Origin of the sequence: Stenotrophomonas sp. NPDC077420 (assembly GCF_044543385.1) — a bacterium.
In the GTDB taxonomy this organism is placed as follows: Bacteria; Pseudomonadota; Gammaproteobacteria; order Xanthomonadales; family Xanthomonadaceae; genus Stenotrophomonas.
Genome location: NZ_JBITVZ010000003.1, coordinates 15,220 through 72,890 on the forward strand (window position 1 = coordinate 15,220; position 57,671 = coordinate 72,890).

A 57,671-nucleotide genomic window follows, 5' to 3' on the forward strand; every position below is an offset into this window, starting at 1 on the left:
GGACTTGGGCCGCGCTTGGTCCACATTTTCGGGCGACTAGTTGGGTTGCGCCGGCCGTTGGCCGGCCCCGCCACCGCCTGGGCCGGCCAACGGCCGGCGCTACCGGGGGCCAGGCCCCGGGTCGTCCGTCATCACGGCCCGCGCAGCTTGCGCAGTTCCAGCTCGCAGTGCAGCAGGAACTCGAATGCCTCGAGGTGGCGACGCGCTTCGGCCATGTCCCGGCCCCAGGCGTACAGGCCATGCCCGTCGATCAGGTAGCCCCACATGCAGCCTTCATCCAGCTTCTGCTCGACCTTGGCGGCCAGCTCGTCCATATCCTGGGTGTTGGCGAATACCGGCACGTCCACGGCGGTTTCATGGGTGCTGTTGCCATGGAAGGCCTTCAGCAGCTCATAGCCCTCCAGCCGGATGTGGCCATTGGCGGCATACAGACGCGAGGCGGTAGTCTGCACCAGCGAATGCGTATGCAGCACGCAGCCGATCTCCGGGAAGCGGCGATACAGCTGGGCATGCAGCAGGGTCTCGGCGGACGGGCGCAGCGGTCGGCCCACGGCCTTGCCGTCGAAGTCGACCACCATGATGTCGTCTTCGATCAGGCGGCCCTTGTCCTTGCCGGACACGGTGATCGCCGCATGCTGGTCGTCCAGCCGGTGCGAGAAATTGCTGCTGGTCGCGGGCGTCCAGCCGGCCAGGGCCAGCTCACGGATGTTGTCGATCAGCACCTGGGCCAGGTCGCTCAGGCGAGCCGTGTCGTAGGGGATGTTGTTCATGGGGGCATTTTAACGGCGTCGCGCGTTAAAAGCAGGTTCCCGGGGCGGGGCCCCGGGTGACGACCAACGGTCGTCACCTACCGGATTCCGGGCTGGCCCGGCTCGCGTCAGCCGCGCAGGCGGCTGTGCTTGAAGCTGTAGCCGAAGTAGATGGCGAAGCCGATCACCGTCCAGAGGCCCATCAGCATCCAGTTGTGCAGGGTCATCGCCGACAACAGCGCCAGGCAGCTCAGCACGCCCAGGCTGCAGATCAGCCACGCGGCCGGGATGCGGAACGGGCGCGGCAGGTCCGGCTGGGTGCGGCGCAGGATCAGTACGCCGGCGCAGACCGCAGCGAAGGCGATGAGCGTGCCCATCGAGGTCAGCTCGCCCAGCACGTCCAGCGGGAACAGCGCCGCCAGCAGGGCAATGCCGATGCCGGTAATGACCGTATTGATGTGCGGCGTGCGGTACTTCGGGTGGATGGTGGTGAACACCTTCGGCAACAGACCGTCGTTGGCCATGATCATGAAGATGCGCGGCTGCGCGATCACCATCACCAGCACCACCGAGGACAGCCCGATCAGCGCGCCGATTTCCACCACCACCCGCAGCCAGCCCAGGGTCGGATGGGCGGCCACCGCGGTCACCACCGGCTCATCGGTGCCCAGCAGGGTGTACGGCACCAGGCCGGTCATCACGGCGGCCATGGCGATGTACAGGATCGTGCAGATCACCAGCGACAGCAGCATGCCGATCGGCATGTCGCGCTGCGGCCGGTGCGATTCCTGTGCCGCCACCGACACCGCTTCGAAGCCGATGTAGGCGAAGAACACCATCGCCGCGCCGCGCAGCACGCCTTCGAAGCCGAACTTTCCCGGACCTTCATTGGCCGGGATGAACGGCGTCCAGTTGGCCGGGTCCACGTAGTTCCAGCCGACCACGATCACCAGCACGATCAGGCCGGTTTTGAGGACCACCATCGCCATGTTCATCGCCGAGGACTTGCTGATGCCCACGTAGCACAGCCAGGTCAGCAGCAGGACCAGGATGGCGGCAGGCAGGTTGGCGATGGCGCCGGTGGGACGCAGCTGTGCGTCGAGCGGGGCGCTGACCAGGGCCGATGGCAGGTAGATGTCGAAATGACTGAGCAGGCTCAGGAAGTAGCCGGTCCAGCTGACCGCCACCGCCGACGCCGACACCCCGTATTCCAGCACCAGCATCCAGCCGATGAACCAGGCGGCCAGCTCGCCGAAGGTGGCGTAGGTATAGGTATAGGCGCTGCCGGACACTGGCACCATCGAAGCGAATTCCGCGTAGGCCATGGCGCAGAACGCGCAGCAGATCGCGGCCAGCACGAACGACAGCATGATCGCCGGGCCGGCGTGGTTGGCCGCGGCCTGCCCGGTGATGACGAAGATGCCGCCGCCGATCACCGCGCCGATGCCCAGCGCGGTCAGGCCCCAGGGACCCAGGGTGCGTTTCAGGCTCAGCCCGTTGGCATCTTCATGGGCGGCGTGCGGGTGCTTGGTGGCCCACAGTTGTTTCAGCATGGGATCACGAAACCTTGTTGAGCTTGCTGTGGCGCATGCCATAGCCGAAGTAGATCAGCAGGCCCAGCACGGTCCAGCCGACGAACAGGTGCCAATGCACCACGAACGCCTGCCAGAACAGGAACAGACAGGCCAGCGCGCCGAGCGGGCAGATCAGCCACACGGCCGGCACGCGGAACGGGCGAGTCAGCTCGGGACGGGTATAGCGCAGGACCAAAACGCCCACGCAGACCGTGGCGAACGCCAGCAGGGTTCCCATCGAGACCAGTTCACCCAGCACGTTCAGCGGCATCAGCCCGGCCAAGGCGGCGGCGAGTACGCCGACCACGATGGTGGCCCAGTACGGCGTGCGGAAGCGGGCATGGACCTTGCCGAAGATTTTCGGAATCAGGCCATCGCGTGAGATCGTGTAGGCGATCCGGGTCTGGCCCATCATCATCACCAGCACCACCGAGGACAGGCCGGCGATGGCGCCGATCTCCACGGCGGTTTTCAGCCAGGACAGGCTGGCATACGGTTCCAGCGCGGTGGCTACCGGCTTGTCGGTTCCCAACAGGGTGTACGGCATCATGCCGGTCAGCACCGCGCAGACGATGATGTAGACGATGGTGCACACCGCCAGAGAGCCCAGCAGGCCGATCGGCATGTTGCGCTGCGGGTCCTTGGTTTCGCCGGCGGCGGTGGAAACCGCATCGAAACCGATATAGGCGAAGAACACGATGGTGGCCGCACGGAACACGCCGCTCCAGCCGAACTCGCCGGACACCCCGGTGTTTTCCGGAATGAACGGGGTCCAGTTGGCCATGTCGATGTGCTGCGCACCGAAGCCGATGAACAGGCAGATCACGGTGACCTTGATCGCCACGATGATCGCGTTGACGAAGGCCGACTGGGTCACGCCTACGTACAGCAGCCCGGAGACAGCCGCCACGATCAGCACCGCGGGCAGGTTGAACAGCTTGCCCGACGAAATGAACTCATGGCCGGTCCAGGCGATCGGCGCCGCGCTGAGCGCGTCCGGGAACGGCATGTGCAGGGTGGTGGTAATGAAACTGATCAGGTACGCCGACCAGCCCACCGCGACCGAGGCGGAGGCGAACAGGTACTCCAGCACCAGGCACCAGCCGATGAACCAGGCCATGCCTTCGCCCAAGGTGGCGTAGGAGTAGGAATAGGCGCTGCCGGAGACCGGCATCATGGCGGCGAACTCGGCGTAGCACAGGCCGGCCAGTGCGCAGGCGAAGCCAGCGATGACGAACGAGAGCATGACGGCCGGACCGGCGTGGTTGGCTGCCGCCTGGCCGGTCAGCACGAAGATGCCCGCGCCGATGACCGCGCCGATACCCAGCATGATGAGGTGCTTCGCCGTGAGGGTCCGTTTCAGCGAGGCTTCGCCGTCCAGGCTGCCTTCAATCGGTTCGCCGGCATCGACGTGCCCGGCCGGCTCGACCGGTTTGACCCTCAACAGAGACTTCAGCATGCAGTGCTTCCAGATAATGGTGGGTAGAGCGGGGCGCTGCCCCGCTGCTGGGGGTGTGCGATCCATCGTCGCGCACCCTTGTGTTTGTGGTCGGCCGCCCCAATCGGACGACCCGCTGTACCTTAGCCAAAGCCCGAGCCTGCTTACAAGCGCAAATGCAGCATGCCGGGCGATAATCTGCCAAATCCGCCAGATTGCACGGTTGCCATGTCGTCAAACCCCGAATCCGTTGTAGCACTTGACGCCGCCCTGCGCGGCCAACTGGCCGGGTATGCCCGCCGGCACCCGGAACACGCCGCCTTGGCTGACGAATTCAGCACATTGCTGGACGACCCGGAGAACCCGTTCCTGCGTGAGCGCTTGGCCGGCCATTTCACCGGCAGCGCGTGGCTGGTCAGCGCCGATGGGGAGCGGGTATTGCTGACCCATCACCGCAAGTTGAACCGCTGGCTGCAGCTGGGCGGCCATGCGGATGGCGTTCGCGACCTGGCCAGGGTGGCGCTGACCGAGGCCGAAGAGGAGTCCGGGCTGACCGGGCTGGTGCTGGAGGATGGCGAGCTGTTCGACATCGACAAGCACTGGATTCCCGAGCGCCCTGACGTTCCCGGCCATTGGCACTACGACGCCCGGTATGTGGTGCGGGCGCTCGGAAGTGAGGTCTTCGCGATCAGCGAGGAATCGCTGGCGCTGGCGTGGCGTGAGGTGACGGACGTGGCCAATGCCGCGATCGCGACGCCGGACGGGGATGATTCGCTGCCGCGCATGGCCAAACGATGGTTGGCGCGTTGAGTCCGTACCGACCAACGGTCGGTACCTACCGGCGTGCAACCCCGCCTTGGGTGGCCGTCCCGGGTGCAGTGCATGACGACCATTGTCCATCCAGCCCGACCGGTTGATGACGACCGTTGGTCGTCATGCGCGATACGGTAGATGACGACCGTTGGTCGTCATGCGCGATACGGTAGATGACGACCGTTGGTCGTCATGCCCGGCGCGGTAGATGACGACCGTTGGTCGTCATGCGCGATACGGTAGATGACGACCGTTGGTCGTCATGCCCTGGATCAATACAGAACGCGCGTGCGCAGCGTGCCCGGAATCGCGGCCAGCTCCTCGCGCACGGCGGTGGCCTGGGCCTCGCTGGCGGTGATGTCGATCACCACATAACCGACCTTCGGATCGGTGCGCAGGAACTGGCCGTCGATGTTGACGTTGTGGCGCGAGAAGATCTCGTTGACCTTGGACAGCACGCCGGGCACGTTCTGATGAATGTGCAGCAGGCGCAGGCTGTCTTCGTGTTCGGGCAGGGTCACTTCCGGGAAGTTGACCGCCGACAGGGTGCTGCCGTTGTCGCTGTAACGCACCAGCTTGGCGGCCACTTCCACGCCGATGTTGTCCTGCGCCTCCAGCGTGCTGCCACCCACGTGCGGGGTCAGGATGACATTGTCGTGCGCGGTCAGCGGCGACACGAACGCATCGCCATTGCCCTTGGGTTCCACCGGGAACACGTCCAGCGCCGCGCCCCCGATATGACCCGAGCGCAGCGCCGCGTCCAGCGCATCGATGTCCACCACGGTGCCGCGGGCCGCATTGATCAGGTGCGCGCCCGGGCGCATCTTCGCCAGCTGCGCGGCGCCGATCATCCACTGCGTGGCCGCCGTTTCCGGCACGTGCACGGTGACGATGTCGGCGCGGGCCAGCAGGTCGTCCAGGTCGATCGCGGCACGGGCATTGCCCAGCGAGAGCTTGGTTTCGATGTCGTGGAAGATCACCTGCATGCCCATCGCCTCGGCCATCACCCCGACCTGGGTGCCGATATGGCCGTAACCGATGATGCCCAGGGTCTTGCCGCGCACTTCATGGCTTCCTGCCGCCGATTTCGACCAGCCGCCGCGGTGGCATTCGGCGTTCTTCTGCGGAATGCCGCGGGTCAGCATGATCGCTTCGGCAATGACCAGCTCGGCCACGCTGCGGGTGTTGGAGTAGGGAGCGTTGAAGACCGGAATGCCGGCCAGCTCGGCCGCTTCCAGGTCGACCTGGTTGGTGCCGATGCAGAAGCAGCCCACCGCCATCAACCGCTTGGCATGGGCCAGCACCTCGGCGCTGAGCTGGGTGCGTGAGCGGATGCCCACGATGTGGGCTTCGGCAATGCGCGCCTTGAGTTCGTCTTCGGGCAGCGCCTTGCTGTGCAGTTCGATCTGCGAATAGCCAGCGGCACTGAACACGTCGATGGCCGTCTGGCTGACCCCCTCCAGCAACAGCACGCGGATATCCTGCTTCGGGAACGAGGTCTTCTTCGGCGACATGGGCAAGCGGCAGCATGGGGGCGGGGCTGCCCACTATGCCAGATCGTGACGGGGATGGTGCGGTGCGACATGGGGAGGGTTGACGGTTTCAGATGCGACCAATGGTTGGCGAGGTCGCACGACTGACAGTCGTGCGCTACCCTCTGGGATTGCCTTGGCTCCTCTGTTCATATGACCGATCCGCGCCTTGATTTGCTGTTGCAGGACTGCCCCGGGCTGCGGCTCACGACCGAGCCGGCCGAGCTGGAGCACTACGGGCGCGACTGGACCCGGCGCTGGACCCCGGCGCCGCTGGCCATCGCGCTGCCAGGCAGCGTGGAGGAGGTGCAGGCCATCCTGCGCTGGGCCAGTGCCCAGGGCGTGGCGGTGGTGCCGTCCGGTGGCCGCACCGGCCTGAGCGGCGGCGCGGTCGCGGCTAACGGCGAGCTGGTGCTCAGCCTGGAGCGCATGAACAAGGCGCTGGCCTTCGATGCGGTGGACCGCACGCTCACCGTCCAGGCGGGCACGGCGCTGGAGGCCGTGCACAATGCGGCGCTGGAACATGGCCTGATCTACCCGGTCGACTTCGCCGCACGCGGTTCGTGTTCGATCGGCGGCAACATCGCCACTAACGCCGGCGGCATCCGGGTGATCCGCTACGGCAACACCCGTGAGTGGATCGCCGGGCTGAAGGTGGTCACCGCCAGTGGCGACCTGCTCGAACTGAACAAGGGGCTGATCAAGAATTCCAGCGGCTACGACTTCCGCCAGCTGCTGATCGCGTCGGAAGGCACGCTCGGGGTGATCGTCGAAGCCACCCTCAAGCTCACCGACCCGCCGCCGGCCAGCAATGTGATGCTGCTGGCACTGCCCTCGTTCGAGGTGCTGATGCAGGTGTTCGCGGCGTTCCGTGAGCGGCTGCAGCTGCAGGCGTTCGAGTTCTTCACCGATCGTGCGCTGGAGCACGTGCTGGCGCATGGCGCGCAGGCCCCGTTCGCCGAGGTCCACCCGTTCTACGTGGTGACCGAGTTCGCGGCCGACGACGAAGCGCAGGAGGCGGCGGCGATGGCCGCCTTCGAAACCTGCATGGAGCAGGGTTGGGTCAGCGACGGGGTGATCAGCACCAGCGATGCGCAGGCCGCGCAGCTGTGGCGCCTGCGCGAGGGCATCACCGAAGCGGTGGCGCGGTACAAGCCCTACAAAAACGATGTGTCGGTGCGGATCTCGGCGATGCCCGCGTTCATGGCGCGGACCCAGGCACTGATCGGCGATGCCTATCCCCATTTCGACGTGGTCTGGTTCGGGCATATCGGCGACGGCAACCTGCACATCAACGTGCTCAAGCCCGATGCCACCGATGATGCCCAGTTCCTGCAGCAGTGCGAGCACGTAACCAAGCTGCTGGCGCAGGTGCTGAAGGAGTTCGAGGGCAGCATTTCGGCTGAACATGGCATCGGTCTGGTCAAGAAAGGCTACCTGGACAGCACCCGCGGCGAGGCGGAAATCGCACTGATGAAGGCGGTCAAACGCGCGTTTGATCCCCAAGGGCTGCTGAATCCGGGCAAGGTATTCGACCTGTAGCAGGCGACAGAATTTCACGCAGCCGATACGCTTTGCGCTTTCCTGCCCTGAACGACTCGACCATGACGCGATCGATCCTGCTCCTTGCCGTGCTCGCCCTGCCGCTGTCGGCCTTTGCCTCCAGCTTTGCCGGTTCCTCGGCCGGTTCCGCTTCCGGCGCGTCCTCGGCCGGTTCGTCCAGCTCGGACGATGACAAGGTGGTGGTTGACGCCCGCGAAGACGCCGCTGCATTCGTGGCCACCGACGGTGCCATCCGCGGCGCCCGCCTGGAAGCGGCCCTGCTGCACCTGCGCGAAACCGGCGCCGCCCAGCGCGATGCCAGCGACATGCAGCTGGCCCAGGCCCTGCTGGCCCGCTGATGCACCTGCGTCGCCGGGCCCTGCGCCGGTGCGCGGCGGTCCTGGCGGCGTTGCTGGCCGCCCCGGCTGCCCACGCTGCACTGCAGCTGCAGCTGCAGGCCGATGGGCTGCACCCGGACCAGGTCGCCAAAGCGAGCCTTGTAGTGCAGCAGGCGCACGCGTTGCTGCCCGACACATGGCGGCAGCGCTTCGTGGCTCCGGTCACCGTGGCCTGGTCGGACCGACTGCCCGAGGACGTGCACGGGCGCGCCCGCCAGGGGGCGATCACCCTTCGAAGAAGCCTGCTGGATGAGGTTCAGCCCGGCCACGCCCTGCCTCGCGCGGTGCAGGCCGCGCTGATCCACGAGTTGACCCATGTGCTGGACCGTGCCGCCGACGGCGGCTGGTCCTACAGCGCCCGCTGGCGTGACCTGGCCGGCTGGCAGCAGCGCCCGTGGCGCTGGGGACGCGGGGCCAACGCGTTCACCGAACGCAGCCCCGATCCCTATGAGCGCTACAGCCCGGCCGAATACCTGGCGGTCAACGCCGAGCATTACCTGCTGGATGCCGAGTACGCCTGCCGACGCCCGGCGTTGGCGGCGTGGTTTGCGGACCATATCGGCCCAGGTCCGCAGGCTGCCTGCGATCCACGCGTGGCGCTGGTGCAGGCCGGCGATGTCACCGGCGAAGCGTCGTTGCTGGAGCTGGATCCGCAGCGCGTGTATGCGGTGGATTACCTGCTGGCCGAGGGCAACGACCAGCTGATGAGCCGCTGGGGCCATAGCATGCTGCGGCTGGTGATCTGTGCGCCGGGAAGGCCGCGTGGTCCGGACTGCCGGCTGGACCTGGCCCATCACCGGGTGTTGTCGTTCCGCGCCTTCGTCGGTGACGTGCAGATTTCCAGCTGGCGCGGCCTGACCGGCGCCTATCCGTCGCGCCTGTTCGTGCTGCCGTTCAACCAGGTCATCAACGAGTACACCCAGCTGGAGCTGCGCGGACTGCAGTCGGTACCGCTGGCGCTTGCGCCGGAGGACATCGCCAGCCTGCTCGAACGCGTGGGACAGGTGCACTGGAGCTACGACGGGCGCTACCGCTTCATCAGCAACAACTGCGCGGTGGAAACCGGCAAGCTGCTGCAGGAAGGCGTGCCGCGCTGGGCCGATCCCGGACTGAACCGGCTCAGCCCGGGCGGCCTGCTGCGCCGACTGACGCGTGAAGGGCGCGCCGATGCCACGGTGCTGGTTGATCGCCGTGAGGCGATGCGCCAGGGCTATTACTTCCCGTCGGCGCAGGTGCACTACCAGCAGTTGTTTGATGTGGCGCGTGCGGAGCTTGACCTGCCTACCCGCAACGTCAGCACCTGGTTGCAGCTGCCGGCCGCGCAGCGCGCTGCATGGGCCGAGCGCGGTGGACTGCGCGCGACGTCAGCGTTGCTGCTGCTGGAGCAGGCCGCGCGCTACCGCGAAGAGCTGCGCGCGCGCGACGGGCTCAAGCGCGCGCTGGGCATGGCGGGCGAGGGCGGCGACAGCGCACTGGCCGCGCTGCTGGCACTGCTGGACGATGCCGGGCAGCTGGTCAATCCGGCGGGGCTGGTGGACAGCGGAGGGTATGGCCTGCCCATCGGCGAGGAACGCGCAGCCGCAGCCGCCGCGACCCGGCGAATCAGCGCACGCGGCGTGCCAGCCTGGGCGCAGCTGCAGGCGCAGATGCGGGCGAGGTTGCCGGCGGCGCAACAGCGCGAATTGCTGACGATTGATGACACCCTGGCAACGCTGGGCGACCGGATGCGCCAACTGGCGCGCGAGGGCTGACGGCGACGGCGACGGCGACGTCCAGGGCCGACGCCAATGCAACACCAATGCCAACGCCAACGCCGATAGAGCCAGGCCCTGCCTGGCTGAATGTCGGATCGCGACGTCGTCCTACTTTGCGCGAAGGGCAGCCAGGCAGCGCCTGGCTCTACCTCGCAAGCGAATGCAGAACGACCACCAATCGCTCCGGAGACCGGGATGAGACCAGCACGTCGTGGCTGGTTCGCGTTGGAATGAAAACTCGGCTCCGTTTGCCCGCCGTTGCTGCGAAGACCGGTCGCGCGGTGGAGGTCGAGAACCAACCCAGGTGAACGCCGGGAAGGCCGATCCCATTCTTTCGCCATCGGAGTTTCGGAGGGTCATTGAAGCCCAAGGCTTGAGCGTCCGCCGCTCGGACATCTGCGATAGGAATTATCCGCCTGTATGGGAAGACGCCTACGGAGAGCTCCGTCTCGGTAATCTTGATCGTGCAGCAGAGCATGCTTCCAATCAAATACAGGACAAGTAGTACAGCCACAATCAGCCCGAATCCCGACCCGGTACCGTAGTCATGGACGAAGAAGAAGCCGGTGGCCGCGACCAGCAGTACAGCTACCGACCCAAGCGACCATGGGTTTATCAACGGTATGCGTTCGTTCCAGAGAATAGACGGGCTCACTTGCTGACTCCCGCTGCCCGCGCAGCGTACTGTGTAGCGACATCGACAAGCTCTTTGTCGTTGGATGGTGAGCCGGACAGATAGCCGCACGTTCGAAGTGCAGAAATGATTGCCGTGCTCTCAGCCCTGAGCAGCCTCAGAATTCCCTCTCGGGCAATGCCTTCGTCTCCGGTGAGCGACGCAATCTTCAACGTTCTCTCATAGTCTTGCATGAGGTCGGGATCTAGTCGGGAAATTCGCCTTCCCGGAGAGTCTCGTTGATGATCGTGGGTTCGACTGAAAACAGCAGTCCCTGCAGGACGCATTACATTTGTTTGTAGGGAGAATCGTAAGGCTTGTTGGCTGGACACCTGTCTGCATGTTTCTCTCCGCAGCTGTGTTGGCTGAGATCTGAATCTGCATCAAACCTAAGTCGAAAACTGCCGACGCGTTCTCACCGTTGCTGATGCGCGTCATCTACGACATGTTGTGGCGCTATTCGCAGCTGATCCTCCACGGTGTGCTGGAGGCCAGAATGGACGACGAGCGTCCTGGGCGTTGTTGGGTCTGCGCGTAACTGAGGGAGCTCGTTGTCGAGTGTTGAAACGCTTGCTTGGTTGGGGAACCGAATGCGCCAACTGGCCCGGGACCAAGGGTAGGGACACGCCATGCGCGTCCGCGCGGTGCCGCACGTAAGCAGACACGCATGGCGCATCCCTACGCATTTCACCCGCGGTCACACCCGCAGGGCTAGGATCAGGGGCGGATCCAGAACATCGGCAAAGGAGTCGAACATGCGAATTTCTCCCCTTGTCTTGAGCGCGGCCGCGGCCCTCGGGCTGGCGGCCTGCCAGCCTGCGCAGCAGGCGGACTCAGCAGCGGCCGACCCGGCGGTCGGGACGCCTGCGCCGGCCGAGGCCCCTGCGGCGGATGCGGGTGGGTCGTTGGCGCCTGCGGCGCCCGCTGGCGGAACCGAGGCGCCGCCGGCCTTCCGCGCCACCGGCAACGAGCCGGGTTGGCTGGCGCAGGTCAGCGACGGGCCCAATCCGGTGCTGCGCGTGGAGACCGGCTACGGTGAGCAGAAGTACGAAATCGCCTCGCCCACGCAGGGCAAGGACGGGTGGTCGGGCAAGGCCGCCGACGGTACCGAGATCAAGCTGAGTTACCAGCCCACGGTGTGCCAGGACAACATGAGCGGTCAGGAATTGGGCGCCACGGTGATGCTCACCGTGGGCGCCCGCCAATACCATGGGTGTGGCGAATTCGCCGGTGCGCCGGCGCAGAGCACGCGTCCCTGAGCGTAGCGACACGCCATGCGTGTCCCACGCAATGCCGAACGATAAAGAAAGCCGGGCAGGGCCCGGCCCTACCTCGGTCAATCCGCGCGACCTGCGAACTCGCCCGTTGCGGTATTCACCAGCACGCGTTCGCCGTTGGTGATGTACTCCGGCACCATGATCTCGATCCCGGTGCTCAGCTTGGCCGGCTTCGGGCGCTTGGTCGCGGTGCCGCCCTTCATTTCCGGCGGGGTTTCCACCACTTCCAGCACCACGCTGCTCGGCAGCTGCACGGCCACCGGCTGGTCGTCGATCACCTGCACGTAGATGCCGGTCAGGCCGTCGGTGATGTAGCCAGCGTCGTCGCCGATCACGTCCGCGTCCAGCGTGTACGGGGTGTAATCCTCATCGTCCATGAACACGAACGCATCGCCGTCCTTGTACGAATAGGTCGACTGGCGGCGCAGCAGTTCCACTTCCGGCAGGTTGTCGTCGGCGTCGAAGCTGGCATCGAGCTTGTTGCCGCCCGGCACGCTGTACATGATGAAGCGGAAGCGCACGTTGCCGCCGCGGCCCTGCGGCGAGCTGCGCTCGATGTCGCGGATCTGGTAGACGCCGTTGTTGTATTCGACGACGTTGCCTTTCTTGATGTCGTTGGCTTTCATTGGATGACGATCGGTCAGTGAGGGTGGGGATTACTTGGGTGCCAGCCGCACCGCACCGTCCAGGCGGATGGTCTCGCCGTTGAGGTAGGTGTTGCTGAGGATGTGGCCGACCAGGCCGGCGAAATCGTCCGGCTTGCCCAGGCGCGGCGGGAACGGGATGGAGGCGGCCAGGGATTCCTGCACCGCCGGCGGCATGCCATCAACCATCGGGGTCCAGAAGATACCCGGGGCGATGGTCATCACGCGGATGCCGAAGCGCGACAGTTCGCGTGCCATCGGCAGGGTCATGCCGACCACCCCGCCCTTGGAGGCGGCATACGCGGCCTGGCCGATCTGGCCTTCGTACGCGGCCACGCTGGCGGTGTTGATGATCACCCCACGCTCGCCGTCGTCGCCGGCGGCGTTGTGCTGCATGCGGTTGGCGGCCGCTTTGGCGACGTTGAAGCTGCCGACCAGGTTGACCATGACCGTGTTCTGGAAGGTGGCCAGGGGCATCGGCGCCTCCTTGCCCAGCACGCGGCCCGCGCCCAGGATGCCGGCGCAGCTGACCACGGCATTGAGGCCGCCGAGAAAGTCGTGCGCCGCATCGATCTGCGCGGCAACGGCGGCTTCATCGCTGACATTGGTGCTGAAATAGCGGGCGTGGTCCGCGCCAAGTTCCTCGACGGCGGCCGCGCCTTTCTCATCATTGAGGTCGAACAGGGCCACGCGGCCGCCCTGGGCCACCAGGTGCCGGGCCACCGACAGGCCCAGGCCGGAGACACCGCCGGTGACGACGGCGCGTACGGAAGACAGCTGCATTGCACGATCCCGCAGGTTCAAGAGCCGCCGATTCTAGCGGATATGACCGGATTCGCCGTTGTGCAGCGCAGGCCCATGCTCAGCGGCGCGGGGCCAGGCGGCGGGCGAACTCGTCCGCCGCCAGCCCGGGCGCGAACAGGAAGCCCTGGCCGACGGTGACCCCCATGTCATGCAGGAACCGGCGCTGCTCCTCCGATTCGATGCCTTCGGCGACCAGCCCCAGGCCAAGGCTGCGCGCGATCCCGCAGACCGCTTCGCACACCGCCACGTCCGACCGGTTGCCGGGCACGCCTTCGACGAACATCTGGCTGAGCTTGAGCCCGTGGATCGGCAGCCGGCGCAGGTAGTTGAGGGCGCTGTAGCCCTCGCCGAAGTCGTCGATGGTCAGCAATACCCCCATGTCGCGCAGGCGCGCGAAGGTCTGCAGGGTGTCGGGCGCATCCTCGATCAGCACGCGCTCGGTGAACTCCAGCTCCAGCGCGCTGCCGGGCAGTCCGTACTGGTCAAGCGCCTGGCGTACGTTGCGGGCCAGGTCTTCGCCGACGAACTGGCGGTAGGACACGTTGACCGCGACCCGCACGATGCCCAGCCCGGCGTCCTGCCACTGCCGCACCTGCCGGCAAGCTTCGTTGAGCACCCACAGCCCGATGCGGACGATGTCGCCGGTGCTTTCGGCGTGCCCGATGAAGATGTCCGGGCGCAGTTCGCCCAGCTGCGAGTTGCGCCAGCGGATCAAGGCCTCGGCCGCCACCAGCTGGCCGCTGTGCAGGTTGACCTGCGGCTGGTAGACGAGATGGAACTCGTCATCGTCCAGGGCGCGGTGCAACCGGCTTTCGATCTGCAGGCGGTCGTGCTGGCGCTGCGCCAGCTCCGGTGAGAACACCTGCCAGCCGTTGCGGGTGCGCCGCTTGCAGTCGTACATGGCGATGTCGGCGTTCTGGATCAGCTGCTGCGGGCGCAGCCCGTCCTGCGGCGCGCGGGCGATACCGATGCTGGTGGTCACCGCGAACTCGTCGCTGCCGAAGCGGAACGGGGTGGAGAAGGCGCGGGTGATCGCTTCGGCCAGGCGTTCGGGTTGGTCCGGCTGGTCGCGGGTGTCGCAGACCACCAGGAATTCATCGCCGCCAAAGCGGGCCAGCAATCCTTCCGTGCCGATCGCGGTGGAGATGCGGCGGGTGGCATCGATCAGCAGTTCGTCACCGGCGTTGTGGCCCAGCAGGTCGTTGACGGTCTTGAAGCGGTCCAGGTCGATGTACAGCACCCCGACCCGGCAATGGGTGGGGCTGCCCATGCGCGTGGCCAGGTCGGTGAGCACCGCGTCGCGGTTCATGATGCCGGTGAGCGGGTCGGTGCGGGCCTGGATGCGCAGGGTTTCCTCGGCATGCTTGCGCGAGGTGATGTCCTGCACGGTGCCGGCGATGCGTGCGGCGTTGACGTCGCCGGCCTCGGCTTCGCCGATCATGCGCACCCAGAACGAATGGCCGTCGCTGCGCTGGCCCTGCAGTTCCAGCTCGAACGGCAGCTGGCGGTCGATCACGTCCAGCAATGCCTGCTGCAGCTGCGAACGATCATCCACGCGCAGGCAGTCCAGCAGCTCGGCCATGTCCTGCAGCGGCAGCGCCTGGCCGAGGATGCGTGCCGCTTCGTCGGTCAGGTAGAGACGCTGCAGGCCACGGTCCCACTCCCAGCCGCCAATGTGCGCCAGCGACTGCGCGCGGTCGAACAGGGTGTTGTTGCGCTTGAGCTCGGTGATGTCGCTGAACAACGCGAACACGTGATCGGGGATGTCGCGGCCGTTGCCGTAGACCGGCACGTTGGTGGTGGAGATCCAGATCATGCGCCCGCGCGGCCGGTGGTACAGGCCCACGATGGTGCTGCGGATGATGCGCCCGCGGTGCAGCGATTCGCTGGCCGGCCACTGCTCGCGCGTCAGCGGGTGGCCGTGCTCGTCGACGCTGATCCAGTCATCCGGGGCCAGCATCGCCTGGAGGCTGCCGCCGTTGCCCTGGGTTCCCAGGATGCGGTGCGCGGCCGGATTGGCCGACACCACGCGCAGGTTGCGGTCGAACAGGATGACGCCCTTGTCGATCGATTCCATCAACAGCCGGTAGCGCGATTCGGCCTGCCAGCGGCTGCTCAGGTCGCGCGCCACCGCCACGATGCAGTGCTCACCCTGGTGTTCGAACCCGGCCGAATGCACCTCGACCGGGAAGCGGCTGCCGTCGCCGCGCATGTTGGTGACTTCGATGACGTAGGTTTCGCCGCGGCGCAGCGCTTCCCAGACCGGGTCGAGGTGGTCGCTGGGCAGGTCCGGGTTGAGCAGCTCGATCGGCTGCCCGACGATGTCCTCGCGGCTGCGCCCATAGGCGCGCACGCCCGCCGTGTTGAGGTCCAGCACCACCCCGGATTGGCTGAGGATGCTGACCGGGTCGGGCACGGCGTCGAACAGCGCCGCGTAACGCCGCAGCGCCAGCTGGCGTTCGTCCATGGCTTCCTGCAGCGCCTGCTGCACGTCGCGCAGCAATGCGTGCACGTCTTCGCCGGGCGGTTGCGCCAGCGCCTGTTCCAGCGCCGCCAGGGCATGCACGTGCGCGGCGAGGTGGTCACCGACCGCAGCATCCATGCGCGGGCGGCGGCGGCTCATGCGGTGGCCAGCGCCCTTCCGGCCTTGCTGCCGGTTTCGCGGCCGAGCCGCGCGGCCAGCCAGCGGCCGGTGGCGGCCAGCGCCGGCAGGTCGATGCCGGTGCGCATGCCAATCCCGTGCAGCAGGTACACCACGTCCTCGCTGGCCACGTTGCCGCTGGCGCCCTCGGCATAGGGGCAGCCGCCCGCGCCGGACACGGCCGAATCCACCACCCGCACGCCTTCTTCCAGGCACGCGTCGATATTGGCCAGGGCCTGGCCGTAGGTGTCGTGGAAATGCACGGCCAGCGCCGGCATCGGGACTTCCGTGGCCACCGCGCGCAGCATCGCGCGCGCGTTGCGCGGGGTGCCCACGCCGATGGTGTCGCCCAACGAGATTTCGTAACAGCCCATCTGGTGCAGCGCGCGGGCGACCCGCACCACCTCGCTGACCGCCACCTCGCCCTGGTAGGGGCAGCCAAGCACGGTGGAGACATAGCCGCGCACCTTGACCCCGTCGGCGCGGGCGCGCTCGAGGATCGGCGCGAAGCGGGCCAGCGATTCGTCGATGCCGGCATTGGTGTTGGTGCGGTTGAAGGTTTCCGAGGCGGCGGTGAACACCGCCACTTCCTCCACGCCCACGGCACGGGCGCGGTCGTAGCCCTGTTCGTTGGGTACCAGCACGGGGTAGGCGATGCCTGGCCGGCGTTCGATGCCGGCATAGACCTCGGCGGCGTCGGCCAGCTGCGGCACCCAGCGCGGGCTGACGAAACTGGTCGCTTCGATGGTGCGCAGGCCGGTCTGCGAAAGCTGCCGGATCAGTTCGATCTTGTCGGCGGTGGCGACCGGCTGCGCTTCGTTCTGCAGCCCGTCGCGCGGCCCGACTTCGACGATGCGGACGAAGTCATCCATGACGGCGGGCCGGGCGGGCGGGCAACGAGCGGAACTCAAGTGCGATCACGGAACATCCTGGAGGTAAGTATCGGCGCAGTTCCCTGGCGGGCCACGACAGGGAGATACGCGGGATGGGAGGCAAAGCGGCCAGCGGCCGCATCAATCCTGGCTGACCCAGTGCGGCGCGCGCTTGTCCAGGAACGCGCCGAGGCCTTCCTGGCCCTCGGCAGACACCCGCAGGCGCGCGATCAGCGCAGCGTTGTCGCGATCCAGCGCATCGCGATCGTGGCCGCCGGCGACCCGCCAGACCAGCTGCTTGGCCGACGCCGAGGCGACCGGCCCGGCCTTGTCGAGCAGGCCGAGCTGGCGCTGCACGGCTTCATCGATGCGTTCAGGTTCCACCAGCTGGTGCACCAGCCCGATCCGCAGCGCGGTGTCGGCGTCGAAGTGCTCGCCGGTGGCGAACCAGCGCCGGGCCTGGCGAGGGCCGATCGCGTCGATCACGTAGGGGGAGATCACCGCAGGAAGCAGCCCCAGTCGGCTTTCGGTCAGGCCGAAGCGGGCGCTGGTGCTGGCGATGGCAATGTCGCAGCAGGCCACCAGGCCCACCCCGCCGCCGAAGGCGGCGCCGTGCACGCGGGCGATGGTCGGCTTGGGCAGCTCGTCCAGGGTACGCATCAGCCGCGCCAGGGCCAGCGAGTCCTGGCGGTTGTCTTCTTCACTGGCAGCGGCCATGCCGCGCATCCACTGCATGTCCGCGCCGGCCGAGAACGAGGCGCCGGTAGCGGCCAGCACCACCGCCCGCACCTGCGGGTCGCGCCCGGCCGCGTCCAGCGCGGCGGTGAGCGCGGCGATCAGGCCGGCGTCGAAGGCGTTGTGCAGGGTGGGGCGGTCCAGCCACAGGGTCAGCACCGCGGCGCTGCGTTCGATCCGTAAGGCATCACTCATCTTGGGGGCCTGCGCCTGCTTCATACATGTATGGATCATAGCGGGCCACGCGGGCCGGGCCATGACGCGGCGCGGCGATGCTAGAATTGATAACCATTCTTATCGACCAGAAGGCGACCTGTGACGTTGTCCGATCTGCCGCTGCACGCGTCCGCCCTGGTGGAGTCGGTGTGCGAACTTCATGCAAACGACGCCATTGCCCGCCGGCTCCAGGAGCTGGGATTCGTGAAGGGGGAAGACGTGCGCCTGGTCGCCCGGGGTCCCATCGGCGGGGAACCGCTGCTGGTGCAGGTCGGGTTCACCCGTTTCGCGCTACGCCTGGCCGAGGCGGCGCGTATCGAAGTCACCGCGCACGCTGCGGGAGCGGTGGCATGAACGCCGCGGCCACCCTGCGCGTTGCCCTGGTCGGCAACCCCAACAGCGGCAAGACCGCGCTGTTCAACCAGCTCACCGGCAGCCGCCAGAAGGTCGCCAATTACACCGGCGTCACCGTGGAACGCAAGGAAGGCCGCCTGCGCGCGCCGTCCGGGCGCGAATTCGCCGTGCTCGACCTGCCGGGTGCCTACAGCCTGCAGCCTGCCAGCCTGGACGAGGCAATCACCCGCGACCTGTGCCGGGGCTTCTACCCGGGCGAGGCGGCACCGGACGTGCTGTTGTGCGTGATCGACGCGACCAACCTGCGCCTGCACCTGCGTTTTGCGCTGGAACTGCGTGAGCTGGGCAAGCCGATGATCGTGGCGCTGAACATGGTGGATGCGGCCCAGCGCCGCGGCATCAGGATCGACGTGCCGGCGCTGGAGCAGGCGCTGGGCGTGCCGGTGGTGGAAACCGTGGCGGTGCGCCGCAACGGCGCGCAGGCGCTGGTGGAACGGCTGGACGCGATGGTGCCGCACCTGGGCGCACCGGTGGCGGCCGCCGCCGCCGCGCAGGACTACCACGTGCAGGTGCGCGGCATCCTGGCCTCGGCGGTGAGCATGCCCACCCGCACCGCGAAGATCGACGACGCACTGGACCGCTGGCTGCTGCACCCGGTGTTCGGGCTGGTGACCCTGGCGGTGGTGATGTTCCTGATCTTCCAGGCGGTGTACGCCTGGGCCACGCCGGTGATGGACCTCATCGATGCCGGCACGGCCGCCCTCGGCGAATGGGTGGGGGGCACACTGCCGGCCGGCCCGCTCAACAGCCTGCTCACCGACGGCATCATTGCCGGCGTGGGCGGGGTGGTGATCTTCCTGCCACAGATCCTGATCCTGTTCGCCTTCATCCTGGCGCTGGAAGAGTCCGGCTACCTGCCGCGCGCAGCGTTCCTGCTCGACCGCATGATGGCCGCGGCCGGCCTGTCCGGGCGGTCGTTCATCCCGCTGTTGTCCAGCTTCGCCTGCGCGGTGCCGGGCATCATGTCGACCCGCAGCATCCAGGACCCGCGCGACCGCCTGGCCACCATCCTGGTGGCGCCGTTGATGACCTGTTCGGCGCGGTTGCCCGTGTATGCGCTGCTGATCGGCGCGTTCATTCCCCAGAAGACCGTATGGGGCGTGTTCAACCAGCAGGGCCTGGTGCTGTTTGGGCTGTACGCGGCCGGCATCGTCAGCGCGCTGGCCATGTCCTGGACCATGAAGAAGTGGCGCCGCGACAAGAGCGAGCACCCGCTGATGCTGGAGCTGCCGTCCTACCGCCTGCCGCACCCGCGCGACCTGGCGGTGGGCCTGTACGAACGCGGCATGATCTTCCTCAAGCGCGTGGGCGGCATCATCCTGGCGCTGACCATCCTGCTGTGGTTCCTGCTGTCCTTCCCCGGCGCGCCCGCCGACGCCACGATGCCGGCGATCGACTACAGCTTTGCCGGCCGGATCGGCCATGCCATGGCGGTGTTCTTCGCCCCGCTGGGCTTCAACTGGCAGATCTGCATCGCGCTGATTCCAGGCCTGGCCGCACGCGAAGTGGCGGTGGCCTCCCTGGCCACCGTGTACGCGCTGTCGGCTGCCGATGACGACGCCGCCAGCCAGGCGCTGACCCCGCTGATCAGCGACGGCTGGTCGCTGGCCACGGCCTTGTCGCTGCTGGTCTGGTACATCTACGCGCCAATGTGCATTTCCACCCTGGCCACGATCAAGCGCGAAACCAACTCGTGGAAACAGATGGGGTTTGCCACCTTCTACCTGTTCGCTGCGGCCTATATCGCGTCGCTGGTCACCTACCAGGTCAGCGTGGCGCTGGGAGGCGGCTGATGGAGACGGGCCTGCTGCTGCAGTACGCGGTGATCGCCCTGGCCGTGCTGGTCAGCGCGTGGGTCGTGCTGAAGAAGCAGTTCCCGGGCACCGTGCGCAGGGCGCGCGGCGCGATCGCGCTGGGGCTGGTGAAGCCGCGGCGCGCCCGCTGGCTGCAGGCGCTGGGGCGGAGGATTGCCCCGCCCGCCAGCGGTGGCGGTGGCGCCTGCGGTGGGTGCGACAGCTGCGGGCCGACCAAGCCGCGCTAGCGCACCGGACGCGTACCCGCCAATGGTGGGTACCTACCGTTTGCAGGGGCTTTCCTTTAGCCTTCGGGCATGACTACTCCCCCCGTTCGTTTGCTCATCCATGGTGCGTCCGGCCGCATGGGCCAGGCCCTGCTGCGCCTGGCCGCCGAGCGCGACGACCTGCAGGTCGTTGCCGCCATCACCCGTCGTTCCCCGACCCAGCGCGTGGTCGACGGCGTACCGCACTTCGCCGCCAGCGAACTGCACGGCGTGCCGCAGTTCGACGTGGCCATCGACTTCAGCCTGCCGGAAGGATTCGACCCGGTGCTGGCCCTGTGCGTGGAGCGCGGGGCAGGGCTGGTCTCGGGAACCACCGGCATCAGCGAGTCCCAGCGCCAGGCGCTGATCCAGGCCGCGAGCCGGGTCCCGCTGGTGTGGGCATCGAACTTCTCGCTCGGCGTGGCGGTGCTCGATGAGCTGGTCGAGCGCGCTGCCGCGGCCCTGGCGGGCTGGGATTGCGACATTGTCGAATCGCACCACGTGCACAAGCAGGATGCGCCTTCCGGCACGGCGCTCACCCTCGGCGCCGCGGCGCAGAAGGGCGGGGCAACCCCGCATTACGCCAGCCTGCGCGCCGGCGACATCGTCGGCGAGCACCTGGTGCAGTTCACCGGCCTGGGCGAGCGGGTCGAGCTGACCCACCGCGCGACCAATCGCGACATCTTCGCGCGGGGCGCGCTGTTTGCCGCCGTTCAGCTGAATGGGCGCGCCGCGGGGAGTTATCGGGTCCGGGATCTGCTGGCGGGGCAAGGTAGCTGAACGAGGCCGACGCCGCGTGGGACACGCACGGCGTGTCTCTACCAGCGTAGTGACACGCCACGCGTGTCAACGCCATGCCCCTGCGCCCGCGCAGGCCCGCCACGCGTGCCCGCGCGGACCTTGATCGCCCGCGGCGCGCTGAATACGCACAACCACTGGCGTCGGGGTGCCCTTCCCATTACAATTCCCGCTCGCCGAATCACGACAGCCGGACCGGTCCCGCACCGCAGTCCGCGCTTTTTTGCAACCGCTTTTCCGTGAAGCGAGGCGTGACTTCGGCGACCCCCTCGGTAGCCAAAGTGAGATTCCCGTGACCCAAGCCGCAATCCTCGTCCTCGAAGACGGCACCGTATTCGAGGGCGAATCCGTAGGCGCGCCCGGCCTGTCCGTCGGTGAAGTGGTGTTCAACACCGCCATGACCGGCTACCAGGAAGTGCTGACTGATCCCTCCTACGCACGGCAGATGGTCACGCTGACCTACCCGCATATCGGCAATACCGGCATGACCGACCAGGACGACGAGGCCCGCAAGGTGTGGTCGGCCGGCCTGATCGTGCGCGACGTGCCGCGCCGTCCCAGCAACTGGCGCAGCCAGGTGTCGCTGCAGGACTGGCTGCTGCAGCGTGGCGTGGTCGCCATTTCGGGCATCGACACCCGCAAGCTGACCCGCATCCTCCGCGAGCGCGGCGCCCAGAACGGCGCGCTGATGGCCGGCGACGACATCAACGTGGACGTGGCGCTGGAAGCGGCGCGCAAGTTCCCGGGGCTGAAGGGCATGGACCTGGCCAAGGTGACCAGTACCGACAAGGCATACAGCTGGAACGAGGGCCAGCTCGACCTGGATTCGAACACGTTCGTCAGCGCCGCCCCGCAGTACAAGGTGGTGGCCTATGACTTCGGCGCCAAGCTGAACATCCTGCGCATGCTTGCCGAGCGCGGCTGCGACATCACCGTGGTACCGGCGCAGACCCCGGCCGCCGAGGTGCTGGCGATGAACCCGGACGGCGTGTTCCTGTCCAACGGCCCGGGCGACCCGGAACCGTGCGACTACGCCATCGAGGCGATCAAGGTCTTCCTGGACAAGCAGCTGCCGGTGTTCGGCATCTGCCTGGGCCACCAGCTGCTCGCGCTGGCCTCCGGCGCCAGGACGGTCAAGATGGGGCACGGCCACCACGGCGCCAACCACCCGGTGCAGGACCTGGACGACGGCCGGGTGATGATCACCTCTCAGAACCACGGTTTCGCGGTGGACGAAGCCACGCTCCCGGCCACCCTGCGGGCGACCCACCGCTCGCTGTTCGACGGTACCAACCAGGGCATCGCCCGCACCGACGTGCCGGCGTTCTCGTTCCAGGGCCATCCGGAGGCCTCGCCGGGCCCGCACGATGTCAGCCCGCTGTTCGACCGCTTCATTGCCCTGATGGCGCAGGCCAAGGCCTGACCGGCGGCAGCGCGACGGACCGCGTGTACCTGCACCGCCGCTGCCTTCGGCGCGGCGCTGCAGCCCTGAAGTTTCCTGATCGACAGCGTGCGATCACCCCCGACACGCTGTACAGACCTAGAGAAGACAATGCCAAAGCGCACTGACCTTAAGACCATCCTCATCATCGGCGCGGGCCCGATCGTCATCGGCCAGGCCTGCGAGTTCGACTACTCCGGCGCCCAGGCCTGCAAGGCCCTGCGCGACGAGGGCTACCGCGTCGTGCTGGTCAACAGCAATCCGGCCACGATCATGACCGACCCGGAAATGGCCGACGCGGTCTACATCGAGCCGATCAACTGGCAGACGGTCGAAAAGATCATCGCCAAGGAAAAGCCGGACGCACTGCTGCCGACCATGGGCGGCCAGACCGCGCTGAACTGCGCCCTGGACCTGGCCGACAACGGCGTGCTGGAGAAGTACAACGTCGAGCTGATCGGCGCCAAGCGCGATGCGATCCGCATGGCCGAAGACCGCGAGCTGTTCCGCGTGGCGATGGGCGAGATCGGCCTGGAATGCCCGACCGCCGCGGTCGCGCACACCCTGGAAGAAGCCATCGAGATCCAGACCCGCGTCGGCTACCCGACCATCATCCGCCCCAGCTTCACCCTGGGCGGCAGCGGTGGCGGCATCGCCTACAATCGCGAAGAGCTGGTCGATATCGTGACCCGCGGCCTGGAACTGTCGCCGACCACCGAAGTGCTGGTGGAAGAATCGGTGCTGGGCTGGAAGGAATTCGAGATGGAGGTGGTGCGCGACACCGCCGACAACTGCATCATCGTCTGCTCGATCGAGAACCTGGACCCGATGGGCGTGCACACCGGTGACTCGATCACCGTGGCCCCGGCCCAGACCCTGACCGACAAGGAATACCAGCGCCTGCGCGATGCCTCCATCGCCGTGCTGCGCAAGATCGGCGTGGATACCGGCGGCTCGAACGTGCAGTTCGGCATCAGCCCGACCACCGGCCGCGTGGTCGTGATCGAAATGAACCCGCGCGTGTCGCGTTCGTCGGCGCTGGCCTCCAAGGCCACCGGCTTCCCGATCGCCAAGGTCGCCGCCAAGCTGGCGGTGGGGTACACCCTGGATGAGTTGAAGAACGAAATCACCGGCGGCCTGACCCCGGCCTCGTTCGAACCGTCGATCGACTACGTGGTCACCAAGATCCCGCGCTTTGCCTTCGAGAAGTTCCCGGCCGCCGATGCCCGCCTGACCACCCAGATGAAGTCGGTGGGCGAGGTGATGGCGATGGGCCGCACCTTCCAGGAATCGCTGCAGAAAGCCCTGCGTGGCCTGGAAACCGGCAAGATCGGCCTCGACCCGACCGGCCTGGACCTGGCCAACGAAGACGACATCACCACGCTCAAGCGCGAACTCAAGGCCCCGGGCCCGGAGCGCCTGTTCTTCGTGGGTGATGCGTTCCGCGCCGGCTTCAGCGTGGAAGAGGTGTTCACGCTGTCGCATATCGACCCGTGGTTCCTGGACCAGATCGAAGAGATCATCCAGGCCGAAACCCAGGTGGCCGCCGAAGGCATCGACGCGCTGGACGCCGCGCGCCTGCGCAAGTTCAAGCGCGCCGGTTTCTCCGATGCGCGCCTGGCCGAGCTGACCGGCACCAATGAAGCGGCCGTGCGCGCGCTGCGCCGTGCGCACAAGGTGCGGCCGGTGTACAAGCGCGTGGACTCGTGCGCGGCCGAATTCGGTACCAGCACCGCCTACCTGTATTCGACCTACGAGGACGAATGCGAAGCGGCGCCGAGCAACCGCGATAAGATCATGATCCTGGGCGGCGGTCCGAACCGCATCGGCCAGGGCATCGAGTTCGACTACTGCTGCGTGCACGCGGCACTGGCGCTGCGTGATGACGGTTACGAAACCATCATGGTCAACTGCAACCCGGAAACCGTCTCGACCGACTATGACACCTCCGACCGCCTCTACTTCGAGCCGCTGACGCTGGAAGACGTGCTGGAAATCGTCGAGCTGGAACAGCCCAAGGGCGTGATCGTGCAGTACGGCGGGCAGACCCCGCTGAAGCTGGCGCGCGCGCTGGAAGCCAATGGCGTGCCGGTGATCGGCACCTCGCCCGATTCCATCGACCTGGCCGAGGACCGCGAGCGCTTCCAGCAGCTGGTGGACACACTGGGCCTGAAGCAGCCGCCGAACCGCATCGCCCGCAACGACCAGGAAGCCCTGCTGCTGGCCCGCGAGATCGGCTACCCGCTGGTGGTGCGCCCGAGCTACGTGCTGGGCGGCCGTGCGATGGAAATCGTCTACGGTGAATCCGACCTGGCGCGCTACGTGCGCGACGCGGTCAAGGTGTCCAACGATTCGCCGGTGCTGCTGGACCGCTTCCTGGACAACGCCGTGGAAGTGGACGTGGACATCATTGCCGACAAGGACGGCAACGTGCTGATCGGCGGCGTGATGGAGCACATCGAGGAAGCCGGCGTGCATTCGGGCGATTCGTCCTGCTCGCTGCCGCCGTACTCGCTGTCGGCCGAGACCCAGGCCGAGCTGCGCCGCCAGGTGGTGGAGCTGGCCAAGGCCCTGAACGTGGTCGGCCTGATGAACACCCAGTTCGCGATCCAGGCCGGCGACGACGGCCAGGACATCGTGTACCTGCTGGAAGTGAACCCGCGTGCCTCGCGTACCGTGCCGTTCGTGTCCAAGGCCACCGGCATGGCGCTGGCCAAGATCGCCGCGCGCTGCATGGCCGGCAAGACCCTGGCCGAGCAGGGCGCGACCAAGGAGATCGTGCCGGACTACTACTCGGTCAAGGAAGCGATCTTCCCGTTCGCCAAGTTCCAGGGCGTGGACCCGATCCTCGGGCCGGAAATGCGCTCCACCGGCGAAGTGATGGGCGTGGGCCGCAGCTTCAGCGCCGCCTTCGCGCGTGCGCAGGAAGCCGGCGGCATCAAGGCGCCGCCGCTGGGCAAGGCCTTCGTGTCGGTCCGCGACCCGGACAAGAAGCGCGTGCTTCCGGTGGCGCAGGCGCTGCTGGAGCGTGGCTACTCGCTGGTGGCCACCCGTGGCACCGCCGCGTGGCTGCAGGAACATGGCATGAGCTGCGAGATCGTCAACAAGGTGGTGGAAGGCCGTCCGCACATCGTCGATTCGATCAAGAACGGCGACATCGTGTATATCGTCAACACCACCGAGGGTCGTGCGGCGATCAACGACTCGTTCTCGATCCGTCGGGAAGCGTTGCAGCACCGCGTGACCTACTCGACCACCATTGCCGGCGCCAAGGCGCTGGTGCAATCCCTGGAATTCCGCGGTACCGGCCCGGTCTGGTCGCTGCAGGAGCTGCACAAGGAGTTGAATGCATGAGAGCCCCGATCACCCTGAAGGGCGCGCAGCGCCTGCGTGAGGAACTCGACCACCTGAAGTCGGTCAAGCGCCCGAAGGTCATCGCCGCGATCGCCGAAGCGCGCGAGCATGGCGACCTGAAGGAAAACGCCGAATACCACGCCGCGCGCGAAGAGCAGGGCTTCATTGAAGGCCGCATCAAGCAGCTGGAAGGCGAGCTGTCGCATGCCGAGATCATCGACATCACCAAGCTCAACGCCGGCAGCAAGGTCGTGTTCGGCGCCACGGTCGAGCTGGCCGACGTGGAAAGCGACGAAGAGAAGCGTTACCAGATCGTGGGCGACCTGGAGGCCGACATCAAGCTGGGCCTGATCGCGATCTCCTCGCCGGTGGCGCGGGCGCTGATCGGCAAGAACGAAGGCGACAGCATCGTCATCGACGCGCCGGCGGGCCAGCGCGAGTACGAAATCGTCAGCGTCCAGTACCTGGACTGAGCCGACCATGGCCACGGCAACCCTGTTGCTGCCGGCGCGCAGCCGCTTCCCGGCGGCGGCGTTGCCCGATGACGTGGCCAAGGCGCTCGGCCGCGCCGAGCGCAGCCATGTCGATGCCGGTGAACGCGCCCAGCTGCAGCGGCATTTCCAGCTGCAGCCGGGCGAGTGGCCGGTGGCCGCGCTGACCCGTCAGCTCGACGTGGGCGATGCCCACGATGGCGTGTGGCTGCGCGCCGACCCGGCCAACGTGGTGCCGGACATGCATGGCGCACGGATGATGGGCCACGGCGACACGCTGCGCCTGGACGCGGAGGATGTGGCGGCACTGCTGCCGGCGTTGCAGCCGTTGTTCGCCGGCTATGGGTTCAGCCTGGACGCGCCGACCCCGTCACGCTGGTACCTGCGCCTGCCGCCGGGCACCACGCTGCCCGCGTTTGCCGCCCCGGACGATGTGCTGGGCGATGACCTGTTTGCGTTCCTGCCCGAAGGCGATGCCGGGCGCCGCTGGCGCGCGTTGCTGACCGAAGCGCAGGTGGTGCTGCATCAGCACCCGTGGAACGCCCAGCGCGTGGTGGCGGGCAAGCGCGCGGTGAACTCGCTGTGGTTCTGGGGCGGGGGCGAGCTGCCCGGGGCGGTGCGTACCGCGCATGCGCAGGTGCGCAGCCGCGATGCGCTGCTGCAGGCGCTGGCCAAGGCGGCGGGCGTGCAGGCCGACGGTGACCAGCAGGTGGATGCGCTGGTGGACCTGCGCCAGCTGCGTTCGCTGGAGCAGCTGGGCAACGATGCGATCCGGCCGCTGTTGTCGGCACTGCAGCGCGGCGAGCTGCGCCGGTTGGTGCTGGATTTCGAGGACGGCGCCCGTTTCGAGCTGGACAAGGGCCAGCGCTGGCGGTTCTGGAAGAAGCCGGTGCAGCTGCACGATTGATGACGGGTATCATGGTGGCCATCGGCGTTCGCGCTGTTTATAGAGCCCGCCTTGACCCCTGCTGATTCCCTCCAGATCCAACGCCGTCCTGTTGCCGTGCCCGGCGACTGGCCCGGCGACATGTTGCCGCTGCTGCAGCGCCTGTACGCAGCGCGCGGCGTCGTCGATGCGGCGCAGGCGCAGCCGAAGCTGGCGCAGCTGCATCCGCCGGAGCTGATGGGCAGCATGCAGGCGGCGGTGGACCTGCTGGCCGCGGCGATTGCCGCCGGCGAGCGCATCCTGGTGGTAGGCGACTTCGATTGCGATGGCGCCACGGCCTGCGCGGTCGGCGTGCGCGGCCTGCGCATGCTCGGCGCGCGCGACGTCGTGCATGCGGTACCCAACCGAATGCTGCACGGCTATGGCCTGTCGCCATCACTGGTGGCCGAACTGGCCCCGCTGCAGCCCGGCCTGCTGGTGACGGTCGATCACGGCATTGCCTGCCATGCCGGCGTTTCCGCAGCCAAAGCGCTCGGTTGGAAAGTGCTGGTCACCGACCACCACCTGCCCGGCGAGCAGCTGCCGCCGGCCGATGCCATCGTGGACCCCAACATCAACGGCGATGCATTCCCCAGCAAAGCCCTTGCCGGGGTGGGGGTGATTTTCTACGTGTTGATGGCGCTGCGGCGGCACCTGCGCGTGCAGGGCGCCTTTGCCGCAGGTGCGGAACCGGATCTGCTGACGCTGCTGGACCTGGTCGCGGTCGGCACCGTGGCCGATCTGGTGGCCCTTGACGCCAACAACCGGGCGCTGGTTGCTGCCGGCCTGCGCAGGCTGCGGGCCGGGCAGGGCTGCGTGGGCCTGCAGGCGCTGATCGAGGCCAGTGGCCGCGATGCGGCGCGGCTGAGTGCCACGGATATCGGCTTCGCGCTTGGCCCACGCCTGAACGCCGCCGGGCGGCTGGAGGACATGGCGCTGGGCATCGAGCTGCTGCTTACCGAGGACCGCAGCCAGGCGCGGGAGATCGCGCAGACGCTGGAACAGATCAACGCCGAGCGGCGTGCCGTGCAGCAGTTGATGACCGATGACGCGGAACTCGCGGTCTCGCGTGCGGTGCTGACTGCCGAAGGCGAGCGCCCGATCGCGGCCTGCCTGTTCGATGCCGAATGGCATCCGGGCGTGGTGGGCCTGGTGGCGTCGAAGATGAAGGATCGCCTGCATCGACCGGTGATTGCGTTTGCGCCCTCCGAACCTGGCAGCGATTCGCTGCGCGGTTCGGCGCGGTCGATCGCCGGCTTCCACATCCGTGACGCGCTGGCGCTGGTCAACGCCGCCCACCCGGGGCTGATCGACAAGTTTGGTGGTCACGCAATGGCCGCCGGCCTGAGCCTGCCGCACGCGCGGCTGCAGGAATTCCAGCACGCCTTCATTGCGGTGGTCGAAGCCAGCATGGATCCGGCCTCGCTGCAGCAGCTGCTGATGAGCGATGGTGAACTTGCCCCGGCCGAGCTGGATTTCCAGCACGCCGAAGCGCTGCGCCTGGCCGGCCCATGGGGGCAGGGCTTCCCGGAGCCGCTGTTCGATGGTCACTTCCAGGTGGCCCGCTGGCAGGTGCTGAAGGAGAAGCATCTCAAGCTCAGCCTGCGCGTACCGGGTCGCGCCGAGCCGATCAACGCGATCCACTTCAGTGGCTGGCGCGGCAATGCGCCGGCCAACAACGTGCACATCGCCTATCGCCTGGTCAGCGACGACTACCGCGGCGGCGGTGCGATCCAGCTGATCATCGAGCACTGCGCCGACGCGTGATTGGGACTGCGCCTACTGTGGCGCCGGATCGAGACACGTAGTGTCACGCCATTGCCCGCCATCTTGGCTTGGGGAGTGGCGAAAGACATGTCGCATGTTCGCTGGACCTACCTGGTTGCCACGCTGTTGGTCTGCGCATCGCTCGTCCATCTGAAGGGGGAGTGGGGCAATTCCGACAGCATCAACGTGTTCAACTACTGGTGCGGAGGCGCGACATTGGTGGCGCTGGTCGTTGCCATTGGGGAGATCGTGCATGCCGGAACCGCTGGAAAGGCAGTAAGGAAGGCCTTTGCGCGTGCCGCGCACCAGCAAGCAAAGGTTCTAGCTATCGAAGTCATCTCTTTGATAGATGACGTGAGCTCGAAAGTTCAGCGAAAAGACTATAGTGCGGCCTTGAGGGCACTGCAGATGGCGCGCCGCTTCCTGGCGCGGCTGGATGCGCGGTACGCGAAGGACCTCACCCAGCACCCTTCGCTCACGCCCCTGTTGAACGATGCGGAAATGATCATCCTGAAGGCAATCCATAACACGGCAAGCGCGACGATGAGCCGGGAGGCCCGCCATACGCTCAGCGATTATCTGGTCAGGATCAAGTCAAGCGTGGAGACGCTGTAACGAAGAGGAGTGGAAGAATGATGTTGCCGACCGGTCTATTGACGTTCCTGGAAAAGGTCCTCCTTAAGACGGAGGCTGGCGAACTGGTGTGGCTGTTCGATGCGGAGGGTGACGATGTCTCGGTGGGAACACCGGAGTTCAGCATGACGGTTCGGCACGACTTCAACCGGAATCTGGAAGCCAACCAGTTCATGGTCTTCTATCGAGGCGGCATGGATCAGCAGGCCCATCGCTTTGTCACCAACGACAGTGCCGAGGGCGATTACCTGCTGCTGCAGCGCCTGTTCAATGCCGCGCAGGCAACCTCGACCGTGTTCCCGTTCTGATCCTGCGGGCGGCTCAGGGAGCCTCCTTCACCTTGGTTACCAGCGTGGGCAGGTCCCAGGCACCGCCTGCGGCGACCAGCCGGCACAGGCCGGTGGTGCTGTCTGATGTCTTGACGTAAGCAGTGCCGTTCCACGCCCAGCTGGCGCTGGACCAGCAGTCGCCCAACCCGCGGCCCTTGTGCGAGGACGAGATGGTCAGCACGTCGTCGTCCACGCCCAGGTTGGTGATGTAAGCCGGCTGGTAGGGGGCGTGGTCATTGACCACCCAGTAGCCGCTGCCTGCGTTGTAGGCGCCGCGCCAGCAGGTCATGGACACCAGCAGCCGGCGGTTGTCCAGGCGCTTGACCTCGATCGCCTGGGGGTCTTCGTCGGGATAGGTGCCCTCGCTGGGGTGCAGTGCTTCGCAGTCGTCCTGCGAGGTCGCGGCGGCCAGTGCAGCGCGCAGCGCCGGGGCGTTGGCCAGCGCTTGGTCGGCCGGGCGCGTGGCCACGCGTGGTGGCAGGGTCACCACCGGTACCGGCAGCGAGGCGGGCACGCTGGCTTCGGCGCGGCTGCCTTTGCGCAGGATCGCGCCCGGCGTGCCGAGCCGACCCTGGTATTCGTCCATCTTCAGCAGTACCGCCGATGCGCCACGGTCGGAGAGGGTCCATTGGCGGCCGTTGTCGCCGATCAGCTCGATGCTGCTGTCCTTCACCAGCGCCTTGAGCAGTGCCGTCACCTGCGCCGCAGAGAAACGGGTGGTGTCCGCCACGGTGCCCAGCGCGGTGCCGTTGATGCGCAGGGTGACGGTGGCCGGCAGGTCGCTTTCCTCGTACTCGCCCAGCATCAGCTCGGCCCCGATCGGCTGGTCTGGCCCGCCACGCCGGGTGAGCAGCACGGAGACCGGATCGCCGCCGGCGTCCTCGTTCTGGTACCCGGCCGCCCGGCAGGTGCGGGTGTTGTCGCAGGCCAAGGTCCAGTCCTCATGGCTGAATGCCACGCCGGGCGTGATCGCGCCGGCCGGCGCAGCGTGTGCGAGCGGGAGCAGGCCGGCAAGCAGCAGGGGGATCAGGGACAGGCGCATGCGGACATCCTTCTTCTGCAACATTCCATGGGGGAGGGATCGTGGACCAGCAGGGGGCGTGCTGTCCAACCCCGTTTCCGGTGCTGGTGCGTTCAACCCTTCGTCATCGGATCAGGAGCGTCACATGGACAGCGTGTTGCGCGGTATCGGCTTGGGGTTGTTGCTGTGGGTGGGCGGGGGAGCGGGCGTGCCGACGGCGGCAGCGCAGCGCTTGGTCGAGCCGTTGCTGAAGGTGTCCGGTGCGGAACAGCCGGTGCAGCTGGAGCAGGCGCGCATCGACAGCCATGTGGCGGCCGGTCTGGCCGAGACCCGTATCGAACTGGTGTTCCGCAACCCGAACCGGCGCGTGCTGGAGGGAGCGTTGGAATTCCCGTTGGCCGAGGGCCAGCAGGTGACCGCGTTCGCGCTGGATATCGACGGCGTGCTGCGCGATGCGGTGCCCGTGCCCAAGGCGCAGGGACGGCAGGTGTTCGAGGCGATCGAGCGGCGCCGGGTCGACCCGGGCCTGCTGGAGCAGACCGCCGGCAACCAGTTCCGCCTGCGCATCTACCCCATTCCAGCGCTGGGCACGCGCCGGGTCGCGCTGACCGTGCGTGAGGCCCTGCCGGTGGGCAGGGAGGGCCTGCGCTGGACGCTGCCGCTGCAGTTCGTGGGCCAGGCCAACGCGGTACAGCTGCAGCTGGACGCGGTCGCCACCGGCGTACCGGTGACGCACGGACCGCCGACGCTCGCCCTGGCCCTGCGCGACGGCGCCTGGCGCGCCCAGTGGCAGGGCAGCGGCAGGCAGTTGCCGGATCAGCTGGGCTGGACCCTGCCGCTGCCGCGCGGGGTCGATGCGGTGCGGGGTGACTTCGATGGCGACCCCTATGTGATGGTGCAGGTGCCTGTGCCGGTGCAGGCCCGCGAACGCACCTTGCCGCATCGCGTCGGCGTGCTGTGGGATGCGTCCGGATCGGCGCGCCATCGCGACACGGCTGCGGAACTGGCCGTGCTGGGGCGCTACGTCGCCGCCATCGGCAATGGCGAGGTACAGCTGACCGTGCTGCGCGATCGCGCCGAGCCGGCCCGTCGTTTCGCGATCCGCAACGGCGACTGGAGCGCGCTGCGCAGGTACCTGGAGGCCTTGCCCTACGACGGTGCCAGCGCGCTGGGCGACTGGACCGCGCAGCCTGATATCGACGAGTACCTGCTGGTCAGCGATGGCCTGGCCAACTACGGCAGGCGCGAGCGCCCCGCACTGCGTGCGAACCAGCGCCTGTATGCGCTCAGTGGCGCCGGTGCGCGCACCGACAGCGACCGCCTGCGTGCGTGGGTGGGTGCAGGGCAGGGGCAGCTGCTGGTGTTGAACGGCAGCCAGGATGTGGACGCGATGGCAGCGCGGCTGCTGCGGGACAACCCGGGCAGCGTGCAGGCCGAAGGCGATGGGGTGGACGAGCTGATCGTGGATGCCGACCGCGCCGGCCAGGGCTGGGTGCGCGTGCTGGCCCGGATGCAGAACGCGAACGGCGTGCTGCGGCTGCAGGTGCCGGCTGCAGGCGGTGGCCACAAGGCGCTGACGATACCGTTGGCGCAGGCGCGCGATACCGGCGGTGCACTGGTCGCCCATGCCTGGGCAGACGCCCGGCGTCGCGAGCTGGCCGCAGACCCGGCAGGCAACCGTGCCGCACTCCAGTCACTGTCGCAGCGCTTCGGGCTGGTGGGCCCCGATACCTCGCTGCTGGTGCTGGAAACGCTGGACGACTACCTGCGCTACGGCATTCGCCCGGCTGCCCCGCTGCAGCGGGACTACGACCGGCTGCACGCGGTGAAGCTGGATGACGAGGCCAGCGCCCGCCGCGCGCGTTTGGACACGCTGGCCCGGCAGTTCGCCGAACGCGAGCAATGGTGGAACCGGGCCTGGCCCAAAGGCGCACCTCCGGCGGCGGCGTCGAACAGGCAGTTGATGGCACCGATGCCGGCTGCCGCGCCGGCACCGCCCGCGCCGGCCAGGATGCTGGCCGCCGACAGCGCGCAGCGCGAGCGGGCGGAGGCCGCGCCGCTCAACGCCGCCCCGCGCGCGCAGGCCGATGCTGCGTCCGATAGGGCGGTGGAAGCCGATGCCGATGACCGGGCAAACCAGGGTGCGCTGCGCATCACCGTCGCCGCGTGGGCACCGGATTCGGCCTACGCCCGCCGGTTGCGCGCGGCACGACCGGACGCGGTGTACGCGCTGTACCTGCAGGAACGTGACCAGCACGCCGACAGCAGTGCCTTCTACCTGGACGTGGCCGACATGCTGTTCGCCCACGGCCAGCGCGACCTGGCGCTGCGGGTGCTGTCCAACCTGGCCGAGATGCAGCTGGAGAACCGCCACGTGTTGCGCGTGCTGGGCTACCGGTTGATGCAGGCCAAGGCGCCGGCGCTGGCGGTACCGGTGTTCCGTGACGTGCTGGCGCTGGGCGAGGAAGAGCCGCAGAGCTTCCGGGACCTGGCCCTGGCGCTGGAAGCCGACCACCAGCCGCAGGCGGCGCTGGCCGCGTTCAATGAGGTGGTGGTGCGGCCGTGGGACGAGCGCTTCGACGGCATCTCGCTGATCGCGCTGGACGAGCTGACCACGCTGTTGGCGCGCACCGGGGTGGATGCCCGCGCCGTGGACCCGCGCCTGCGCCGGCCGATGCCGCTGGACCTGCGCGTGGTGCTCAGCTGGGACAGCGACAACAGCGACATGGACCTGTGGGTGACCGACCCCAATGGCGAGCGCGCGTACTACGGCAACCGGCTGACCTTCCAGGGCGGGCAGATGTCGCGCGACTTCACCGGTGGCTACGGCCCCGAGCAGTTCTCGTTGCGCCAGGCAAAGCCCGGCCGGTACAAGGTGGAGGCGAACTACTTCGGCAGCCGCGAACAGCTGGTGACGGGTGCGACCACGCTGACCCTGCGCCTGAGCACGCACTGGGGCAGCCGCCGCCAGCAGGACCAGCAGGTCACGATGCGCCTGAAGGACAGTGCCGATACCGTGCTGGTGGGCGAGTTCGAGGTGCGGTGACAGGCCCCTTGGGCCGGCCAACGGCCGGCGCTACCGGGCGCGCCGCGTCCAACCGATGCCGGGCGAGCGCCCGCCACCTGGCATGCAGGACGCAACCCGGTAGCGCCGGCCGTTGGCCGGCCCGCAGGAACCCATGGAACGCACTGGCCCTGAACGCCGTCCACCCGCCTTCGGGCCCCAAACATGAACAGGCTGCTCTGCGCTACAATTCGCCTCTTGTCCCAAGCCTTCATGACCGCCGATATGATCGAGCTCAATCCCGTGCGCCAGCGAATCACCGATCTGACCGATCGCGTGGTCTCGCTCAGGGGGTATCTTTGACTACGACGCCAAGAAAGAGCGTCTGGAAGAAGTAACCCGGGAACTGGAAAACCCCGACATCTGGAACAACGCCGAATACGCCCAGACCCTGGGCCGCGAGCGTTCCAGCCTGGAGAAGACGGTCGGCGGCATCGCCACCATCCTGGACGGGCTGACCGAATCCAACGAACTGCTGGAACTGGCTGAGAGCGAACAGGACGAAGACACCGCCCTGGCCGTGGTCGCCGACCTGGACAAGTACCAGAAGCACGTCGAACAGCTGGAGTTCCAGCGCATGTTCTCCGGCAAGATGGACAACGCCCCGGCGTTCGTCGACATCCAGGCCGGTGCCGGCGGCACCGAAGCCCAGGACTGGGCCGAAATCCTGCTGCGCATGTACCTGCGCTGGTGCGAATCGCGCGGCTGGAAGACCGAACTGATGGAAGTGTCCGGCGGCGACGTCGCGGGCATCAAGTCGGCCACGCTGCGGGTGGAAGGCGACTACGCCTATGGCTGGCTGAAGACCGAAACCGGCGTGCACCGCCTGGTGCGCAAGTCGCCGTTCGATTCGGACAACCGCCGCCACACCAGCTTCACCTCGGTGTTCGTGTCGCCGGAAGTGGACAACAACATCGAGATCGACATCAACCCGGCCGACCTGCGTACCGACGTGTACCGTTCGTCCGGTGCCGGTGGTCAGCACGTCAACAAGACCGAATCGGCGGTGCGTATCACGCACATTCCGACCAATACGGTCGTGGCCTGCCAGACTGGCCGCAGCCAGCACCAGAACCGCGACAACGCGATGAAGATGCTGGCCGCCAAGCTGTACGAGCTGGAAATCCAGAAGCGCAACGCCGAGCGCGATGCGGTGGAAGCGACCAAGTCCGACATCGGCTGGGGCAGCCAGATCCGCAACTACGTACTCGACCAGAGCCGTATCAAGGACCTGCGCACCGGCATCGAACGTTCGGACACGCAGAAGGTGCTCGATGGCGACCTCGACGAATTCGTCGAAGCCAGCCTGAAGTCGGGCCTGGAAGTCGGTGCCAAACGCCTCGATGCCTGACCGTCGGGCCGCCGCGTGCGGCCCTTCCGCTTTACCCCCGGCACGCGCCGGGGGGTGTATCCCCGTCCATATCCCCCAGACATAGACCCCCGCCATGAACGATCAGACCCCCGCGCCGCAGACCCCCGTCGACGAGAACAGCCTCATCGCCGAGCGCCGCGCGAAACTGACCGCGCTGCGCGGGCAGGGCATCGCCTACCCGAACGACTTCCGCCGCGAGGACTTCGCCGGCAAGCTGCAGGCCGAGTTCGCCGATGCCGAGGCGTGGACCGCCGAAGCGCTGGAAGCCACCGACCGCACGGTGAAGATGGCGGGCCGGCTGATGGCCAAGCGGGTGATGGGCAAGGCCAGCTTCGCCCAGATCCAGGACGAGTCCGGCCGCATCCAGCTGTTCCTGCAGGGCAATGCGCTGGGCGAGGTCTACACCGCCTTCAAGGGCTGGGACGTGGGCGACATCATTGCCGTGGAAGGCGGGCTGACCCGGACCAAGACCGGCGAGCTGTCGGTCAAGGCCACCAGCATCCGCCTGCTGACCAAGTCGCTGCGCCCGCTGCCGGACAAGTGGCACGGCCTGGCCGACGTGGAGCAGCGCTACCGCCAGCGCTACGTGGACCTGATCGTGACCCCGGAGTCGCGCGAGGTGTTCATCAAGCGCTCGCGGATCATCCGCGCCATGCGCGCCTGGCTGGACAACCGCGACTTCCTGGAAGTCGAAACGCCGATGATGCATTACATCCCCGGCGGCGCCACGGCCAAGCCGTTCACCACCCACCACAACGCGCTGGACCTGGACCTGTACCTGCGCGTGGCCCCGGAGCTGTACCTCAAGCGCCTGGTCGTGGGCGGCCTGGAGCGCGTGTACGAGATCAACCGCAACTTCCGCAACGAAGGCGTCAGCACCCGGCACAACCCCGAATTCACCATGATGGAGCTGTACGAGGCCTACGCCACGTACACCGAAGTGATGGACCTGACCGAAGGCGTGATCCGCGACGTGGCCAGCAAGGTGCTGGGCACCACCACGGTGGAGTGGGACGGCGCCACCATCGACCTGGCCCCGGCGTTCCGCCGCTGGCGCATGGACGAGGCGGTGCGCCACCACAACCCGGAGATCAGCGAAGCGGACTGCACCGACCGCGAGGCGCTGCTGCGCCATTGCGAGCGCCTGAAGATCCGGGTCAAGCCGTCCTACGGCTGGGGCAAATTGCTGCTGGAGATCTTCGAAGCCACCGTCGAGCACACCCTGGTGCAGCCGACCTTCATTACCGACCACCCGGTCGAGGTCTCGCCGCTGGCCCGGGCCAACGACGACCAGCCCGGCTACACCGACCGCTTCGAGCTGTTCATCAACGGCAAGGAGCTGGCCAACGGCTTCTCCGAGCTGAACGACCCGGAAGACCAGGCCGCCCGGTTCCAGGCCCAGGTGACGGCCAAGGAGGGCGGCGACGATGAGGCCATGCACTACGACGCGGACTATATCCGTGCGCTGGAGTACGGTATGGCCCCGACCGGCGGCCTGGGCATCGGCATTGACCGGCTGGTGATGCTGCTGACCGGCAGCAGCTCGATCCGGGACGTCCTCCTGTTCCCCTACATGCGCCCGGAAAACTGAGACGTAGTTCCGGAAGGGCCGCCGTGGCCCTCCGGGCGGGGTTCCGCTGGGAAGGCCGTACGAGTATGGTTTCTGCGTGGTCTATTGATGCCCCCTATGGGCGACGGCCACGGAACATGAGAACTGGACGGAGCCCGCGTGACATCCATCACGGCTTCACCACGATCATGCACGGGGAATCATGAGCGGAGGTGGGTCCCATGCAAGGTGCCGGCGTACAAACCAGCGGAGTATCCTCTTCGCAGCATGTTCCAGTGTGGTCCAGGAAGACGACGGAAGCAGCCTTGAATATTGTCATCGTTGACGATCAGACGTCTGCGCGCACGATGCTGCGGCATGTCATCGAGGACATCGCGCCCGAACTGAGCGTGCATGATTTCGGCGACCCGCTCACCGCGCTGGCCTGGTGCGAAGCGCACGGGGTGGATCTGCTGCTGCTGGACTACCGCATGCCGGAGATGGATGGGCTGGAATTCGCCCGTCGCTTCCGCCGCCTGCCCAAGCACCGCGACATCCCGGTGATCCTGATTACCGTGGTCGGCGACGAGCCGATCCGCCAAGCTGCGCTCGAGGCCGGGGTGATCGACTTCCTGGTCAAGCCGATCCGCCCGCGCGAGCTGCGTGCACGCTGCTACAACCTGCTGCAGCTGCGCCAGCAGTCGGAGAATGTGAAGCAACGCGCGATGTCGCTTGAACAGCGGCTGCTGGCCAGCATGCACGAGGTGGAGGAGCGCGAGCGCGAGACGCTGTCGCGGCTGGCCCGTGCGATCGAGTTCCGTGACGCCGGCACCAGCGCCTATCTGGAGCGCATGGCCCACGTGGCCGGCTTGATCGCTGAACAGCTGGGCCTGCCCGAGGAAGAGGTCAAGCTGATCGAAATGGCGGCCCCGCTGCACGACATGGGCAAGATCGCCATTCCCGATGCGGTGCTGCTCAAGCAGGGCAAGCTGGACGAGGACGAGCTGGCGATCATGCGCCGGCACCCGCGGATCGGATATGAGCTGCTCAGCGGCAGCCAGAACCGCTTCATCCAGGTCGGCGCGCTGATCGCGCTGCGCCACCACGAACGCTACGACGGCAGTGGCTATCCCGACGGCCTGCGCGGCGACGCGATTCCGCTGGAAGCCCGGATCGTGGCGGTGGCCGACGTGTTCGACGCGCTGATCTCGCCGCGGCCCTACAAGGAAGCGTGGACGATGGACGCGACCCTGGCCTACCTGTACGCGCAGCGCGGGCGTCTGTTCGATCCACGCTGCGTGGATGCGCTGCTGCGCGGCCGGCAACAGCTGGATGCGATCTGCGCGCAGCATTCCACTGCGTCGGCGCGACCGGGGATGTGACGTGCAGGGCATGATCCATGCGTTGAAGCAGCGGCTGGGCAGCCGACCCGATACCGAGCACGGCCAGGCGATCGTGCGCATGGTGCTGATCGTGCTGATCCTGGGCTACGTGCTGCTTCCCGGTCCCCGCCACGACCTGCCGCACCATCAATACCAGGTGGTGCTGGGCATCGTGCTGACCGGTTTGACCCTGTCGGTACTGCTGTTCGCGTGGCTGCTGGCGCGCCCGGGGCGCTCGGACCCGCGCCGCGTGGCCGGCATGCTGGCCGACTACGGCCTGATCGCCGCTGGCATGGTGCAGATGGGCGAACCGCTGGCCTGGGTCTACATCGTGGTGATGTGGGTGACCGTGGGCAACGGCATGCGCTACGGCAACAAGTACCTGTACGCCGCCGTCGGCATGGCGCTGGTCAGCTTCGGGGTGACCGTGCTGGCCACCGGGTACTGGCAGGCCAACGCGCGGCTGGGCTTCGGCCTGTGGCTGGGCCTGGCGGCGGTGCCGCTGTATTTCGCCACGCTGCTGCGCCAGTTGACCCATGCGATGGACGAGGCGCGCCGCGCCAGCGAAGCCAAGAGCCGCTTCCTGGCCAACATGAGCCACGAATTCCGCACGCCGCTGAACGGCCTGTCCGGCATGACCGAGGTGCTGGCCACCACCAGCCTGGACGAAGAACAGCGCGAGTGCGTCAACACCATCCAGGCCTCTTCGCGCAGCCTGTTGGCGCTGGTGGAAGAGGTGCTGGACATTTCGGCCATCGAAGCCGGCAAGCTGCGCGTGGTCGCCGAGGACTTCTCGCTGGACGAGGTGGTCCAGTCGATCGGCCTGATCCTGATGCCGCAGGCCAGGCTCAAGCGGCTGGACTACCAGGTCAAGGTGGCCGCCGGCGTGCCCAAGCTGCTGCGCGGCGATCTTGGCCACCTGCGCCAGATCCTGCTCAACCTGGCCGGCAACGCAGTCAAGTTCACCGAGCACGGCCGCGTCGAGATCCGGGTATCGCAGCTGCGCGAAGACAACGAGGGCCAGGTCCGGCTGCGCTTCGACATCCTCGACACCGGCATCGGCGTGGTCCCGGACATGCGCGCGCGCCTGTTCCAGGCCTTCGAACAGGCCGACGTCAGCCTGGGCCGACGGCATGAGGGCAGCGGGCTGGGGACGTCGATTTCGCGCGGGCTGGTGGAAGCGATGGGCGGACAGATCGGCTACGCCGAGAACCCGCCGCAGGGCAGCTGCTTCTGGTTCGAACTGCCGTTCGCGCTGCCACCGGTGGTGGCGGGCGAGTACACCTCGGCCGTGGTCGGGGAGGGCGGCGGCGCGGCAGCGGACAATGTGATCGCGTTCGCCGACCCGTTCCTGCGCCATCGCGCCCGGGTGCGCAGCATGAAGGTGCTGGTCGCCGACGACCACCAGGCCAACCGGCTGGTGCTGCAGCGGCTGCTGCAGAAGGCCGGGCACAAGGTGGTCTGCGTCAACGGTGGCGAAGCGGTGCTCGATGCCATGGCCGAGAGCGATTACGACGTGGCCATCGTCGACCTGCACATGCCGGGCATGAGCGGGCTGGACATGCTGAAGGAACTGCGCGTGCTGCAGGCCGGTGGCGCACCGCGTACCCCGGTGCTGGTGCTCAGTGCCGATGTCACCCCCGAGTCGATCCAGCAGTGCACCCAGGCCGGCGCACACACGTTCTTCGGCAAGCCGGTGGTGCCGGTCAAGCTGCTCGACACGCTGGCCGAGATTGCCGCCAACGACGGGCTCAAGGTGCGTACGGCGGTGGTGCCGCCACCGCCCGTCGCGGTAGGCGTGCTGGACACCGGCGTGCTCGACGAGCTGGCCGCACTCGGCATGGGCGACAGCTTCGAGCAGGAGTTCATCCGCCAGTGCCTGGCCGACGCCACGCAGTGCGTGGGCGTGGCCATGGAGGCGGGCGAACGCGGCGACTGGCTGCACCTGCGCGAGCAGGCCCATGCGATCAAGGGCGTGGCCAGCAACCTGGGGTTGGTGCGGGTGGCTTACCGTGCCGGCGAGGTGATGCACATGGCCGACTGGCAGCTCAAGAGCGAGTGGCGCGAGCGGATGGCGTTGATCCGCGGCGCGGTCAAGGAAGGCCGACAGGCGCTGGAGGAGCGCGGGCGCCCGGGCGCAGCGTCCAGCGACGACGGCGGCATCGACATGCGATGAAGGAAAAAAGCCCGGTCCTCACCGGGCTTTTTTACCGACTCCCCTTGCTGGCGGTGGCGCGCTTACGCGGCATCGAACTGGGCACGACGGGTCTGCGCCTTGATCAACCGATCCATGGTGCGCAGCGACTTCTCTTCCAGGGCCAGTGCCGAATCCACCCAGATCCTGGTGATTTCCAGCAGTTCGTCATAGCCCACCGCCTGGGCCAGGTTGCGTGCGGCGTTCATCGCCAGGTAGGTGCGCGGGGTGCGCTGCTGCTGGCGGATCAGGTCTTCGGCGGCCTTGATTCCGTGTCCCTTGGGCACCAGCACATCGACCACGCCCATGGCATGCATCTCTTCGGACGAATAGACGCGACCTTCCAGGATGATCTTCTCGGCCAGCTGCGGGGCCACCCGGCGACACAGGAACGAGTACGCGCCCATGCCCGGGAACAGCCCGAACAGTACTTCGGGCAGGCCCATGCCGCAGCCCTCCTCGGCGATGATGGTGTGGCAGGCCAGCGCCATTTCCAGCCCGCCGCCCAGTGCATCGCCCTGGATCACGGCGATGGAACGCACGTCACCGCCGAAGCCGGTGTGCAGGTGATGCACACCTTCAACGCAACGCTGGGCGTAGGCCAGCAGGCGGTCGCGGTTGCCTTCGCGGATGAGCTGGGCGAACAGGGCAAGGTCGCCGCCCAGGTTGTAGGCGGTGGCGTCGGAGGCCAGCACGAAGTGGCGCAGTTTGCCGCTGTTGCGCTCGGCCGGGGACAGGGTGATCTGGCTCATCACGCTCCACATCTCGTCCAGCATGTCCTTGCGGCAGCAGGGACGGATGCCGGTGGCGGCATCGGCGTGCATGAAGAGCCAGTGGGCGGCGTTGTCGGGGGTCGATTCGGTGCGGATGGTCGCATAGCCGCGGGAATACGGGAGCTTTTCGATGGATTGCATGGGGATTACCTCGGCGGGTTGGCCTGCAGGGAGGACGGTGGGCGGCAGGCCGGACGGGTCCACACGCCGCGATCCTACACCGCCGGTGCCGGGGGGAATGCATGTATCCCGGCGGCACCGCGCAGGCGTTGCGGCGCCGCGATGAAAAACCCCCTACGCCTTACGCGGCATGCGCATCGCGGGCACCGAGAGGGCCACGCCCCAGGTTCGCAGCCCGCTGCGACGGCGCAGAATGCGCAGATTCGTCCAACTCCGAGCCGGATCCCCGGAACGCAGAACGCCCGCGAAGGAAACCTCGCGGGCGTTCGGTTGACGAGTGATGCGGGCGGCGTGCTTATGCCGCCGGCGCATCCCGCAGTTCGCGGCGCAGGATCTTGCCGACGTTGGTTTTCGGCAGTTCCTTGCGGAACTCGACGATCTTGGGGTGCTTGTAGCCGGTGAGGTTGGCGCGGGCGTGTTCCTTGACCATCTCGGCGGTCAGGTTCGGGTCCTTCTTGACGATGACCACCTTGACCACTTCGCCGGACTTTTCATCCGGGACGCCCACGGCGGCGACTTCCAGCACACCGGGCATCATCGCAATGACGTCTTCGACCTCGTTCGGGTACACGTTGAAGCCGGACACCAGGATCATGTCCTTCTTGCGGTCGACGATGTAGAAGAAGCCCTGCTCATCCATGCGCGCCATGTCGCCGGTGTGCAGCCAGCCATCGGCGTCGATCGCCTTGGCGGTGTCTTCCGGGCGCTGCCAGTAGCCCTTCATCACCTGCGGCCCCCGGATGCACAGTTCACCGACGTCGCCGGGCGTCAGGGTGACGCCGTTGTCGTCCTTCACGCAGGCGTCGGTGGACGGGATCGGCAGGCCGATCGCGCCGTTGTACTCGGCCAGGTCCAGCGGGTTGATGCAGGCCGCCGGCGAGGTTTCGGTCAGCCCGTATGCTTCGACCAGGGTGACGCCGGTGGTCTTCTTCCAGCGCTCGGCCACGGCACGCTGCACCGCCATGCCGCCGCCCAGGGTGACCTTCAGCGAGGAGAAGTCCACCGCGTCGAAACCGGGGGTATTGAGCAGGCCGTTGAACAGCGTATTGACGCCGGTAATGGCGGTGAAACGGGTGGCTTTGAGCTCCTTGACGAAGCCCTTCATGTCCCGCGGGTTGGTGATCAGGTGGTTGCAGCCACCGAACTTCATGAAGACCAGTCCGTTCGCGGTCAGTGCGAAGATGTGGTACAGCGGCAGGGCGGTGATGATGACTTCCTTGCCCATTTCGATGCCCGACGCGGAGATCCACGCCGACGCCTGCTGCATGTTGGCAACCAGGTTGCGGTTGGTGAGCATTGCCCCCTTGGCCACGCCGGTGGTGCCACCGGTGTACTGCAGGAAGGCCACGTCGTCGTGGTCCAGCTCCACCTTCGGCAGGGTGTGGCCACTGCCCAGCTTCAGCGCCTGGTTGAAGCGGATGGCGCCGCGCAGGGTGTAGTTGGGCACCATTTTCTTGATGTACTTCAGCACGAAGTTCACCACCACGCCCTTCAGGCCGAGCATGTCACCCAGGCCGGTGGTGATGACCTGTTTGATCGGGGTGTCGGCGATGACCTGCTGGACGGTATCGCCGAAGTTGTCCACCACCACCAGCACCGAGGCGCCGGAGTCGACCAGCTGGTGCTTGAGTTCGCGCGCGGTATACAGCGGGTTGACGTTGACCACGGTCAGGCCGGCCCGCAGCACGCCGAAGGTGGCCACCGGGTACTGCAGGCAGTTGGGCATCATCAGGGCGACGCGGTCGCCCTTCTTGAGCTTCAGTTCACCCAGCAGGTAGGCGGCGAACTGTTCGACCAGGGCATCGGTTTCACCATAGGTGAGCACCTTGCCGAAGCTGGAATAGGCGGGACGGTCGCGGTACTTGGCCACCGAGGCGTCGAACACGGCCGAAACCGAAGGAAACTCGTTGACGTCGATGTCGGCGGGTACGCCGCTCGGGTAGCTGTTCAGCCAGGGACGTTCCAGACTCATATTCCCCCTCCAGGAAACGTTGATGGTGTGATGCCGACGGACAGTATCCGCCGTTTTGGTCCCCGGCAGCATACCGGTCCGAATGGAAAACGCGAAGAGGTTGTGAATGCAGCGTGCAGGGCGCGTGCAGAGCCGGCCTCTAGCCGGCCGTGCGCGGCGGCGGGTCCTTGAGGAGCCGGCCAGAGGCCGGCTCCAGGGGGAGGGCAGGTCAGCGGGCCGCCAGCTGGCGCAGCACGTACTGGAGGAGGCCGCCGTGCTTGAAGTACTCCACTTCCTTGGGCGTCAGCAGCATGACGTGGGCCTGGAAGGTCTTGACCGTGCCGTCGGCGCGGGTGGCGCTGAGCGTGGCGGTCTTGCTGGCGCCGTCGGCCAGTCCGGTGATATCGACCACTTCCGAGCCGTCCAGGCCCAGCGACTGGGCGTTCTCGCCGGCCGTGAACTGCAGCGGCAGCACGCCCATGCCGACCAGGTTGGAGCGGTGGATGCGCTCGAAACTTTCGGCGATCACTGCCTTCACGCCGAGCAGGTTGGTGCCCTTGGCCGCCCAGTCGCGGGAGGAGCCGGTGCCGTATTCCTTGCCGGCAAACACCACCAGCGGCACGCCCTCGGCCTTGTACTTCATGGCCGCGTCGTAGATGGCCAGCTTCTGCGGTTCGCCGCCGCCCTGCGGGAAGTACAGGGTGTTGCCGCCTTCCTCGCCACCGAACATCAGGTTCTTGATGCGGATGTTGGCGAAGGTGCCGCGCACCATGACGTCGTCATTGCCGCGGCGGCTGCCGTAGCTGTTGAAGTCGGCCGGCTGTACGCCGCGCTCCTGCAGGAAACGGCCTGCCGGCGAATCCTTCTTGATGTTGCCGGCCGGGGAAATGTGGTCGGTGGTGATCGAATCCCCGAACAGGCCCATCACCCGGGCGCCATGCACGTCGTCGATGTGGCCGACCTGCATGGTCATGCCGTCGAAATACGGCGGGTTCTTGATGTAGGTGGAGCTGCCATCCCATTCGTAGAGATCGCCATCGGGCGACTGGATCTCGTTCCAGCGGCTGTCACCCTTGAATACATCGGCGTAGTTCTGCTTGAACATCTCCGGCCCGATGGTGGCGGCAATCACGTCGCCGATTTCCTTGTTGCTCGGCCAGATGTCGCGCAGGTACACCGGCTGGCCGTCGCTGCCGGTGCCGAGCGGTTCGGTGGTCAGGTCGATGTCGGTGGTGCCGGCGATCGCGTAGGCCACCACCAGCGGCGGGCTGGCCAGGTAATTCATCTTCACTTCGGGGTGCACCCGGCCCTCGAAATTCCGGTTGCCCGACAGCACCGAGGTCACCACCAGGTCGCCGCTGGCAATGGCGGCGCTGATCTCGGTGGGCAGCGGACCCGAATTGCCGATGCAGGTGGTGCAGCCGTAGCCGACCACGTAGAAGCCGACCTTCTCCAGCTCACTCAGCACGCCGGCCTTTTCCAGGTAATCGGTGACCACGCGCGAACCCGGGCCGAGGGAGGTCTTGACCCACGGCTTGCGGTCCAGGCCCCGGGCCGCCGCATTGCGGGCCAGCAGGCCGGCGCCGATCATCACCGCCGGGTTGGAGGTATTGGTGCAGGAGGTGATCGCGGCGATCACCACCGCGCCATCCTTGAGCCGGAAGCGGGTGCCGTCCTGTTCGACATCGGCGTAGCCCTTGGCCAGCTGCTCGTTGCCGACCGCGGCGCCGCCGCCTTCGCTGACAAAGTTGGCCACGTCCTGGTTGCGCTTGTCGCGGTTGGTGGTCAGCCCGCCCAGGTTGTCGCGGTAGTTCTGCTTGACGTCTTCCAGCAGCACGCGGTCCTGCGGACGCTTGGGGCCGGCCAGCGACGGCTTGACCTCGCCCATGTCCAGCTCCAGCGTGGCGCTGTAGCTGGCGTGGGCGGTGTCGGCGTCGTGCCACAGGCCCTGGGCCTTGGCGTAGGCTTCCACCAGCGCGATCTGTTCCTCGCTGCGGCCGGACAGGCGCAGGTAGGTCAGCGACTCGTTGTCGATCGGGAAGATGCCGCAGGTGGCACCGTACTCCGGTGCCATGTTGCCGATGGTGGCGCGGTCGGCCAGGGGCAGGTGCTGCAGGCCTTCGCCGAAGAACTCGACGAACTTGCCCACCACGCCGTGCTTGCGCAGCATCTGGGTGACGGTGAGCACCAGGTCGGTGGCGGTGGCGCCTTCGGGCAGGCGCCCGGTCAGCTTGAAGCCGACGACCTGCGGGATCAGCATGGAGGAGGGCTGACCCAGCATGGCCGCCTCGGCCTCGATGCCGCCCACGCCCCAGCCGAGCACGCCGATGCCATTGATCATGGTGGTGTGGCTGTCGGTGCCGAACACGGTGTCCGGGTAGGCAATGGCCTTGCCGTCCTTGTCCGCGGTCATCACCACACGGGCCAGGTTCTCAAGATTCACCTGGTGGACGATGCCGGTATTGGGCGGCACCACCTTGAAGTTGTCGAAGGCCTTCTGGCCCCAGCGCAGGAACCCGTAGCGTTCCTGGTTGCGCTGGAATTCGATCTTGCCGTTGAGGTCCAGCGCGTCGGGGGTGCCGAACACGTCCACCTGCACCGAATGGTCGATGACCAGTTCGGAGGGAATCTGCGGGTTGATCTGCTCCGGTCGGCCGCCCAGCTTGACCACGGCATCGCGCATCGCGGCCAGGTCGACCACGCAGGGCACGCCGGTGAAGTCCTGCAGCACCACGCGCGCAGGCATGAAGGCGATCTCGATGTCCGGTTCGGCCTTGGGGTCCCAGGTGGCCAGCGCTTCGATGTGCTCGCGGCCCACGGTGGCGCCGCCATCCTCATGCCGGAGCAGGTTCTCCAGCAGGATCTTCATCGAGTAGGGCAGGTGGGAAATGTCGAACTGCTGTCCGAGCTTGGGCAGGCTGAAGTAGTCGTAGGTGGTGCCGCCGACGTCCAGCTGGCTGCGGGTCGAGAACGCGTCGCTCATGCGGGAAAACTCCTCATGCGAATGGCTTGCACTGGCCCGTTTCCAGGCCGGCTTGCGATGGCCGGCGGGCGCTGTACCCGGCCCGGCAGGCCATCAGTATGGCCGATGCCGGGCGGGCCGCAGCGCCGCAGGCCCAGAACGCAAGGTTATACATTCGTATGTAGTTTTCGTGTCACGGCAGATCCGGACGACACCGTCATCCGGGCGCGCTGGCCCCAACGGTGAAGCTTACGGTCTGCTCCAACCCCCATTTGGTCGTGACCCGGACCCGATACTCCCCCGCAACGGCGGCGTCGGTGATGATGAACGCACTGTCGTGCTGGCGGATGCCGTCGTGCGGATCGAGCAGTTCGACCACCGTGCCGAAGCCGCTCGGCAGGGGTATGAGCTCTGCATCGAACAGACGCGGCCTGAGCGTGACCACTTCGGTAGCACCGGCGGGCGGTATCACCGCCGGGCTGCCCAGCACGTCCACGCGCAGGCGGGTGGCGACCGCGGCGTGCGGATCGAGCAGCGGCAACCGGCCCAGGTCGGCCGGTTGCCCATTCTTCAGATAGCGCACTTCGAGCAGGGCCGGCCATGGCCCTCGGTAGCTCAGCAGGAACGCATGATCCACCAGCACCCCCTTGACGGCGGGGTGATGGACCACGCGGATGCCTTCGACCGGACCGGGCCCGCCGTTGAGCAGATAATCGAACTGAGTTCCGTCTGGGAGCGGAAGCACCGTGTGCAGGTAGACCAGCTGGGTGTCATGCAGACGGGGCGGAACGTATACCGCCGGCGGCTCGAAGGCCATGCCGATGTGGTCGTGGTTGGATGCGCTGAGGGTCATGTCTGTTTCTCCGGTAAGGCAAACGTTGACCCCCGTCATCACTCGGCCTTGGGTAGAGCTTTAGACCTGCCTTCGTTAGCGTGCCGCGAAGGCCGCCCGCATTCAATTCGCCGTGCTCTCGTGCAGCGTGAGCGTCACCGTCTGCTCCAATCCCCACTGCGAGGTGACCCGGACCCTGTACGCACCTGGCGCCGCGTTGTGGCTGATGATGAAGGTGTTGTCGTAGTGCTCGATGCCCGGATGCGGATCCAGCAGTTCGATGACGGTCCCGTACCCGAACGGAAGGGGCACGCCGTCCGCGTCGAATACGTAAGGGTTGGTCTGCAGTACCGCGATATGGCCAGGCGGCGGCACCGGGACAGGGTTGCCGGAAACGACCACGCGCATGTGAGTCGGTACCGCGGTAAGCGTGTTCAACAGTGGCAGTCGGGCCAGATCTGCCGGCTGGCCGTCCTTCAGACAGCGGACCTCCATGACCGCTGGCCAGGGGCCCGGGTAATGTTCAAGGAAGCGGTCATCGACATACACCCCTTGAACCCCTGGGAAATGGAACACGCTCAGGCCTTCCACCACCTGTGAAGCGCCGTTGAGCAGGTAATCGAACTCAGCCCCTTCCGGAAGCGGAAGTACGGTATGGAGGTTTGCGATATTGCTGCCATGCAGCCGGGGCGGAACGTAAAGGGCCGGCGGCTCGAAGGCCATGCCGATGTGGTCGTGGTTGGATGCGCTGAGGGTCATGTCCGGTTGCTCCGGTAGTGAAACGTTGACCCCCGTCATCGCTCGACCATGCCCATGCTTGCCCGGAAGGTGTTAGCACGCCGAGAAGGCGTGGCCACCCCTCTTGCGCAGACGGGGCGCCCGCAGGTGCCCCGTCCGGGAGGATTCGCGTAGCGCGGTTACTTGCCGTTGGCGGCGTCGAGCAGGGGATTGCCGGTCTTGCCCACGGCGCCGGACTTGGACTTGGCGGTCAGCAGGCCATTCTTGCCGAACTCGAAAACGGTCGCTTCCTGGACGTTCTTTCCGAAATTCTTGATGTGCACGTAATCGTAGTACCAGATCTGGGTATCGCCCAGCTGTTCACGGCGGCTGGGCGTCCCAAACGCTTCCCGCACCTGGTCCTGGGTGGTTTTGCCGACCTCGGCTGCATCCAGCTGGGCCTGGGTGATTTCGGTCCCGGTTTTGTGGCCGCCGAAGGGATTGGCGGAAGCGCTGTCGGGAGACAGGGCGAGTGGGGCGGCGAGCAGCAGTGCGACAGTTAGAACGGTTGCGCGCATCGTGGGATGTCCTTGTCTGATCGATGGGGTGTTGAGGACCGACCTTATGGCCAGTCCCGACATTCTAGTCACCCAACCGCGGCTGTCAGGCGCGCGCGTCACACTTCCGGGGCTGTCCCGAGGCACGGTGAAACAGCGGCATTCAGCCCGCATACGGTGCGGGCGCTGGCGGTATGGGCGGGAAAGTATGTATAATTCGTGCATACCGAACCGGACCTACCCCATGGAAGCCACCGTCGCAGAGCGAGGCCAGATCACCCTCCCCAAGGCAGTGCGGGACGCGCTCGGGCTGACCAAGGGCACCCAGCTGAAAGTGGAGCTGGAAGGCAGCCGGATCATCCTGCGCAAGAGCGTGGATGACGCCATTTCCCGCGCCCGCGGCAAGTTCGCCCTGGACGGTTTCGACTCGGCCGAGGCCGCCGTCCGCGCGGTGCGCGACGAGGAATAAGCCGTGATGATCGCCGTCGATTCCCCGGTCCTGGTCGAACTGCTGAGCAATGGCCCGCAGGCCGACGCCGTCGAGGCCTGCCTGCGGCAGAGCCTGGTGGGTGGCCGGGTGGTGGTGTGCGGCGCGACGCTGGCCGAGATCTGCGCCTCGCTGCGCGGCGGTGCCGAGGTGCTGGAGGCGCTGGAGGAAATGGGGGTCCATTTCAACGCGCTGGAAGCCAAGTCGGCGCTGCGTGCCGGTGAAATGCACCGCCGCCATCGCCAGCGCGGTGCCAGCGGCCGCAGCCTGGACGAATTCATGGTCGGCGCGCACGCCCTGCTGCAGTGCGACGGCCTGATCACCTGGAACGACAAATTTTACCGCGACTACTTCAAGGGCCTGAAGCTGATCGTGCCGCACGCCTGAGCCCGTAACTCAACCGCCGTATTCAACCGAAGTCTTTTCAAAGAATTTCCCGGGAGTTGTCATGTTGGAAGCCTACCGCCACCACGTAGCCGAGCGCGCCGCGCTTGGCATCCCGCCGCTGCCGCTGAGCGCCCAGCAGACGGCCGACGTCATCGAACTGCTGAAGAACCCGCCTGCGGGCGAGGCCGAGTTCCTGCTCGACCTGCTGACCCACCGCGTGCCGGCCGGTGTCGATGACGCGGCCAAGGTCAAGGCCTCGTACCTGGCTGCGATCGCCTTCGGCAGCGAAACCAACGCGCTGATCTCGCGCGAGCGCGCCACCGAACTGCTGGGCACCATGCTCGGCGGCTACAACGTCGCGCCGCTGGTGCAGCTGCTGGACGACGCCGTGGTCGGCGCGATCGCCGCCACCGCGCTGAAGAACACCCTGCTGGTGTTCGACGCCTTCCACGACGTGCAGGAAAAGGCCAAGGCCGGCAACGCAAACGCCCAGGGCGTGCTGCAGAGCTGGGCCGATGCCGAGTGGTTCACCAGCCGCCCGGAAGTGCCGCAGAGCCTGACCATCACCGTGCTCAAGGTGACCGGCGAAACCAACACCGACGACCTGTCGCCGGCCCCGGATGCGACCACCCGCCCGGACATCCCGCTGCACGCCCTGGCGATGTTGAAGAACAAGCGCGATGGCATCGAGCCGGAAGAAGACGGAAAGCGCGGCCCGGTCAAGTTCATTGAATCGCTGAAGGACAAGGGCCACCTGGTGGCCTACGTGGGTGACGTGGTCGGTACCGGTTCGAGCCGCAAGTCGGCCACCAACTCGGTGCTGTGGTTCACCGGCGAAGACATTCCGTTCATTCCGAACAAGCGCTTCGGTGGCGTGTGCCTGGGTTCGAAGATCGCCCCGATCTTCTACAACACCATGGAAGACGCCGGCGCGCTGCCGATCGAGCTGGACGTGTCGCAGATGAACATGGGCGACGTGGTCGAACTGCGTCCCTATGACGGCAAGGCGCTGAAGGACGGCCAGGTCATCGCCGAGTTCCAGGTGAAGTCCGACGTGCTGTTCGACGAAGTGCGCGCCGGTGGCCGCATTCCGCTGATCATCGGCCGTGGCCTGACCGCCAAGGCGCGCGAAGCGCTGGGCCTGGCCCCGACCGACCTGTTCCGCCTGCCGATGGACCCGCCGGACACCGGCAAGGGCTTCTCGCTGGCACAGAAGATGGTCGGCCGCGCCTGTGGCCTGCCGGAAGGCAAGGGCATGCGCCCGGGCACCTACTGCGAACCGAAGATGACCTCGGTGGGCTCGCAGGACACCACCGGCCCGATGACCCGTGACGAGCTGAAGGACCTGGCCTGCCTGGGCTTCTCGGCCGACCTGGTGATGCAGTCGTTCTGCCACACCGCCGCATACCCGAAGCCGGTGGACGTCAAGACCCACCACACGCTGCCGGAGTTCATCTCCACCCGTGGCGGCATCTCGCTGCGCCCGGGCGACGGCGTGATCCACAGCTGGCTCAACCGCATGCTGCTGCCCGACACCGTCGGCACCGGCGGCGATTCGCACACCCGTTTCCCGGTGGGCATTTCGTTCCCGGCCGGCTCGGGCCTGCTGACCGTGGCCAAGGCCGGCAAGAAGAACATCTTCTCCGGCCGCATCCTGGAAATCGAAGGCCTGCCGGACCTGAAGGTCGAACAGGCGTTCGAACTGTCCGATGCCTCGGCCGAACGTTCGGCTGCCGGCTGCTCGGTGCACCTGAGCAAGGAGCCGATCATCGAATACCTCACCAGCAACATCACGCTGCTGAAGTGGATGATCGCCGAGGGTTACCAGGACGCCCGCTCGCTGGCGCGTCGCATCGAGAAGATGGAAGCCTGGCTGGCCAACCCGGAGCTGCTGGAGCCGGATGCCGATGCCGAGTACGCCGCCGTCATCGAGATCGACCTGGCCGACATCCACGAGCCGATCGTGGCCTGCCCGAACGATCCCGACGACGTCAAGACGCTGTCGGACGTGGCCGGTGCGGCCATCGACGAAGTGTTCATCGGTTCGTGCATGACCAACATCGGTCACTTCCGTGCGGCCGCCAAGCTGCTGGAAGGCAAGCGCGACATCCCGACCAAGCTGTGGGTGGCCCCGCCGACCAAGATGGATGCCTCGGAGCTGACCAAGGAAGGCCACTACGGCACCTTCGGCACCGCCGGCGCGCGCATGGAAATGCCGGGCTGCTCGCTGTGCATGGGCAACCAGGCACAGGTGCGCGAGGGCGCGACGGTGTTCTCGACCTCGACCCGCAACTTCCCGAACCGCCTGGGCCGCAACTCGAACGTGTACCTGGGGTCGGCCGAACTGGCCGCGATCTGCTCGCGCCTGGGTCGCATCCCGACCAAGGAAGAGTACATGGCCGACATCGGCGTGCTGGATGCCAGCAGCAAGGACATCTACCGCTACATGAACTTCGACCAGATCGAGGACTACCAGGACGTGGCCAAGACGGTCGCTGCCTGAGCCTGATCGGCTGATGTGTTGAACGAAAACCCCCGGTGAGAACCGGGGGTTTTTGTTTGCCGGGACGAATCGTCGCCAGCCCAGGCTGATGCTTGGTTGCCCGTTGGTGATGTATCCGTGTCGTATCGCGTTCGCCAGCCATTCGTAGCGCCGACCGTTGGTCGGCGACCGCGCGAAGCGCGGCGCAAGCATCCGAAGCCACGGCAATGCAGCGCGGATGACATCACCGGTGATGGCATGTGTCCGAAGCCGTCGGATCGGTGTTCAGGGCGCCGGAACGGAGAGCCATTTTCGTTTCGGGTCATGCGTCACCGAATTTTGAGCCGTTATCGGCGGTCGTTTGGGAACCGACCCTACCGCAAGCGATCATTGTCAGCGTCCTGGATAACGGAACGGCCACGCGTTGTCGGCATCGTTGCTGCGTTCGGCGCAGACGGCGCGGAAGGTGTCCACGAACGCCTGCTGCAGGCGGGTGGGGTGCCAGTCGGCGCGGGTGGTGAGGCCGATGCGGCGGCGCAGGTCGTCGCCGGCGCTGCCGATTTCGCAGAGCAGGCCCGCGCGGCGTTCGATCACGAACTGGTCGCGTGACATCAGGGTGAGCCAGTCGTCTTCCAGCAGCAGGCCGCGGGTGATCAGCACCGAGCCGCATTCGATGCGCAGCCGAGGCGGTTCATGGCCATGCTGGCGGAACATGCGTTCCCAGCGGGCGCGCACCGGCGCGCCGGTGGCGGCGATCACCCACGGGAACGCCAGCAGCCGGTCGACGTCGAGCGGGTCGCTGCCGGCCAGCGGGTGCCCGCTGCGCGCGACGATCACCGGGTCGTCGTCGAACAGACCTTCCTGCGCGACATCACGTACGGGCAGGGTGTCGCGCATCGCACCGATCAACAGATCCAGGCTGCCGGCGCGAAGATCGCCCAGCAGTTCCGCATACGGCCCTTCGATCACATTGACCGAGGCACCCGGGTGGGCGCGGGCAAAGCGCGCCAGTACCTGTGGCAGCAGGATCGCGCGGGCAAGCGGCATCACCCCGAGCGTGACCTTGCCGCCCTGTTCGGAGCGCAGCAGGGCCACTTCGTCCAGGCCCGCTGCCAGTTCGGACAGCGCCAACCGCACCAGCCGCAGCATGCGGGTGGCGGCCGGGGTGGTCTGCACGGTCTTGCCGTGGCGTTCGGTCAGCGGCGTTTCGATGGCGGTACCCAGCTCATGCACGGCGCGGTAGATGGCGGGCTGTGAAATGCCGGCGCGCGCTGCGGCCAAGGTGAAGCTGCCGGCGTCGTCCACCGCCACGAGTGCGCGCAGCTGGCCGAGCGTGACGCGTCGCTCAACGGCTGGCAAGGCAGGCAGGCGCTGTGCACGCCGCGCCACCCGCACGCCATCGGCGATGTAACCCAATGCGCGCTCGATGCGGGGTACCAGCAGCGCTGCGGCTTCGGTGGGCGCCATCCCACCCGGTTGGCGATCGAACAGGGAGGCATCCAGCTGTTTCTCCAGACGGGCAATGGCCTGGGTCAACGCGGGCTGGGAAAGATTCACGTGCGGCGCAGGCGCTGATGCCGCCGTGGTGGTGCACCGCGGCCAGCGCATGCAGGTGCTTCAGGTTCAGCTCGACGGTCCGGTCCATGGATCAACTATAACCAAACCCAATGGCTGTTGCGGAAATCGATCTTGAGGGGTTGGCGCTGGCCGATAACACTGCATCATCGTCATTGAAGGATGGATGGATGTCCCGCGTCGTCACCCGTGTCGAACGCGCCGCTGCTGGCGCGATCCAGGTCCTGGCCCAGGCCGGTGTTGCCACAGCGCATGAGGCGCAGGGCCGCAGCGGGCTGGTGCACCCGCGGCTGCGCCCGATCTACAGCGGCGCCCGCATTGCCGGCAGCGCCATCACCGTGTCGGTGCCCCCCGGCGACAACTGGATGATGCATGTGGCCATCGAGCAGCTGCGCGAGGGCGATGTGCTGGTGGTGGCGCCGACCAGTGATTGCACCGATGGCTACTTCGGCGACCTGCTGGCCACCTCGGCGCAGGTGCGCGGTTGCCGCGGCCTGGTCATTGATGCCGGTGTGCGTGACGTCCGCGACCTGACCGCGATGGGCTTCCCGGTCTGGAGCCGGGCCATCCACGCGCAGGGTACGGTCAAGGAGACGCTCGGCTCGGTCAACGTGCCGGTGGTGTGCGGCGGCGCGCTGGTCCACCCCGGCGACGTGGTGATCGCCGACGATGACGGCGTTTGTATCGTGCCGCGCGCAGATGCGGTGCGCGTGGCGGCTGAATCGCAGGCGCGCGAGGCGCGCGAGGCGGAGAAGCGCGAACGCCTGGCCAAGGGCGAGCTGGGCCTGGACATCTACGCCATGCGCGAGCGCCTGGCGGCCAAGGGCCTGCGCTATGAGTAAGGGCGTACCGGCCATGTGGATGCGCGGTGGCACCTCCAAGGGCGGCTACTTCCTGGCCACCGACCTGCCGGCCGATGCGGCGGCGCGCGACGCGTTCCTGCTGCGCGCATACGGCTCGCCGGACCCACGCCAGATCGATGGCATGGGCGGCGCCGATCCGCTGACCTCCAAGGTCGCGGTGGTTTCGCCCTCGCGCCACCCGGGCGCGGACGTGGATTACCTGTTCCTGCAGGTGTTCGTCGACCAGGCCGTGGTGAGCGACGCACAGAACTGCGGCAACCTGCTCGCCGGGGTCGGGCCGTTCGCGCTTGAACGCGGCCTGGTGCAGCCTGCTGGCGAGAACACCGACGTGCGCATCTTCATGGTGAACACCGGCAAGGTAGCCATCGCCAGCGTACAGACCCCCGGCGGCCAGGTGCGCTACGACGGTTCGGCGCGGATCGTCGGTGTGCCGGGCACGGCGGCGCCAATTCCGCTGGCCTTCGCCGACATCGCCGGTTCCAGCTGCGGCGCGTTGTTGCCGACCGGCAACGCGGTGGATGTGATCGACGGGGTGGAGCTCACCCTGATCGACAACGGCATGCCGTGCGTGGTGCTGCGCGCCAGCGACGTGGGCGTGAGCGGGTACGAAGACCGCGCCACGCTGGATGCCGACGACACGCTGAAGGCGCGGCTGGAGGTGATCCGCCTGCAGGCCGGGCCGTTGATGAACCTCGGCGATGTCAGCGCGCAGTCGGTACCCAAGATGATGCTGGTGGCTGCCCCGCGCGACGGTGGCGCGATCTGCGTGCGTTCGTTCATTCCGCACCGCTGCCACGCCTCCATCGGGGTGCTGGGCGCGGTCACCGTGGCCACGGCCTGCCTGCTGCCCGGCTCACCCGCGGGCGCTCTGGCGGTGGTGCCAGACGGCGAGCGCCTGCAACTGGACATCGAACACCCCAGCGGCAGCACCGGCTGCGTACTGGAACGTGGTGCAGACGGGCAGGTGGCCGCGGCGGCCATCCTGCGGACCGCCCGAAAGCTGTTCGACGGCGTGCTGTTCGACTGAATACGCGCGACGTCTCTATTCTTGTGACCTGGGAGGGTTGTCATGGCTGTTGTTGAGAAGCGGCAGGGCCGCTTCGGCGTTTTTGGTCAATTGTGGTTCCAGGTGCTGGCCGGCACCATCATCGGCGTCGTATTGGGCTGGCTGCAGCCGGACTGGGGGTCGGCGATGAAGCCGTTCGGCGATGCCTTCATCAAGCTGATCCGCATGATGATCGGCCCGATCATCTTCGTGACGGTGGTGCACGGCATCGCCGGCATGCGCGACATGCGCAGCGTGGGGCGGCTGGCGTTGAAATCGCTGATCTACTTCGAGGTGATCACCATCCTGGCGCTGATCGTCGGCCTGGTCGCGGTGGATCTCTGGCAGCCCGGCGCCGGCATGAACATCGATCCGGCCACCATCGACATGGCCAGCATCCAGGGCTATGTACACAGCGCGCACGACCAGTCGATCGTGTCCTACATCATGGCGATCATCCCGAATACGCTGGTGAGCGCGTTCACGGAAGCGCACGTACTGCAGGTACTGTTCGTGGCGGTGCTGTTCGGCGTGGCGCTCGCCTCCGTCGGTGAGCGCGGCGCGCCGGTGATGAAGGTGATCGAAGGCACGTCGTCGGTGCTGTTCAAGATCATCGGCTACGTCATGTATTTCGCGCCGATCGGTGCGTTCGGTGCCATCGCCTTCACCGTCGGCCAGTTCGGCGCGGGTTCGCTGCTGTCGCTGGGCGAGCTGATCATCGAGTTCTTCGTGGTCTGCGCGGCGTTCACGGTGTTCGTGCTCGGCGCGGTGTGCTGGTGGACCGGTGCCAGCCTGTGGCGGCTGCTGGCGTACCTGCGCGATGAAATCGTGATCGTGGCGGCCACCACCTCTACCGAAACGGTGCTGCCGCGCCTGATCGAGAAGATGAAGAAGCTGGGTTGCGAAGAGGGCGTGGTGGGTTTCGTGATTCCGGCCGGCTACTCGTTCAACCTCGATGGCACCTGTCTGTACCTGACCACGGTGGCGCTGTTCCTGGCCCAGGCGACCAACACCGAGCTGACCGTGTGGCACCAGCTGGGGCTGATCGCGGTACTGCTGCTCACCTCCAAGGGTGCGGCGGGCGTGGCCGGGGCGGCGTTCGTCGTGCTGGCAGCGACGCTGGGCACCACCGGCACGATTCCGGTGGCCAGCATCGCGCTGATCCTGGGCATCCACCGCATCCTGGCCGAAGGCCTGACCTTCGTGAACCTGGTCGGCAACGCGATCGCGGTGCTGGTGATCGCCAAGTGGGAAGGCAAGCTGGACGAGAAGGTGATGGCCGAACAGATCGGCACCCGCCGCGCCCGCCTGCGCCATCTCGGCGTCCGCGAAGCCTGACCGACGCGCCGCGGGCCGCCCGCGGCGCCATCCGTTTGCACTGAACCCGCTACCCACGGCAGCGGGAAGGGAGAATCCATGTCCATCCTCCGTCACACCCCGCTGGCGCTGCTGCTGAGCGCTGCGCTGGCCGCACCGGCCGCCGCCGAGGGCACCCTGCCCAACGGCGTCGACCTGACCCTCGATGTCGTTGGTAACGTCGCCTCCAACCCCGTAGGCGGGGTCGAGCAGGGCACCGAAGGTTCGTACTGGATCATGGCCCAGTCGAAGTTCGACCTGGACGCGCTGTTCGGGGTGCACAACACCGACGTGGACGCGCAATGGGCCTGGTTCGCCGGGCGAAACCTCGCGCGCGAGAAGATCGGCAATTCGATCAGCGCGCAGCAGACCTGGCGGCCGGTGGCCGGGGGCCGCCTGACCCGGCTGACCGTGCGCCACCGTTTCGACAACGGGTTGAGCATCACGGCCGGCCGCGCGCCGGTGAACAGCTACTTCAACAACTCCGCGCTCAACTGTGTGTTCATGAGCAACGCCATGTGCCTCACCCCGTATGGCGCGATCACCGACCTGGGCATCACCGCGTTCCCGAACTCGTCCTGGGCCGGCATCCTGCGCTACGACGTGAATGATCGCTGGTATGTGCAGGGCGGCGCGTTCGATTACAACAATGAGCTGAACAAGGCCGGCAAGAACGGCCTGGACTTCTCGGTGGGCGAAGGCACCGGCACCATCACGGCCTATGAGGCCGGCTACCAGACCAGCTTCGCCAACGACCGGCTGCCGCGCACCTACCGAGTGGGCATGTACCGCAACACCGATGGCGGCAAGAGCTCCTATTTCGATGCCAACGGCAACTCCGCCGCGCTGACCGGCAAGCCGACGGCGATGCAGGAGGGCGCCCGCGCGGGCTGGTACGCGATGGCCGATCAGACCGTATGGCGCGGGGAGGGCAAGCGCAACCTGGCGCTGTTCGCCCGCGCCTACGTCAACACCGGCAATGAAGCGCCGGTGGACCAGTTCGCCGCGGTCGGCTTCGTCAAGACCGGCACCTTCGCCGGACGCGACCA

At 67.1% G+C, this 57,671-nt stretch carries 44 protein-coding genes and 1 pseudogene (1 of these 45 running past the window's edge); 28 read left to right on the forward strand and 17 right to left on the reverse strand.

Annotated features, from left to right (window positions below; genetic code table 11):
• Window positions 1-131: 131 nt before the first annotated feature.
• From ACIGII_RS03775 to ACIGII_RS03785, 3 genes are all read right to left on the reverse strand, one after another.
• Window positions 132-770, reverse strand: a complete 639-nt coding sequence (locus ACIGII_RS03775) for a methylthioribulose 1-phosphate dehydratase (RefSeq protein WP_399634220.1) — start codon at window positions 768-770, stop codon at window positions 132-134.
• A gap of 107 nt (window positions 771-877) precedes the next feature.
• The gene (locus ACIGII_RS03780; RefSeq protein ID WP_399634219.1) at window positions 878-2,302 is read right to left on the reverse strand and encodes an amino acid permease; all 1,425 of its coding nucleotides are present in this window, start codon (window positions 2,300-2,302) and stop codon (window positions 878-880) included.
• Between the two features lie 4 nt (window positions 2,303-2,306).
• Window positions 2,307-3,782, reverse strand: a complete 1,476-nt coding sequence (locus ACIGII_RS03785; RefSeq protein WP_399634217.1) for an amino acid permease — start codon at window positions 3,780-3,782, stop codon at window positions 2,307-2,309.
• 207 nt (window positions 3,783-3,989) lie between these two features.
• Here ACIGII_RS03785 and ACIGII_RS03790 point away from each other — a divergent pair, with 207 nt between their 5' ends.
• Window positions 3,990-4,571 (forward strand): NUDIX hydrolase, encoded by a 582-nt coding sequence (locus ACIGII_RS03790; protein ID WP_399634216.1) that lies wholly within the window; start codon window positions 3,990-3,992, stop codon window positions 4,569-4,571.
• A gap of 275 nt (window positions 4,572-4,846) precedes the next feature.
• Here ACIGII_RS03790 and serA read toward each other — a convergent pair whose 3' ends face one another.
• The gene (gene serA / locus ACIGII_RS03795) at window positions 4,847-6,088 is read right to left on the reverse strand and encodes a phosphoglycerate dehydrogenase (protein ID WP_399634214.1); all 1,242 of its coding nucleotides are present in this window, start codon (window positions 6,086-6,088) and stop codon (window positions 4,847-4,849) included.
• 171 nt (window positions 6,089-6,259) lie between these two features.
• On the opposite strand from serA, the gene ACIGII_RS03800 reads away from it, so the two are divergent.
• From ACIGII_RS03800 to ACIGII_RS03815, 4 genes are all read left to right on the forward strand, one after another.
• Window positions 6,260-7,648 carry an FAD-binding oxidoreductase gene (locus ACIGII_RS03800; protein ID WP_399634212.1) on the forward strand — a complete coding sequence of 463 codons (1,389 nt, stop codon included), beginning with the start codon at window positions 6,260-6,262 and terminating at the stop codon, window positions 7,646-7,648.
• Window positions 7,649-7,710: 62 nt separating this feature from the next.
• Window positions 7,711-8,007 (forward strand): DUF2388 domain-containing protein, encoded by a 297-nt coding sequence (locus ACIGII_RS03805; protein ID WP_399634210.1) that lies wholly within the window; start codon window positions 7,711-7,713, stop codon window positions 8,005-8,007.
• Window positions 8,007-9,797, forward strand: coding sequence for a DUF4105 domain-containing protein (locus ACIGII_RS03810; protein ID WP_399634209.1), 1,791 nt, complete (start codon window positions 8,007-8,009; stop codon window positions 9,795-9,797). The genes ACIGII_RS03805 and ACIGII_RS03810 overlap by 1 nt, the downstream gene beginning before the upstream one ends.
• 1,431 nt (window positions 9,798-11,228) lie before the next feature.
• Window positions 11,229-11,732 carry a hypothetical protein gene (locus ACIGII_RS03815; protein WP_399634207.1) on the forward strand — a complete coding sequence of 168 codons (504 nt, stop codon included), beginning with the start codon at window positions 11,229-11,231 and terminating at the stop codon, window positions 11,730-11,732.
• 77 nt (window positions 11,733-11,809) lie between these two features.
• Here ACIGII_RS03815 and yeiP read toward each other — a convergent pair whose 3' ends face one another.
• From yeiP to ACIGII_RS03840, 5 genes are all read right to left on the reverse strand, one after another.
• Window positions 11,810-12,376 (reverse strand): elongation factor P-like protein YeiP, encoded by a 567-nt coding sequence (yeiP, locus tag ACIGII_RS03820; RefSeq protein ID WP_392917098.1) that lies wholly within the window; start codon window positions 12,374-12,376, stop codon window positions 11,810-11,812.
• Between the two features lie 30 nt (window positions 12,377-12,406).
• A complete protein-coding gene (locus ACIGII_RS03825; RefSeq protein WP_399634205.1) occupies window positions 12,407-13,177 on the reverse strand; it encodes an SDR family NAD(P)-dependent oxidoreductase in 771 nt (256 codons plus the stop codon).
• A gap of 79 nt (window positions 13,178-13,256) precedes the next feature.
• The gene (locus ACIGII_RS03830) at window positions 13,257-15,821 is read right to left on the reverse strand and encodes an EAL domain-containing protein (RefSeq protein ID WP_399634203.1); all 2,565 of its coding nucleotides are present in this window, start codon (window positions 15,819-15,821) and stop codon (window positions 13,257-13,259) included.
• Window positions 15,818-16,711: a hydroxymethylglutaryl-CoA lyase gene (locus ACIGII_RS03835; protein WP_399634201.1), complete on the reverse strand. Its 894-nt coding sequence runs from the start codon at window positions 16,709-16,711 to the stop codon at window positions 15,818-15,820. The genes ACIGII_RS03830 and ACIGII_RS03835 overlap by 4 nt, the downstream gene beginning before the upstream one ends.
• 141 nt (window positions 16,712-16,852) lie before the next feature.
• Window positions 16,853-17,641 (reverse strand): enoyl-CoA hydratase-related protein, encoded by a 789-nt coding sequence (locus tag ACIGII_RS03840; RefSeq protein WP_399634200.1) that lies wholly within the window; start codon window positions 17,639-17,641, stop codon window positions 16,853-16,855.
• A gap of 120 nt (window positions 17,642-17,761) precedes the next feature.
• On the opposite strand from ACIGII_RS03840, the gene ACIGII_RS03845 reads away from it, so the two are divergent.
• From ACIGII_RS03845 to ACIGII_RS03895, 11 genes are all read left to right on the forward strand, one after another.
• Window positions 17,762-18,016, forward strand: a complete 255-nt coding sequence (locus ACIGII_RS03845; RefSeq protein ID WP_399634198.1) for a ferrous iron transport protein A — start codon at window positions 17,762-17,764, stop codon at window positions 18,014-18,016.
• Window positions 18,013-19,869, forward strand: a complete 1,857-nt coding sequence (locus ACIGII_RS03850) for a ferrous iron transporter B (RefSeq protein ID WP_399634196.1) — start codon at window positions 18,013-18,015, stop codon at window positions 19,867-19,869. Before ACIGII_RS03845 ends, ACIGII_RS03850 begins: the two co-directional genes overlap by 4 nt.
• The gene (locus tag ACIGII_RS03855; protein ID WP_399634195.1) at window positions 19,869-20,117 is read left to right on the forward strand and encodes a DUF6587 family protein; all 249 of its coding nucleotides are present in this window, start codon (window positions 19,869-19,871) and stop codon (window positions 20,115-20,117) included. Before ACIGII_RS03850 ends, ACIGII_RS03855 begins: the two co-directional genes overlap by 1 nt.
• Before the next feature lie 69 nt (window positions 20,118-20,186).
• Window positions 20,187-20,915, forward strand: a complete 729-nt coding sequence (dapB, locus tag ACIGII_RS03860; protein ID WP_399634193.1) for a 4-hydroxy-tetrahydrodipicolinate reductase — start codon at window positions 20,187-20,189, stop codon at window positions 20,913-20,915.
• Between the two features lie 310 nt (window positions 20,916-21,225).
• Window positions 21,226-22,356 carry a glutamine-hydrolyzing carbamoyl-phosphate synthase small subunit gene (gene carA, locus ACIGII_RS03865; RefSeq protein WP_399634191.1) on the forward strand — a complete coding sequence of 377 codons (1,131 nt, stop codon included), beginning with the start codon at window positions 21,226-21,228 and terminating at the stop codon, window positions 22,354-22,356.
• A 129-nt stretch (window positions 22,357-22,485) separates the two neighbouring features.
• A complete protein-coding gene (carB, locus tag ACIGII_RS03870) occupies window positions 22,486-25,728 on the forward strand; it encodes a carbamoyl-phosphate synthase large subunit (protein WP_399634189.1) in 3,243 nt (1,080 codons plus the stop codon).
• 8 nt (window positions 25,729-25,736) lie between these two features.
• Window positions 25,737-26,201, forward strand: coding sequence for a transcription elongation factor GreA (greA, locus tag ACIGII_RS03875; RefSeq protein ID WP_399634260.1), 465 nt, complete (start codon window positions 25,737-25,739; stop codon window positions 26,199-26,201).
• A 7-nt stretch (window positions 26,202-26,208) separates the two neighbouring features.
• On the forward strand, window positions 26,209-27,126 hold the full coding sequence (locus ACIGII_RS03880) for a phosphoglycerate mutase (RefSeq protein ID WP_399634187.1): 918 nt from the start codon (window positions 26,209-26,211) through the stop codon (window positions 27,124-27,126).
• 120 nt (window positions 27,127-27,246) lie between these two features.
• Window positions 27,247-28,911, forward strand: a complete 1,665-nt coding sequence (gene recJ, locus ACIGII_RS03885; RefSeq protein ID WP_399634258.1) for a single-stranded-DNA-specific exonuclease RecJ — start codon at window positions 27,247-27,249, stop codon at window positions 28,909-28,911.
• Window positions 28,912-28,998: 87 nt separating this feature from the next.
• Window positions 28,999-29,526, forward strand: a complete 528-nt coding sequence (locus ACIGII_RS03890) for a hypothetical protein (protein ID WP_399634185.1) — start codon at window positions 28,999-29,001, stop codon at window positions 29,524-29,526.
• A gap of 17 nt (window positions 29,527-29,543) precedes the next feature.
• On the forward strand, window positions 29,544-29,852 hold the full coding sequence (locus ACIGII_RS03895) for a hypothetical protein (protein WP_399634184.1): 309 nt from the start codon (window positions 29,544-29,546) through the stop codon (window positions 29,850-29,852).
• A gap of 13 nt (window positions 29,853-29,865) precedes the next feature.
• On the opposite strand, the gene ACIGII_RS03900 is transcribed toward ACIGII_RS03895, so the two are convergent.
• Complete coding sequence (locus ACIGII_RS03900; protein WP_399634182.1) at window positions 29,866-30,915, reverse strand: DUF1176 domain-containing protein; 1,050 nt, start codon at window positions 30,913-30,915, stop codon at window positions 29,866-29,868.
• A 124-nt stretch (window positions 30,916-31,039) separates the two neighbouring features.
• Between ACIGII_RS03900 and ACIGII_RS03905 the strand changes: the two genes are divergently transcribed.
• From ACIGII_RS03905 to ACIGII_RS03925, 5 genes are all read left to right on the forward strand, one after another.
• Window positions 31,040-33,940, forward strand: coding sequence for a VIT domain-containing protein (locus ACIGII_RS03905; protein WP_399657411.1), 2,901 nt, complete (start codon window positions 31,040-31,042; stop codon window positions 33,938-33,940).
• A gap of 243 nt (window positions 33,941-34,183) precedes the next feature.
• A protein-coding gene (gene prfB / locus ACIGII_RS03910) for a peptide chain release factor 2 (protein ID WP_399634256.1) occupies window positions 34,184-35,309 on the forward strand; the annotation gives its coding sequence in 2 pieces (ribosomal slippage) (window positions 34,184-34,258 and window positions 34,260-35,309; 1,125 coding nt in all).
• Between the two features lie 94 nt (window positions 35,310-35,403).
• The gene (lysS, locus tag ACIGII_RS03915) at window positions 35,404-36,921 is read left to right on the forward strand and encodes a lysine--tRNA ligase (RefSeq protein WP_399634176.1); all 1,518 of its coding nucleotides are present in this window, start codon (window positions 35,404-35,406) and stop codon (window positions 36,919-36,921) included.
• A 200-nt stretch (window positions 36,922-37,121) separates the two neighbouring features.
• Window positions 37,122-38,261: an HD domain-containing phosphohydrolase gene (locus ACIGII_RS03920; RefSeq protein ID WP_399634175.1), complete on the forward strand. Its 1,140-nt coding sequence runs from the start codon at window positions 37,122-37,124 to the stop codon at window positions 38,259-38,261.
• Between the two features lie 10 nt (window positions 38,262-38,271).
• On the forward strand, window positions 38,272-40,437 hold the full coding sequence (locus tag ACIGII_RS03925) for an ATP-binding protein (protein WP_399634173.1): 2,166 nt from the start codon (window positions 38,272-38,274) through the stop codon (window positions 40,435-40,437).
• Between the two features lie 62 nt (window positions 40,438-40,499).
• On the opposite strand, the gene ACIGII_RS03930 is transcribed toward ACIGII_RS03925, so the two are convergent.
• From ACIGII_RS03930 to bamE, 6 genes are all read right to left on the reverse strand, one after another.
• Window positions 40,500-41,369, reverse strand: a complete 870-nt coding sequence (locus tag ACIGII_RS03930; RefSeq protein ID WP_399634172.1) for a crotonase/enoyl-CoA hydratase family protein — start codon at window positions 41,367-41,369, stop codon at window positions 40,500-40,502.
• 334 nt (window positions 41,370-41,703) lie between these two features.
• Window positions 41,704-43,380: a long-chain fatty acid--CoA ligase gene (locus ACIGII_RS03935; protein ID WP_399634170.1), complete on the reverse strand. Its 1,677-nt coding sequence runs from the start codon at window positions 43,378-43,380 to the stop codon at window positions 41,704-41,706.
• 208 nt (window positions 43,381-43,588) lie between these two features.
• Complete coding sequence (gene acnA / locus ACIGII_RS03940; protein WP_399634168.1) at window positions 43,589-46,342, reverse strand: aconitate hydratase AcnA; 2,754 nt, start codon at window positions 46,340-46,342, stop codon at window positions 43,589-43,591.
• 196 nt (window positions 46,343-46,538) lie between these two features.
• Window positions 46,539-47,174 carry a hypothetical protein gene (locus ACIGII_RS03945; RefSeq protein WP_399634167.1) on the reverse strand — a complete coding sequence of 212 codons (636 nt, stop codon included), beginning with the start codon at window positions 47,172-47,174 and terminating at the stop codon, window positions 46,539-46,541.
• A 102-nt stretch (window positions 47,175-47,276) separates the two neighbouring features.
• Complete coding sequence (locus ACIGII_RS03950; RefSeq protein ID WP_399634166.1) at window positions 47,277-47,912, reverse strand: hypothetical protein; 636 nt, start codon at window positions 47,910-47,912, stop codon at window positions 47,277-47,279.
• Between the two features lie 158 nt (window positions 47,913-48,070).
• Entirely contained in the window at window positions 48,071-48,448 is a 378-nt protein-coding gene (gene bamE, locus ACIGII_RS03955; protein WP_399634164.1) for an outer membrane protein assembly factor BamE, read from the reverse strand.
• Window positions 48,449-48,671: 223 nt separating this feature from the next.
• Here bamE and ACIGII_RS03960 point away from each other — a divergent pair, with 223 nt between their 5' ends.
• From ACIGII_RS03960 to ACIGII_RS03970, 3 genes are all read left to right on the forward strand, one after another.
• Window positions 48,672-48,896, forward strand: coding sequence for an AbrB/MazE/SpoVT family DNA-binding domain-containing protein (locus ACIGII_RS03960; RefSeq protein ID WP_019182937.1), 225 nt, complete (start codon window positions 48,672-48,674; stop codon window positions 48,894-48,896).
• Window positions 48,897-48,902: 6 nt separating this feature from the next.
• The gene (locus ACIGII_RS03965) at window positions 48,903-49,301 is read left to right on the forward strand and encodes a type II toxin-antitoxin system VapC family toxin (RefSeq protein ID WP_354277100.1); all 399 of its coding nucleotides are present in this window, start codon (window positions 48,903-48,905) and stop codon (window positions 49,299-49,301) included.
• A 61-nt stretch (window positions 49,302-49,362) separates the two neighbouring features.
• On the forward strand, window positions 49,363-51,804 hold the full coding sequence (locus ACIGII_RS03970) for a bifunctional aconitate hydratase 2/2-methylisocitrate dehydratase (protein WP_399657414.1): 2,442 nt from the start codon (window positions 49,363-49,365) through the stop codon (window positions 51,802-51,804).
• Window positions 51,805-52,176: 372 nt separating this feature from the next.
• Here the strand turns inward: ACIGII_RS03970 and ACIGII_RS03975 are convergent.
• A pseudogene (locus ACIGII_RS03975) lies at window positions 52,177-53,428 on the reverse strand (LysR family transcriptional regulator).
• 100 nt (window positions 53,429-53,528) lie between these two features.
• Here ACIGII_RS03975 and ACIGII_RS03980 point away from each other — a divergent pair.
• The 4 genes from ACIGII_RS03980 to ACIGII_RS03995 form a co-directional block, all read left to right on the forward strand.
• A complete protein-coding gene (locus ACIGII_RS03980; RefSeq protein ID WP_399634160.1) occupies window positions 53,529-54,200 on the forward strand; it encodes a 4-carboxy-4-hydroxy-2-oxoadipate aldolase/oxaloacetate decarboxylase in 672 nt (223 codons plus the stop codon).
• Window positions 54,193-55,248 (forward strand): 4-oxalomesaconate tautomerase, encoded by a 1,056-nt coding sequence (locus ACIGII_RS03985; protein WP_399634158.1) that lies wholly within the window; start codon window positions 54,193-54,195, stop codon window positions 55,246-55,248. Before ACIGII_RS03980 ends, ACIGII_RS03985 begins: the two co-directional genes overlap by 8 nt.
• 42 nt (window positions 55,249-55,290) lie before the next feature.
• Window positions 55,291-56,604, forward strand: a complete 1,314-nt coding sequence (gene dctA, locus ACIGII_RS03990; RefSeq protein ID WP_399634156.1) for a C4-dicarboxylate transporter DctA — start codon at window positions 55,291-55,293, stop codon at window positions 56,602-56,604.
• A gap of 78 nt (window positions 56,605-56,682) precedes the next feature.
• Window positions 56,683-57,671 carry the 5' portion of a carbohydrate porin gene (locus tag ACIGII_RS03995; RefSeq protein ID WP_399634154.1) on the forward strand. It continues 292 nt past the right edge of the window, so only the first 989 of its 1,281 coding nucleotides appear in the window; its start codon is at window positions 56,683-56,685; the stop codon falls past the right edge of the window.

What these genes read in the sequence shown, in the direction of transcription:
- ACIGII_RS03775 (WP_399634220.1), bottom strand. Translation starts at nt 770, where the DNA reads ATGAACAACATCCCCTACGACACGGCTCGCCTGAGCGACCTGGCCCAG.
- ACIGII_RS03780 (WP_399634219.1), bottom strand. Translation starts at nt 2,302, where the DNA reads ATGCTGAAACAACTGTGGGCCACCAAGCACCCGCACGCCGCCCATGAA.
- ACIGII_RS03785 (WP_399634217.1), bottom strand. Translation starts at nt 3,782, where the DNA reads ATGCTGAAGTCTCTGTTGAGGGTCAAACCGGTCGAGCCGGCCGGGCAC.
- ACIGII_RS03790 (WP_399634216.1), top strand. Translation starts at nt 3,990, where the DNA reads ATGTCGTCAAACCCCGAATCCGTTGTAGCACTTGACGCCGCCCTGCGC.
- serA (WP_399634214.1), bottom strand. Translation starts at nt 6,088, where the DNA reads ATGTCGCCGAAGAAGACCTCGTTCCCGAAGCAGGATATCCGCGTGCTG.
- ACIGII_RS03800 (WP_399634212.1), top strand. Translation starts at nt 6,260, where the DNA reads ATGACCGATCCGCGCCTTGATTTGCTGTTGCAGGACTGCCCCGGGCTG.
- ACIGII_RS03805 (WP_399634210.1), top strand. Translation starts at nt 7,711, where the DNA reads ATGACGCGATCGATCCTGCTCCTTGCCGTGCTCGCCCTGCCGCTGTCG.
- ACIGII_RS03810 (WP_399634209.1), top strand. Translation starts at nt 8,007, where the DNA reads ATGCACCTGCGTCGCCGGGCCCTGCGCCGGTGCGCGGCGGTCCTGGCG.
- ACIGII_RS03815 (WP_399634207.1), top strand. Translation starts at nt 11,229, where the DNA reads ATGCGAATTTCTCCCCTTGTCTTGAGCGCGGCCGCGGCCCTCGGGCTG.
- yeiP (WP_392917098.1), bottom strand. Translation starts at nt 12,376, where the DNA reads ATGAAAGCCAACGACATCAAGAAAGGCAACGTCGTCGAATACAACAAC.
- ACIGII_RS03825 (WP_399634205.1), bottom strand. Translation starts at nt 13,177, where the DNA reads ATGCAGCTGTCTTCCGTACGCGCCGTCGTCACCGGCGGTGTCTCCGGC.
- ACIGII_RS03830 (WP_399634203.1), bottom strand. Translation starts at nt 15,821, where the DNA reads ATGAGCCGCCGCCGCCCGCGCATGGATGCTGCGGTCGGTGACCACCTC.
- ACIGII_RS03835 (WP_399634201.1), bottom strand. Translation starts at nt 16,711, where the DNA reads ATGGATGACTTCGTCCGCATCGTCGAAGTCGGGCCGCGCGACGGGCTG.
- ACIGII_RS03840 (WP_399634200.1), bottom strand. Translation starts at nt 17,641, where the DNA reads ATGAGTGATGCCTTACGGATCGAACGCAGCGCCGCGGTGCTGACCCTG.
- ACIGII_RS03850 (WP_399634196.1), top strand. Translation starts at nt 18,013, where the DNA reads ATGAACGCCGCGGCCACCCTGCGCGTTGCCCTGGTCGGCAACCCCAAC.
- ACIGII_RS03855 (WP_399634195.1), top strand. Translation starts at nt 19,869, where the DNA reads ATGGAGACGGGCCTGCTGCTGCAGTACGCGGTGATCGCCCTGGCCGTG.
- dapB (WP_399634193.1), top strand. Translation starts at nt 20,187, where the DNA reads ATGACTACTCCCCCCGTTCGTTTGCTCATCCATGGTGCGTCCGGCCGC.
- carB (WP_399634189.1), top strand. Translation starts at nt 22,486, where the DNA reads ATGCCAAAGCGCACTGACCTTAAGACCATCCTCATCATCGGCGCGGGC.
- ACIGII_RS03880 (WP_399634187.1), top strand. Translation starts at nt 26,209, where the DNA reads ATGGCCACGGCAACCCTGTTGCTGCCGGCGCGCAGCCGCTTCCCGGCG.
- recJ (WP_399634258.1), top strand. Translation starts at nt 27,247, where the DNA reads ATGTTGCCGCTGCTGCAGCGCCTGTACGCAGCGCGCGGCGTCGTCGAT.
- ACIGII_RS03890 (WP_399634185.1), top strand. Translation starts at nt 28,999, where the DNA reads ATGTCGCATGTTCGCTGGACCTACCTGGTTGCCACGCTGTTGGTCTGC.
- ACIGII_RS03895 (WP_399634184.1), top strand. Translation starts at nt 29,544, where the DNA reads ATGATGTTGCCGACCGGTCTATTGACGTTCCTGGAAAAGGTCCTCCTT.
- ACIGII_RS03900 (WP_399634182.1), bottom strand. Translation starts at nt 30,915, where the DNA reads ATGCGCCTGTCCCTGATCCCCCTGCTGCTTGCCGGCCTGCTCCCGCTC.
- ACIGII_RS03905 (WP_399657411.1), top strand. Translation starts at nt 31,040, where the DNA reads ATGGACAGCGTGTTGCGCGGTATCGGCTTGGGGTTGTTGCTGTGGGTG.
- lysS (WP_399634176.1), top strand. Translation starts at nt 35,404, where the DNA reads ATGAACGATCAGACCCCCGCGCCGCAGACCCCCGTCGACGAGAACAGC.
- ACIGII_RS03920 (WP_399634175.1), top strand. Translation starts at nt 37,122, where the DNA reads ATGCAAGGTGCCGGCGTACAAACCAGCGGAGTATCCTCTTCGCAGCAT.
- ACIGII_RS03925 (WP_399634173.1), top strand. Translation starts at nt 38,272, where the DNA reads ATGATCCATGCGTTGAAGCAGCGGCTGGGCAGCCGACCCGATACCGAG.
- ACIGII_RS03930 (WP_399634172.1), bottom strand. Translation starts at nt 41,369, where the DNA reads ATGCAATCCATCGAAAAGCTCCCGTATTCCCGCGGCTATGCGACCATC.
- ACIGII_RS03935 (WP_399634170.1), bottom strand. Translation starts at nt 43,380, where the DNA reads ATGAGTCTGGAACGTCCCTGGCTGAACAGCTACCCGAGCGGCGTACCC.
- acnA (WP_399634168.1), bottom strand. Translation starts at nt 46,342, where the DNA reads ATGAGCGACGCGTTCTCGACCCGCAGCCAGCTGGACGTCGGCGGCACC.
- ACIGII_RS03945 (WP_399634167.1), bottom strand. Translation starts at nt 47,174, where the DNA reads ATGACCCTCAGCGCATCCAACCACGACCACATCGGCATGGCCTTCGAG.
- ACIGII_RS03950 (WP_399634166.1), bottom strand. Translation starts at nt 47,912, where the DNA reads ATGACCCTCAGCGCATCCAACCACGACCACATCGGCATGGCCTTCGAG.
- bamE (WP_399634164.1), bottom strand. Translation starts at nt 48,448, where the DNA reads ATGCGCGCAACCGTTCTAACTGTCGCACTGCTGCTCGCCGCCCCACTC.
- ACIGII_RS03960 (WP_019182937.1), top strand. Translation starts at nt 48,672, where the DNA reads ATGGAAGCCACCGTCGCAGAGCGAGGCCAGATCACCCTCCCCAAGGCA.
- ACIGII_RS03965 (WP_354277100.1), top strand. Translation starts at nt 48,903, where the DNA reads ATGATCGCCGTCGATTCCCCGGTCCTGGTCGAACTGCTGAGCAATGGC.
- ACIGII_RS03970 (WP_399657414.1), top strand. Translation starts at nt 49,363, where the DNA reads ATGTTGGAAGCCTACCGCCACCACGTAGCCGAGCGCGCCGCGCTTGGC.
- ACIGII_RS03980 (WP_399634160.1), top strand. Translation starts at nt 53,529, where the DNA reads ATGTCCCGCGTCGTCACCCGTGTCGAACGCGCCGCTGCTGGCGCGATC.
- ACIGII_RS03985 (WP_399634158.1), top strand. Translation starts at nt 54,193, where the DNA reads ATGAGTAAGGGCGTACCGGCCATGTGGATGCGCGGTGGCACCTCCAAG.
- dctA (WP_399634156.1), top strand. Translation starts at nt 55,291, where the DNA reads ATGGCTGTTGTTGAGAAGCGGCAGGGCCGCTTCGGCGTTTTTGGTCAA.